Annotated in this window: 35 protein-coding genes and 1 riboswitch; of the genes, 24 read left to right on the plus strand and 11 right to left on the minus strand. The window is 69.0% G+C overall.

Translation table 11 applies throughout. The features are described from left to right. Nucleotides 1–60: 60 nt before the first annotated feature. On the minus strand, nt 61–1,005 hold the full coding sequence (locus Mth01_RS15510) for a C40 family peptidase (protein WP_275408955.1): 945 nt from the start codon (nt 1,003–1,005) through the stop codon (nt 61–63). A 154-nt stretch (nt 1,006–1,159) separates the two neighbouring features. Then, nucleotides 1,160–1,342: riboswitch (cyclic di-AMP (ydaO/yuaA leader) on the minus strand. Nucleotides 1,343–1,656: 314 nt separating this feature from the next. Here Mth01_RS15510 and Mth01_RS15515 point away from each other — a divergent pair. The 5 genes from Mth01_RS15515 (at nt 1,657) to Mth01_RS15535 (ending at nt 9,710) form a co-directional block, all read left to right on the plus strand. After that, nucleotides 1,657–2,208, plus strand: coding sequence for an amino-acid N-acetyltransferase (locus tag Mth01_RS15515; RefSeq protein WP_204016558.1), 552 nt, complete (start codon nt 1,657–1,659; stop codon nt 2,206–2,208). Between the two features lie 129 nt (nt 2,209–2,337). Then, complete coding sequence (locus Mth01_RS15520) at nt 2,338–3,558, plus strand: RDD family protein (protein ID WP_204016559.1); 1,221 nt, start codon at nt 2,338–2,340, stop codon at nt 3,556–3,558. Nucleotides 3,559–5,208: 1,650 nt separating this feature from the next. Then, nucleotides 5,209–5,547 carry a histone-like nucleoid-structuring protein Lsr2 gene (locus Mth01_RS15525; protein ID WP_204016560.1) on the plus strand — a complete coding sequence of 113 codons (339 nt, stop codon included), beginning with the start codon at nt 5,209–5,211 and terminating at the stop codon, nt 5,545–5,547. 283 nt (nt 5,548–5,830) lie between these two features. Then, complete coding sequence (locus tag Mth01_RS15530) at nt 5,831–8,335, plus strand: ATP-dependent Clp protease ATP-binding subunit (protein WP_204016561.1); 2,505 nt, start codon at nt 5,831–5,833, stop codon at nt 8,333–8,335. A 439-nt stretch (nt 8,336–8,774) separates the two neighbouring features. After that, on the plus strand, nt 8,775–9,710 hold the full coding sequence (locus Mth01_RS15535; RefSeq protein WP_204016562.1) for a TIM barrel protein: 936 nt from the start codon (nt 8,775–8,777) through the stop codon (nt 9,708–9,710). A gap of 84 nt (nt 9,711–9,794) precedes the next feature. Here the strand turns inward: Mth01_RS15535 and Mth01_RS15540 are convergent, their stop codons facing one another. Beyond that, nucleotides 9,795–10,655, minus strand: coding sequence for an HhH-GPD family protein (locus tag Mth01_RS15540; RefSeq protein WP_204016563.1), 861 nt, complete (start codon nt 10,653–10,655; stop codon nt 9,795–9,797). A gap of 93 nt (nt 10,656–10,748) precedes the next feature. Between Mth01_RS15540 and Mth01_RS15545 the strand changes: the two genes are divergently transcribed. Further along, nucleotides 10,749–11,489, plus strand: a complete 741-nt coding sequence (locus tag Mth01_RS15545; protein ID WP_204016564.1) for a hypothetical protein — start codon at nt 10,749–10,751, stop codon at nt 11,487–11,489. A 56-nt stretch (nt 11,490–11,545) separates the two neighbouring features. Here the strand turns inward: Mth01_RS15545 and disA are convergent, their stop codons facing one another. From disA to Mth01_RS15560, 3 genes are all read right to left on the minus strand, one after another. After that, nucleotides 11,546–12,709: a DNA integrity scanning diadenylate cyclase DisA gene (gene disA / locus Mth01_RS15550; protein WP_239089694.1), complete on the minus strand. Its 1,164-nt coding sequence runs from the start codon at nt 12,707–12,709 to the stop codon at nt 11,546–11,548. A gap of 86 nt (nt 12,710–12,795) precedes the next feature. Next, a complete protein-coding gene (gene radA / locus Mth01_RS15555; RefSeq protein ID WP_204016565.1) occupies nt 12,796–14,244 on the minus strand; it encodes a DNA repair protein RadA in 1,449 nt (482 codons plus the stop codon). Between the two features lie 52 nt (nt 14,245–14,296). Beyond that, a complete protein-coding gene (locus Mth01_RS15560) occupies nt 14,297–14,995 on the minus strand; it encodes a class I SAM-dependent methyltransferase (protein ID WP_204016566.1) in 699 nt (232 codons plus the stop codon). 86 nt (nt 14,996–15,081) lie between these two features. On the opposite strand from Mth01_RS15560, the gene Mth01_RS15565 reads away from it, so the two are divergent. The 6 genes from Mth01_RS15565 (at nt 15,082) to Mth01_RS15590 (ending at nt 21,307) form a co-directional block, all read left to right on the plus strand. Next, a complete protein-coding gene (locus tag Mth01_RS15565) occupies nt 15,082–15,897 on the plus strand; it encodes a sugar phosphate isomerase/epimerase family protein (protein WP_204016567.1) in 816 nt (271 codons plus the stop codon). A gap of 24 nt (nt 15,898–15,921) precedes the next feature. Beyond that, the gene (locus Mth01_RS15570) at nt 15,922–16,515 is read left to right on the plus strand and encodes a TetR/AcrR family transcriptional regulator (protein ID WP_204016599.1); all 594 of its coding nucleotides are present in this window, start codon (nt 15,922–15,924) and stop codon (nt 16,513–16,515) included. 211 nt (nt 16,516–16,726) lie between these two features. Continuing rightward, entirely contained in the window at nt 16,727–18,811 is a 2,085-nt protein-coding gene (locus Mth01_RS15575; RefSeq protein WP_204016568.1) for a (Fe-S)-binding protein, read from the plus strand. Between the two features lie 158 nt (nt 18,812–18,969). Next, complete coding sequence (locus tag Mth01_RS15580; RefSeq protein ID WP_239089695.1) at nt 18,970–19,881, plus strand: hypothetical protein; 912 nt, start codon at nt 18,970–18,972, stop codon at nt 19,879–19,881. Beyond that, entirely contained in the window at nt 19,878–20,954 is a 1,077-nt protein-coding gene (locus tag Mth01_RS15585; protein WP_204016569.1) for a glycosyltransferase, read from the plus strand. The genes Mth01_RS15580 and Mth01_RS15585 overlap by 4 nt, the downstream gene beginning before the upstream one ends. Nucleotides 20,955–21,025: 71 nt before the next feature. Next, nucleotides 21,026–21,307, plus strand: coding sequence for a metal-sensitive transcriptional regulator (locus Mth01_RS15590; protein WP_204016570.1), 282 nt, complete (start codon nt 21,026–21,028; stop codon nt 21,305–21,307). 136 nt (nt 21,308–21,443) lie between these two features. On the opposite strand, the gene Mth01_RS15595 is transcribed toward Mth01_RS15590, so the two are convergent. Then, entirely contained in the window at nt 21,444–21,605 is a 162-nt protein-coding gene (locus Mth01_RS15595; RefSeq protein ID WP_204016571.1) for a hypothetical protein, read from the minus strand. A 260-nt stretch (nt 21,606–21,865) separates the two neighbouring features. Then, a complete protein-coding gene (locus Mth01_RS15600; protein ID WP_204016572.1) occupies nt 21,866–23,266 on the minus strand; it encodes a hypothetical protein in 1,401 nt (466 codons plus the stop codon). Between the two features lie 142 nt (nt 23,267–23,408). Here Mth01_RS15600 and Mth01_RS15605 point away from each other — a divergent pair, with 142 nt between their 5' ends. Both Mth01_RS15605 and Mth01_RS15610 read left to right on the plus strand, forming a co-directional pair. Next, nucleotides 23,409–24,674 carry a mannosyltransferase family protein gene (locus Mth01_RS15605; protein WP_204016573.1) on the plus strand — a complete coding sequence of 422 codons (1,266 nt, stop codon included), beginning with the start codon at nt 23,409–23,411 and terminating at the stop codon, nt 24,672–24,674. 13 nt (nt 24,675–24,687) lie between these two features. Further along, nucleotides 24,688–25,779 carry an endonuclease/exonuclease/phosphatase family protein gene (locus tag Mth01_RS15610; RefSeq protein ID WP_204016574.1) on the plus strand — a complete coding sequence of 364 codons (1,092 nt, stop codon included), beginning with the start codon at nt 24,688–24,690 and terminating at the stop codon, nt 25,777–25,779. On the opposite strand, the gene Mth01_RS15615 is transcribed toward Mth01_RS15610, so the two are convergent. Continuing rightward, complete coding sequence (locus Mth01_RS15615) at nt 25,757–26,311, minus strand: gamma carbonic anhydrase family protein (protein ID WP_204016575.1); 555 nt, start codon at nt 26,309–26,311, stop codon at nt 25,757–25,759. The two genes, Mth01_RS15610 and Mth01_RS15615, sit on opposite strands and share 23 nt — an antisense overlap. 143 nt (nt 26,312–26,454) lie before the next feature. Between Mth01_RS15615 and Mth01_RS15620 the strand changes: the two genes are divergently transcribed. Further along, nucleotides 26,455–27,552, plus strand: coding sequence for a hypothetical protein (locus tag Mth01_RS15620; RefSeq protein WP_204016576.1), 1,098 nt, complete (start codon nt 26,455–26,457; stop codon nt 27,550–27,552). A 448-nt stretch (nt 27,553–28,000) separates the two neighbouring features. Here Mth01_RS15620 and Mth01_RS15625 read toward each other — a convergent pair whose 3' ends face one another. Continuing rightward, nucleotides 28,001–28,771, minus strand: a complete 771-nt coding sequence (locus Mth01_RS15625; RefSeq protein WP_239089697.1) for a GntR family transcriptional regulator — start codon at nt 28,769–28,771, stop codon at nt 28,001–28,003. A gap of 259 nt (nt 28,772–29,030) precedes the next feature. On the opposite strand from Mth01_RS15625, the gene kynU reads away from it, so the two are divergent. Continuing rightward, on the plus strand, nt 29,031–30,308 hold the full coding sequence (gene kynU / locus Mth01_RS15630; protein ID WP_204016577.1) for a kynureninase: 1,278 nt from the start codon (nt 29,031–29,033) through the stop codon (nt 30,306–30,308). A gap of 58 nt (nt 30,309–30,366) precedes the next feature. Here the strand turns inward: kynU and Mth01_RS15635 are convergent, their stop codons facing one another. Next, nucleotides 30,367–30,792, minus strand: a complete 426-nt coding sequence (locus Mth01_RS15635) for a ClpX C4-type zinc finger protein (RefSeq protein WP_204016578.1) — start codon at nt 30,790–30,792, stop codon at nt 30,367–30,369. Nucleotides 30,793–31,039: 247 nt separating this feature from the next. Here Mth01_RS15635 and Mth01_RS15640 point away from each other — a divergent pair, with 247 nt between their 5' ends. Together Mth01_RS15640 and Mth01_RS15645 are read left to right on the plus strand one after the other, a co-directional pair. Continuing rightward, nucleotides 31,040–31,660: a mycothiol-dependent nitroreductase Rv2466c family protein gene (locus Mth01_RS15640; protein ID WP_275408953.1), complete on the plus strand. Its 621-nt coding sequence runs from the start codon at nt 31,040–31,042 to the stop codon at nt 31,658–31,660. A gap of 134 nt (nt 31,661–31,794) precedes the next feature. Next, nucleotides 31,795–32,496: a phosphatase PAP2 family protein gene (locus Mth01_RS15645; protein WP_204016580.1), complete on the plus strand. Its 702-nt coding sequence runs from the start codon at nt 31,795–31,797 to the stop codon at nt 32,494–32,496. Nucleotides 32,497–32,501: 5 nt separating this feature from the next. Here Mth01_RS15645 and Mth01_RS15650 read toward each other — a convergent pair whose 3' ends face one another. After that, the gene (locus tag Mth01_RS15650; protein WP_204016581.1) at nt 32,502–35,423 is read right to left on the minus strand and encodes an AfsR/SARP family transcriptional regulator; all 2,922 of its coding nucleotides are present in this window, start codon (nt 35,421–35,423) and stop codon (nt 32,502–32,504) included. Nucleotides 35,424–35,688: 265 nt separating this feature from the next. Between Mth01_RS15650 and Mth01_RS15655 the strand changes: the two genes are divergently transcribed. The 6 genes from Mth01_RS15655 to Mth01_RS15680 all read left to right on the plus strand — a co-directional run. Then, nucleotides 35,689–36,777: a ThiF family adenylyltransferase gene (locus Mth01_RS15655; protein ID WP_204016582.1), complete on the plus strand. Its 1,089-nt coding sequence runs from the start codon at nt 35,689–35,691 to the stop codon at nt 36,775–36,777. 4 nt (nt 36,778–36,781) lie between these two features. Further along, a complete protein-coding gene (locus Mth01_RS15660) occupies nt 36,782–38,020 on the plus strand; it encodes a hypothetical protein (protein ID WP_204016583.1) in 1,239 nt (412 codons plus the stop codon). A gap of 591 nt (nt 38,021–38,611) precedes the next feature. Next, the gene (locus tag Mth01_RS15665) at nt 38,612–40,711 is read left to right on the plus strand and encodes a hypothetical protein (RefSeq protein WP_204016584.1); all 2,100 of its coding nucleotides are present in this window, start codon (nt 38,612–38,614) and stop codon (nt 40,709–40,711) included. A 44-nt stretch (nt 40,712–40,755) separates the two neighbouring features. After that, complete coding sequence (locus Mth01_RS15670) at nt 40,756–41,739, plus strand: MinD/ParA family ATP-binding protein (protein ID WP_204016585.1); 984 nt, start codon at nt 40,756–40,758, stop codon at nt 41,737–41,739. Further along, nucleotides 41,739–42,527, plus strand: a complete 789-nt coding sequence (locus Mth01_RS15675) for a hypothetical protein (protein ID WP_204016586.1) — start codon at nt 41,739–41,741, stop codon at nt 42,525–42,527. Before Mth01_RS15670 ends, Mth01_RS15675 begins: the two co-directional genes overlap by 1 nt. Before the next feature lie 401 nt (nt 42,528–42,928). Continuing rightward, a partial coding sequence (locus Mth01_RS15680; RefSeq protein ID WP_204016587.1) for a hypothetical protein occupies nt 42,929–43,159 on the plus strand: 231 nt, incomplete at its 3' end.

A 43,159-nucleotide genomic window follows, 5' to 3' on the forward strand; every position in this document is an offset into this window, starting at 1 on the left:
CCGCCGGGGCCGCTCAGCCCGGGTCGGCCCGGGTCGGCCCGGGTCGGCCCGCGCGGTCGCTCAGTCCGCGATTCGTACGGCTCCGGCGAACGGCCGGCCGGTGATCTTCGCGACGCGTACGACATCACCGGTGCGCGGTGCGTGGACCATGTAGCCGCCGCCGATGTAGACGCCGACGTGATGGAGGTCGGAGTAGAAGAACACGAGGTCGCCCGGGCGCATGTCTTCGCGGTCGATGTGCGTGCCGGCGGTCCACTGGTCGCCGGTGTAGTGCGGGAGGCTGATCCCGACCCGCTGGTAGGCCGCCATGACGAGGCCTGAACAGTCGTACGACGTGGGCCCTTCCGCGCCCCAGACGTAGGGCCGCAGCTGCTGGGTCAGCGCCCAGCGGGCCGCCTCGGCCGCCTTGCCGTCGCCGACGATGGGGAACGAGATCCGGGTCGCCCGGCCGCCGATGCTCCCGGCGACCTGGCTGTAGAGGCTGCTCTCGGTCTTCTCGATCAAAGTCCTGATCTTGTCCTTGCGGGTTTCGAGGCTCTTCAGCAGCTTCTTCACCTCGGCCTGGCGGGCGGCGGCGCCGGCCTTGGCCCGTTCGGCGGCCTTCATCACGTTGGTGACCTCGGTGACCTCCTGGCCCTGCTGCATCTGCAGGGCGTAGGTGGTCGAGGCCTGGTCGAGGTAGGTCTCGGGGTCGGTCGAGCCGGCCATGGGGAGCAGTGAGCCGATGCCGCCGTTCATATAGGAGTTCTGCGCGAGCGCGCTCGCCTTCTGGCGGCGGACGGCCAGTTCGGACTCGCTCTTGGCGAGGTTCTTCTGGGCGATGGCGGCGGAGCGCTGGGCGGCCTTGAGCCGGACACGCTCACCGTTGTACTCCTCGGTGAGGCTCTCGATCTCCTCGTAGAGGCGCTCCACCTCGGCCGCGAGCTTCTTGAGGCTCGGCTTCGGCTCGGCCGTGGCGGCCCCCACGGGGGCGCCGAAGGCGATCATGGTCAGCGCGACCGTCACGAGGGCCAACCGGCGAATGTTCCCGGGTCCGGCCTTTCTGGCGCGGGCGTGCCTGCCTGCGGGCCGTCCTCCACGCATGCGGTTCCAAGCTCCTCTCCTCGATGGTGCCGCGTGAGGACCGCTCCCTGTGGCCGCCGTTGGCCGGGCGTGTCCGTACGGCACTGCTTGACGCCTACCGGGTTAGCTGACGGGTTCGGGCCGGAGTAGCCCTACCTTTCGGATTCACCCCGTTATCGAGCAGCAGTCGGCGCCGAGCCGGACCGCTTGCCGATTCGTACAGTTGGGTCCCCGGCTCCCCTCCACACCAGGTGCGTTGAAGATTCGGCATCGTCGCTGGACGATAGTGCACCCTGAGGTTCCCGCTCAACCAGAACTCTCGATCTCGTCTAGATTTCACAACTGAACGATCACGGTCATGTCACGGTCTCGGATGGCACGCATCCCCATCAACCTGCCTTTACTCGCTCAGTAGGATCACTCTTCGAGGCCAAGGCGGCCGCCGAAGTCGGGAAAATCCGGATAAGACGGCAAGAAACTGAGCGTCTACGCTCCGTACTTCCGCCGCGACTTTCTGTCGCACGGGTCCACGCTCTCGGTGTCATGGCAGGACACGTAATCCGGGTGTCGCGGGCGCGACTACGCTGACGGCTCATGGAGCAGGTCGCCGAGGAGACGTCAGCCGAGTCCGGACCACCAGCCCTAGCCGTACGCCGCGCCAGGACACTTGATGTGCGCGTGATCCGTCGCCTCGTCGACGCGTACTCCGGAGCGGGGCCGCGCCTGCTGGAGAAGAGCACGGTCACGCTCTTTGAGGACATCCAGGAGTTCTGGGTTGCGGAGAGCGGCGGACGCGTCATCGGCTGTGGCGCCCTGCACGTGCTCTGGGAGGATCTGGCCGAGATCCGCACCCTCGCCGTCGACCCCGAGACGCGGGGCCGGGGCGTCGGTCACCGGATCGTCGCGGCGCTCATCAAGACCGCGCGTGAGCTGGGAGTCCGCCGGGTCTTCTGCCTAACGTTCGAGGTGGAGTTCTTCGGCCGGCACGGGTTCGTGCCGATCCAGGGCACGCCGGTGTCGCCCGAGGTCTACGCCGAGCTGCTCGCCTCGTACGACGAGGGCGTCGCGGAGTTCCTGGATCTGGAGCATGTCAAGCCCAACACCCTCGGTAACACCCGCATGCTGTTGCACCTCCACCCTGGGTAATCTTAAGGTGGTTGACGGTAAAGCAAACTCAGGGTAAAGGTGACTGTTGTTACGCCGGTCGCTACTTTGGGCGATATCAGCATGGAGCCTGAGACGCGGGCGCATGCGTATCTGAAACGAGGTGACACGGTGAGCACAGGACAGCCACCGTATCCGCAGGGCGGTTCGGATGGTACGCCAGCGCCTTCCGGCCGCGGTGCCGACGCGGACAGGCGTGCGCAGGAATTCGACCCCGAGGCCACGGTCGTCAACTATCTGAACCCGGATCAGCAGGCGGGTTCGCAGCAGGCCCAGGGACACGAGCAGCCGTACGGCCAGCAGGGCTATGGCCAGCAGGGCTATGGCCAACAGGGCTACGGTCAGCAGGCCTACGGGCAGCAGACCGGGCCCCAACAGCACGGTCAGCAGGCCTACGGTCAGCAGCCGTACGGCCAGCAGAGCTATGGCCAACAGCAATATGGTCAGCAGGCCTCCGGCTACGGCCAGCAGCCCGGCTATGGCCAGCAGCCCGGATACGACCAGCAGGCCTCCGGCTACGGGCAGTCTCAGCCCGGGCAGCAGCCGTACGGCCAGCAGGGCCATGGCCAACAGCAATACGGTCAGCAGCAATACGGTCAGCAGGCCCCTGACTATGGCCAACAGCCCGGATACGGCCAACAGCAGTACGGCCAGCAGGCCCCTGGCTATGGTCAAGGCCAGCAGCCGGGGTACGGGCAGTCGCAGTACGGCGACCAGCAGTACGGTCAGCAGCAGGGATATGGCCAGCAGCAGTACGGCCAGCCCGGATACGGCCAGCAACCGGCCTACGGCCAGCCGTACGGCGCCGCGATCCCGCCCGGTGCCCCGGCTCCGCTCGCGGAGTGGTGGCAGCGCCTGGTGGCGAGGCTCATCGACGGCGTCATCGTCGGCATCCCGTTCTGGATCATCTCGGCCGTCATCACGGCGATCGTGGTCACCCAGGGCAGCTACAACCTCCGTACCGGCGTGCTCGTCGAGCCGAGCGGTTACTTCCTCGCCGCGGTGCTCATCGGGATCGTCAGCGGCGTGGTGATGCTCGTGTACGAGTTCCTGATGTTGAAGATGCGGGGGCAGACGATCGGAAAGATCGCCATGGGCATCAAGGTGGTCCCGGTCGGCGGCACTCTCGACGCCGCCGGTCTGTCGCAGGATGTCGCGGTCAAGCGTGCCGGCGTGCTGTTCGGACCGCAGTTGCTGCGTTGGATTCCCATTGTCGAGTATCTGCTCGGCATCTTCGCCCTCCTGAACGTGCTCTGGCTGCTCTGGGACAGGCCTCTGCAGCAGGCTCTGCACGACAAGGCGGCGGGCACCGTGGTGGTCAAGGTCAAGTAGTGCCATAAAACGGGGTCGATGGAGCGAACCATCGGCCCCGTTTTTCGTACCTTCGTCACAGGAAGCGGCCCAGGCGCCTGCATCGCGGAAATCCCGTAACAGGAGGGTCTAAACCATGGGATGCTTGGCCGACGCATGTAGGCCGCTTGCACCGGAGTGGATCCTGAGAGGCACGGCAAGGTCCGTCTGCTCCGCTGGGGCCTCGAATCCATGGCGCCGAAACCACGGCGCCGAAACCATGACCCCGAATCCATACGGTCATCCGGGCCGGCCTCACCGCCGGTTGCCCTACGCGGTCGGTCGCCGAATGGCGACCCGTTTGGACCGCTCGAATCATCGGTGCCCACGCCTTCTGCCGCGTCGGCGTGATTTTCGGGACAGTCACAAACCGATCTTCGGTGACCGCCTGTCGATCTGCTGGAAGAAGCCTGAAGACCCGCTTGGACGGCCGGGTTTCCATTCCTTGCGATCTTGAAAAAGTCGTCGGCGTCCTGCCCGCCCGCGCGCCTCCGTTTCCGCGATCTTGCGGAAACCGGTATTCAAGGCTGTTGGGCGTGGCCAAGGTCCCCGACGGTCTCCCATCACAAGATCGCGTAAATCGAAGTCACAGGTGAACTGGGTCACAGGAGAGTTTGTGCGAGATCGGCAAAGCGGGTGGCGCGGGTCATCGGCCGATGTTCACGAGCTTTTGCGAGACCACCGGGTGATTTGTCGTTCCGCTGCATCCCCTGCCTCTGGCTGACGGTCGGTGTGCGCAACTCCCCCTTTACCGGTCGGCCGTCGTCGCACAGTGGCCGATCGGGGGCTGACCAGCGCCTTCATGGGGTGGGATTGCGAAGAAGGCATTGTGCGGGCACCACATGACGGCGGGCCGGTCCGATGCCGACGGCCCGCCCGACACTGGACGAACCCTGGGCGACGGCTGGATGAACGCTGTGCGGATGTTGTGCGGATGTGCTGGATGCCAGGTTGACGGCCTGTCGATGCCGACTCGCTCCCTGCCCGCCGGGCCCGGAACCTGCCCGAAACTACGGACGTCAACTGGGGCCTGACTTCGGCGGTTCCGCCCACTGGACATTCTGGGTACGATTTCGAGTGCATCCGGTAAGACGGCTGGAGAGACGGAGATTACCTTCGGCATCACGGGTAGGCTGGATGGGCGTACGTGGTCTCCGGCGGCGCCGGGAGTGTTTGACGAATGCCGTCCGGTGTGAGCGAGGATCCGATGGATCGCCGCGAGGTGGAGGAGGAGCCTGCGGCGAGTGACATCCGGGGCCCCGCGCACGGGACATGATTTGCTGAACACGCCCTGAGATCGCTCTCCGCGACCACCCCAGAAGGCGCCGGGGGACCCGGACCCGTCCCCCGAATTCCAGACGGGTGCCGTAAGACACCCCGGCACGAGTGAGGCAGAATGACAGAGGTATTGTCCGCCTTGATACCTTCCGCGGTCGTCGCCGGAGCCGTCGTGTACGGCATCGTAAAGTTGGTGCGTTCCGACGCGGCGGGGCTGCGGGCGGCACGAGAGCCCCCTGAGAACCCACCGGACACAGAAGTTGCCGAGAATCCGCATAGGTGAATTGTCAAACGGGGAATCCGGGTATATGTTTGGCTGACGAAACAAACTATGCTCTGCGAAAGGATTGCCGGATGGCCAAGCATACGCAGGTGATTCTCATCGACGATCTCGATGGTGGCGAGGCCAATGAGACGGTCACCTTCGCGCTTGACGGCACGTCATATGAGATTGACCTGAGCGACGGCAACGCCAAGCGGCTGCGTGACGCGCTGTCGCCATTCGTCGGCGGCGCCCGACGTGCGGAGGTCGCTCAGCCGCGCGGTCGCCGTCGTGGCGGCGCCGGCCAGCGGGCGATGTCCCGTGAGAAGAGCGCCGAGATCCGTGCCTGGGCCAAGTCACATGGTCACCCCGTAAGTGAGCGTGGCCGCATCGCGCAGTCGATCGTCGACGCGTACGACGCGGCGCACTAACTACGCCCTTGATCGTGCGGTTATGTCGGTCGTCGGATGTTCTGACGACCGGGATAACCGCACGATTCTGCATGTGGAGAGATCGTGTCTCTCCCCCTAAAACCTCGTTCGCTTGCGGCGTATCGGGAACATGTCACGCCCGGCAGGGGGTTGGATAGAGCGTGAACGCCCTGCTCTCGGGGAACCCTTCAACCAGAGGAGCGGTCGCTGGGTCGGGGCTACCATGCGGAACGACGGGCCGGACCTCCCGCGCTCGCCTGACCGCTCTGTGAGGAGCGACGAGATGTTCGAAAGGTTCACCGACCGTGCGCGGCGGGTTGTCGTCCTGGCTCAAGAAGAAGCCCGGATGCTCAATCACAACTACATCGGTACTGAGCACATTCTTCTGGGCTTGATCCATGAGGGTGAGGGCGTTGCCGCCAAGGCTCTGGAGAGCCTGGGCATCAGTCTTGAGGGTGTGCGCCAGCAGGTCGAGGAGATCATCGGCCAGGGCCAGTCGGCGCCGTCGGGGCACATTCCCTTCACCCCGCGTGCCAAGAAGGTCCTTGAGCTGTCGCTCCGCGAGGCCTTGCAGCTCGGTCACAACTACATCGGCACGGAGCACATCCTGCTCGGTTTGATCCGTGAGGGTGAGGGCGTCGCCGCCCAGGTGCTGGTGAAGCTTGGGGCCGACCTCAACCGGGTGCGGCAGCAGGTCATTCAGCTGCTGCACGGTTACCAGGGCAAGGAGCCGGCGGCGGCCGGGGGGCCGCAGGAGTCCGCTCCCTCGACATCTCTTGTGCTGGACCAGTTCGGCCGCAACCTGACTCAGGCCGCGCGCGAGGGCAAGCTCGACCCGGTGATCGGCCGGGAGAAGGAGATCGAGCGGGTCATGCAGGTCCTCTCCCGGAGGACCAAGAACAACCCGGTGCTCGTGGGCGAGCCCGGGGTCGGCAAGACCGCCGTCGTCGAGGGCCTGTCCCAGAAGATCGTCAAGGGTGAGGTGCCCGAGACGCTGAAGGACAAGCAGCTCTACACCCTCGACCTGGGCGCGCTGGTCGCCGGTTCCCGCTATCGCGGTGACTTCGAAGAGCGCCTGAAGAAGGTGCTGAAGGAGATCCGCACCCGCGGCGACATCATCCTGTTCATCGACGAGCTGCACACGCTGGTGGGCGCGGGCGCCGCCGAGGGCGCGATCGACGCGGCCAGCATCCTCAAGCCCATGCTGGCCCGCGGTGAGCTGCAGACCATCGGTGCGACGACGCTGGACGAGTACCGCAAGCACCTGGAGAAGGACGCCGCACTGGAGCGGCGCTTCCAGCCGATCCAGGTGGCCGAGCCCAGCCTCAGCCACACGATCGAGATTCTCAAGGGGCTGCGGGACCGTTACGAGGCACACCACAGGGTGTCCATCACGGACGGCGCGCTGGTCGCCGCGGCGCAGCTCGCCGACCGGTACATCAGCGACCGGTTCCTGCCGGACAAGGCGATCGACCTCATCGACGAGGCCGGCTCCCGCATGCGGATCCGCCGCATGACCGCGCCGCCGGACCTGCGCGAGTACGACGAGAAGATCGCCAACGTGCGACGTGAGAAGGAGTCCGCGATCGACGCGCAGGACTTCGAGAAGGCCGCCGCGCTGCGCGACCAGGAAAAGCAGCTCCAGCTCAAGCGGGAACGCCGCGAGAAGGAGTGGAAGGCCGGCGACATGGACGTCGTCGCCGAGGTGACCGAGGAGCTGATCGCCGAGGTGCTGGCGACGGCCACCGGCATCCCGGTCTTCAAGCTGACCGAGGAGGAGTCGCAGCGGCTGCTCCGCATGGAGGACGAGCTCCACAAGCGGATCATCGGCCAGGACGACGCCATCAAGGGGCTGTCCCGGTCCATTCGCCGGACCAGGGCCGGACTGAAGGACCCGCGCCGTCCCGGTGGCTCGTTCATCTTCGCCGGCCCGTCCGGTGTCGGTAAGACCGAGCTGTCCAAGGCGCTCGCCGAGTTCCTGTTCGGGGACGAGGGCGCGCTGATCATGCTGGACATGTCCGAGTTCATGGAGAAGCACACCGTTTCGCGGCTGTTCGGCTCCCCGCCCGGCTACGTCGGGTATGAGGAGGGCGGCCAGCTGACCGAGAAGGTGCGGCGCAAGCCGTTCTCCGTGGTCCTGTTCGACGAGATCGAGAAGGCCCACCCGGACATCTTCAACTCGCTGCTGCAGATCCTGGAGGACGGTCGCCTGACCGACGCCCAGGGCCGGGTGGTGGACTTCAAGAACACCGTCATCATCATGACGACCAACCTCGGCACCCGGGACATCTCCAAGGGCATCGGGGTGGGCTTCGCGAAGGCCAACGACACCGAGTCGAACTACGACCGGATGAAGGCGAAGGTTCAGGAGGAGCTCAAGCAGCACTTCCGGCCGGAGTTCCTCAACCGTGTCGATGACATCGTGGTCTTCCACCAGCTCACGCCGAAGGAGATCATCCAGATCGTGGACCTGATGCTCGCCCAGGTGGACGAGCGGCTCAGGGACCGCGACATGGGTCTGTCGCTCACCCAGCCCGCCAAGCAGCTGCTGGCCGACCGCGGGTACGACCCGGTCATGGGTGCCCGTCCGCTGCGCCGGACCATCCAGCGTGAGCTGGAGGACATCCTGTCCGAGAAGATCCTGTACGGCGAGCTGCGTCCTGGCCAGGTCGTCAAGGTCGACATCGAGGGCGAAGGCGACAACGCCAAGTTCACCTTCGTCGGCGAGGCGAAGGCCCCGCAGGTGCCGGACTCCGCCGCCTCCATCGCGGAGCCGATCCAGCAGTGATCCGACCCTGATCGGGTCCTGATCGGGTCCCGAGCCGGCACTGAGCCGGCACTGAGTCGGCAGCGGCCGAAGACATCGAGGGGCGCCCCCCGCATACCGGGGGGCGCCCCTCTGTTCGTTCCGGCCCCATCGCATCGCGGGGTTCCGGTTTCGCGCCACTGGATGTAGTACTACACTCTGTAGAGAATCGCGGAGACGTAGTCGGAATGCCGGAACGCTGCCCGTCAGGACCAGGGAGGGGTCGTCGGATCGTTCCTGTGTCATCCCGGCGGTGTAGTGACGAATCCACTCAGCGGCGGACGCGATACCCGAGCAAGCGGGGGAGGCTCGACCGGAGCCGGGCCAGGTCCCGGCGGCAGGAGGATCAACCCGGCATCACGCTGCGAACAGCGAGTGCGTGAGCCGGCGAACAAAGCGCACAACGCCTGGGAGGTACCTTATGCGCCTGTTGCATGAGGACGGGACGCTCGTTCACCTGGCCTACAACACGGGGGTGCACCCGGCGGAGGACCTGGAGAACCTGATCGCCCACCTGACCCGCTACGCGGTGCCGGTGCGCCGGAAGCTGGGTGTCGACCGGCTCGGCATCGGCCTGTGGCTGGCGCCGCCCGTCGCCGACCATCTCATCGCCGACCGCATAGAGCTCGTACGGCTGCGCCGGTCTCTCGAGGAGCGAGGTCTGGAGGTGGTCAGCCTCAACGGCACCGGCGGCCGAAACCAGGAGGTGCCGGGTCCGGACTGGGCCAAGCCCGAGCGCTACCGCTACACGATGGCGCTGGCGAAGATCCTCGCGTTCCTGCTGCCCGATGACGTCCGCTTCGGCAGCATCTCGACGATTCCGATCGGCTGGCGTCGGGACTGGCCCGTCGATCTTCACGACATAGCTTCACGGCGCCTGGAGCGGCTGTCGCGTGAACTGCGCGGGCTCTACAGCGTGACCGGCAAGACCATCCGGGTCGGGTTCGAGCCGTGGCCGGGCTGTGTGCTGGAGACGACGGAGCAGGCGCTGGAGCGGGTATGCGACATCGACTCCGAGCATCTCGGGGTGTGCCTGGACGCCTGCCACCTGTCCGGTGGCGCGGAGGAGCGGGGCGCCGCGCTCCGGGGCCTGGCTCAGGCGGGTGCTCCCGTTGTGAAGCTGGGTCACGTGCATGATCACGGACAGGAGATCCCCAGCACGCAGCCGGTGCTCCAGGACACTCTCAACGCGATCCTGTCCGGCGCGGTGAACGGCACCGCGCACGTCGAGGTGGAGGCGCATCACGGTACGGCGCCGAAGACGAAGGGCCCGGCCGCGCTGGTGGCCCGGCTCGCCGACGAGCTCGACTGGACCCGCAACCACCTCACCGCACTCGGCCTCAAGCTTGCCGCCTGATCCGGCACTTCGCAGTCATCCGGATCAGGCGGCGGACCCACACGCCGGGCTCCTGCGTCGGGCCCGGCCGATTGGCTCTGCCAGTCAGGCGGGGAGCCGGTAGGTGCCGTCGGGAAGCACCTCGGCCAGGCCGTCGTCCAGCAGGCCGTCCAGCGCCCGCTCACGCTGGACGTGGTCGGCCCAGACCACGTCCAGCGCTTTTTTGGGCACGGGTCCGGGTGCGTCCCTCAGGACGGCCAGCAGGCGTCCCCGGCACTGTCGGTCGGTCCCCGCGTAGGTCTGGCCGCGCCGTACCGGGCCGGCGGGCCGTCCGGCCGACCGCCACGCGCACTGTGACACGACGGGGCAGCGCTCGCACCTCGGAGCGCGGGCCGTGCAGACGAGGGCGCCCAGCTCCATGATCGAGACTGCCCACCGTGGCGCGCCGACCGGCGGGATCAGGGACTCCGCGAGTCGGCGTTCGGCGGCCGTCGTCGTCTTGGGCGGGTGCTCCTCGCCCCGTACGGCCCGGGCCAGCACGCGGCGGACGTTGGTGTCCAGGACGGCGTGGCTGCCGCCGTAGGCGAAACTCGCCACCGCGGCCGCCGTATAGTCTCCGATCCCCGGCAGCGCGCGAAGGTCGTCGTACGTCGCCGGCACCCGCCCGCCGTGCTCTGCCGTGATGGCCCTGGCGCACGCGTGCAGGTTCAGCGCCCGCCGCGGGTAGCCGAGGCGTCCCCAGTGGCGTACGGCTTCGCCCGGGGACGCTTCGGCGAGCGCCTCCGGGGCCGGCCAGCGCGCCATCCAGTCCGTCCAGATGGGCAGCACTCGCGACACCGGCGTCTGCTGCAGCATGATCTCGCTGACCAGAATGCCCCAGGGGGTCGCGTCGGGACGCCGCCACGGCAGGTCCCGGTTGTGCTCGGCGTACCACTGGAGGATCGGTTCACGAAGCGAGACGGCCACGATCCGACCCTATCCACCAAACTTTCACCATCGGACCTTCCGGTCGCGGCGAGCCGGTCCCCTCGGGAGGATAGGGCTCACCATACTGTGCGTATGGATCCGGACACGTTCCGTGGTGATATCGGTGTCGAGGGGGCGGACGTCTACTGGCGCCGGAGGGTGTCGGTGCTCACGGGCATGCTCGTCGTCGTGGCGGTGGTGGCATGGGCCTGCACGAGCGCCTCCGGCAAGCCGGGCGACAAGGCGGGTGGCGTAAGAGCCACGCCGGGAGCCTCCGACCCCATGGTCGTCTCACTGCCTTCCGGCCTCGCATCGGGGAGTTCCTCGCCGAGCGCCGCCCCGCCCACCCCGCAGGGTGGCCCGTCTCCGTCCGCATCGCCGTCCCCGTCGGCCCCGTCGGCCAAGTCGGCCAAGCCGGCCAAGCCGGCCAGGCCACGGCGGCCCGGCGATCCCTGCGACCCCAAGGACCTGGTGATCGCCCTGCGTGCCGGTCAGGAGGTGTACGCCGGAGACGCGCCGCCCACCTTCCTTCTGACCTTGGTGAGCACCGGTCATGTCGAGTGCACGGTCGATGTGGGGCCGCGGACGCTGGAGATGCGCGTGACGTCGGGTGGGCAGCGGATCTGGTCGACCGCCGACTGCGTGGCGGGCAAGGGCGTCGACCGGCAGACGCTGGAACGCGGCATCCCCTACGTCCGCACGATCACCTGGGACCGCCACCGCTCGGGGACCGTCTGCTCTGGCAAGCGCCCAGTCGCCGAGCCAGGTACGTACGTCGCGAGCGCGCACGCCGGCCAACTCAAGAGCCCGAAGGCCGTCTTCCACCTGCGCTGAAGACTCACGCGATCTGTCCGCAGGACCTGAAGGACGGGGCACTAACGGGGCACTAGCTAGAGGTAGCGATCGAGGATGGATGACTCGGCGAGGCGGGACAGCCCCTCTCGGACGCTGCGCGCCCGGGCCTCGCCGACGCCCCCTACGGCCTGCAGGTCGTCGGTGCTGGCGGCGAGGAGCTTCTGCAGCCCACCGAAGTGGTCGACGAGCCGATCGACGATCGCGCGGGGGAGCCGTGGCACCTTGGTGAGCAGCCGGAAACCCCGCGGGCTCACCGGCGTGTCCAGCGTGCCCGCTCCCGAGTGTCCGAGCACATGGGCGACCTTCACCAGATCGAGCAGGTCGCCCGAGGACAGTTCGTCCAACTCGTGCATCGCGTCGATGAAACGCCGGGGATGTCGGGCGGAGGGGTCCCGCGTGGCGTGCGAAGCCGCCGAACTCGCTGAGTTCGGCGAGTCCGCTGAGACAGGTGGGCCTAAGGGCGGGCCAGGGAGATAGTCGCGGACCATCTGCTCGCGGTCGATGTCCACTCCGGCGACGAGTTCCTCGAGTTGGAGTGACAGCAGGCGGCCGTCGGTGCCGAGTTCGACGACGTACTCTTCGATCTCCCCGGCGATCCGGCGGACCATCTCCAGCCGCTGGATCACCACGGCCACGTCCCGGACCGTGACGAGGTCCTCTATCTCCAGAGCCGACAGCGTGCCCGACACCTCGTCGAGTCGCTTCTTGTAGCGCTCCAAGGTGGCCAGGGCCTGGTTGGCCTTCGAGAGGATCGCCGCCGACTCCTCCAGCACGTATCGGGTTCCGTCCAGGTAGAGCGCGATGATCCGCATCGACTTGCTGATGGCGATGACGGGCAGCGAGGTCTGCTTGGCCACCCGCTGGGCGGTGCGGTGCCGCGTGCCGGACTCCTCCGTGAGAATGGTCGGATCCGGCACGAGATGCACGGCGGCCCGGACGATCCGCGAGCCGGCGTTGTCGAGCACGATCGCGCCGTCCATTTTGGCCAGTTCCCGTAGCCGGGTGGCCGAGAACTCGACATCGAGCGTGAAACCGCCGGTGCAGATCTGCTCAACCACGCGGTCGTGCCCCAGGACGATCAGACCGCCGGTGTGGCCGCGCAGGACGCGCTCCAGCCCGTCGCGCAGGGCCGTGCCCGGCGCGACCGCGGCCAGCACGGTCCGCCTGCGGTCGTCCGATCCCTTGTCTGTGTCCAGCACCCTCTCCCCTGCGATCGGATATCCCGCCAGTTTACTGACGTACCAGTTTTTCAACCTGCTTCACAGGCCCGTTCGATACGGCTGCTTCACTTGACGTGGGAGAGGGCGTCCCAGACGTTGTCCACCTCGATGACCTCGAAGCCGGGTGCGAAGGCCGTGGTCCGCCCGGCGGAGGGCCGCAGGGCGACCAGGTTGCCACGCGTGACCCCGTTGCCGCGGCGCTGCGGCGAGGCCTCCAGTGAGTCGTTCTCGTCGTCCAGCGACCCTGTGGGGACGATGGCGCGGGTGAAACCGAGCCGGGCCGCCTCCGCCAGCCGCCGCCGCACCTCGCGCACCTGGCGCAGCTCGCCCGCCAGCCCGACCTCGCCGAGCACGACGAGCCCGGCGGGCAGCGGGGTGTCGCCGAAGGCGCTCACCACCGACAGCATGAGCGCGAGATCGACCGCCGGGTCGGTCAGCCTGATGCCGCCGACCGTCGCGGTGAACACGTCGCACTTGCTGACGCTGGCCCGTAGTCGCCGTTCCATGACCGCGAGCACCAACGCCACGCGGTAGGGGTCCAGTCCGGACGATGTGCGCCGCGGCTGCGGCGCCTCGGTCGGGCCGACGAGGGCCTGCAGCTCGGCCGGGAACGGCCGGGTGCCCTCGATCGTGACCGTGACGCAGGTGCCGGGCACCGGCTCGCGGTGCCGTGACAGGAACATGCCGCTCGGGTCCGTGATGCCGGTGATCCCGCCTTCGTGCAGGTCGAAGCAGCCGACCTCGTCCACCGGGCCGAACCGGTTCTTTATCGCGCGCACCAGCCGCAGGCGGGAGTTGCGGTCGCCCTCGAAGTGCAGGACCACGTCCACCAGGTGCTCGAGCACACGGGGGCCGGCGATCGAACCGTCCTTGGTGACATGGCCGACGAGCACCGTGGACATGGCACGCTCCTTGGCCAGGCGCACCAGGTTGCCGGCGACCTCGCGGACCTGGGTGACGCCGCCGGGCACGCCGCTGGCGTCGGATGAGCCGATCGTCTGCACCGAGTCGACGATCAGCAGCGTCGGCTGCACCTTCTCGACGTGGGTGACCAGCGCGGACATGTCGGTCTCGGCCGCGAGATACAGCCTGTCCTCGATCGCGCCGATCCGGTCGGCCCGCATTCGCACCTGGGCGGTGGACTCCTCTCCGGTGACGTAGAGCACGGTCTCCCCGCGCGCGGTGCAGGCCGCGGCCTCCAGCAGGAGTGTGGACTTGCCGATCCCGGGCTCACCGGCCAGCAGCACGACGGCGCCGGGCACCAGGCCGCCGCCGAGGACGCGGTCGAGCTCGCCGACCCCGGTCGTCCGGGCGCTGACGACCTCGGCCTTCACCTGGCCGATCGGGACGGCCGGCGCCGTCACCGCGCCGGGCTTGACCACGTGCACGCCCTGCCGCGCGCCCGCCTCCTCGACCGTGCCCCAGGCCTGGCACTCCCCGCACCGGCCGACCCACTTGACGGTCGTCCACCCGCACTCGCCGCACCGGTACGCCGGCTTCGCTGCCTTGCTCACGACCGGGAGGCTACCGGGCGCGGCTGACAATCCTCATGTGGTTCAGCGCCGTTTAGAACTGCCGCCAGCGCAGGATGTTGGGGTAGGCCAGCTCCAGACCCGTCGTCTCCGCGATGGCCGCCTCGGCCACCTCGGGTGTGAACTCGATGCGCAGCACGGCCGCCAGGTCCGCCCGGGATTCGAAGACCATCCGCAGGTCGAGCTCCCTGCGCTGCCAGCCCTGCCCGGACCAGAAGCGCTCGACGACCTCAGGAGAGTAGGACGGCACCGACCGGCGGAACCAGCGGCCGAAGGCCCCGCGGGAAGCGTCCAGGTCGACCACGAAGGCCGCGCCGCCACGCCGTACGACCCGGGCCAGCTCCCGCAGGCCCGGCTCGCAGCCGGGTCCGAAGAAGTACGCCCATCGGGCGACGGCGATGTCCACAGAGGCGTCGGGCAGCGGCAGCGACTGGGCGGTGCCCGTACGGACGGCGACGTTGCGCAGCGCGGCGCAGCGGGCGGCGGCCATCGCCGCGAGGTCGGCGTGCGGCTCGACCCCCACGACGCGCCCGGCCGTCGCGGCCGGTGAAGGCAGATGGAAGCCGGTTCCGCAGCCGATGTCGAGCATGGTCGCGCCGTCCCAGGGCCGGATCTCCCGCATGGCGGAATCCACCGCGCCATCCGGGTCCACCGCGCGATTTTCCAGTTCGTAGACCCGGGGGGAGTTCCAGATGTTCGGGCTGGGTATGGCCCCGCTCACGATCCGCGCCATGCGCCCACGATAGGCGTCACCGGGCCCGGACGCGGCTTAGGCTGGATCCGTGAACGGGCGCAGGACCGCCAGGGGAGGCGGGCTTCATGAGTAACATCCGCGTGCCCAACGCGAAGGTGGCGCTCTCGACGGCGTCGGTCTATCCGGAGCGCACGCCGGACGCTTTCGAGCTGGCGGCGCGCCTGGGCTATGACGGTGTCGAGATCATGGTGGGCCAGGATCCGGTGAGCCAGGACGTGGAGGTCCTGCAGCGGCTCAGCGATCACTACGAGATCCCGATCCTGGCCGTGCACGCGCCGTGCCTGCTGGTCACACAGCGGGTCTGGGGCCGTGACCCGTGGGTCAAGCTGCGGCGGGCCCGGGACGCGGCCGAGCGGCTGGGCGCTTCCACGGTGGTGGTTCATCCGCCGTTCCGCTGGCAACGCGACTACGCCAGGGAGTTCGAGGCCGGGTTGGCCCGCATGCGTGAGGAGACCGACATCGTCTTCGCGGTGGAGAACATGTTCCCCCTTCGGGCCAGGGGCAACGAGGTCGTGCCGTACGCGCCGGACTGGGACCCCGTCGACTACGACTTCCCGCAGGTGACGCTCGATCTGTCCCACACGGCGGTGTCCGGCTCGGACGCGATGGAGATGGCCGTCAAACTCGGGGACCGGCTCGCCCACCTCCATCTGGCCGACGGCGTGGGCACCACCAACAAGGACGAGCACCTGGTGCCCGGGCGGGGTTCGCAGCCGTGTGCGCAGGTCCTGGAGCGTCTGGCCGCCACCGGATACACCGGCCTGATCGTGTTGGAGATCAATACGCGCAAGGCGGCCAGCCGTACCGAGCGGATCGACGACCTCGCCGAGGCGCTCGCCTTCGCCCGGCTGAACTTCGCCGCGTCCGCGGCGGCTTCATGACGTGACCGATACGGCGTGACCGACATGGCGGAGGTACGGCGGCGGCCGGGGCGGCCCGGTCGCCGGCCCGGCGCTGCCGACACCCGGGGAGAGATCCTCACCGCGGCGCGCAGGGTTTTCGCGGAGAAGGGGTTCGACAAGGCCACGATCCGGGGCATCGCGCGGGCCGCCGGGGTCGATCCCGCCCTGGTCCACCACTACTTCGAGACCAAGGACGGGGTGTTCGTCGCGGCGATGCGGCTGCCGGTCGATCCGGTCGCCGCCATTCCCCTGATCGTCAGTGGTCCCCGCGAGGAGATCGGTGAGCGTCTGGTGCGCTTCATCCTGACGATGACCGGCGAGCCGGCCGCGCGGGAGCGGATCCTCGCCCTGTTGCGGACCGCCATGGTCAACGAGCAGGGTGTGACGATGCTCCGGGAGTTCTTCGCATCGGCCGTGCTGGGACGGGTCGGTGCGGAGCTGGGCGTTCCGCCCATCCGGATGCAGGCCGCCTTCTCCCAGATGCTGGGCGTGGTCATGGCCAGGTACATCATGCGGTTGGAGCCGCTGGGATCGGCCGACACCGAGGAGCTGGTCGGACTCCTGGCTCCCACCATCCAGCGTTACCTGACGGGATAGCCGAATAACGGGACCCGGGACACCGGGACGCGCGGTGGGACGAGGCATAGCCTGACCCCACGTAACCTGTGCCAGAGCCTTGTTCTAGCATCGGCCTTCAAGTAGCCATCGGTGACGGGCATATGTTACTCGCCGGTACCATTCGGGGTGCCCTGTCACCGTTCCATATGGGGAGGAACCCGTGCTCTGGGTAGCGATAATCGGGCTCGTCATGACCGCTGTCGCGGTCGCCTTGGCCGGACGCCGCGTGCTGTTCCTCTTCCGGCTCGCCACCAGCGGTCAGCCCGCCCCGGAGCGGATCGAGCACGCCAAGGCGAACGTGGGCACCGAGATCAAGACCCAGTTGGTGGAGGTCTTCGGGCAGCGGAAGCTGCTGAAGTGGACGCCGTCCGGCACCGCGCACTTCTTCGTGATGTGGGCGTTCTTCATCCTGGCCTCGGTCTATCTGGAGGCGTACGGCGCGCTGATCAAGGGTGCGATCACCGGGACGCCCGACTTCCACATCCCGATCATCGGCACCTGGCCGGTTCTGGGATTCCTGCAGGACTTCATCGCGGTCGCCTGTCTGCTGGGCCTGGTCGCCTTCACCGCCATCCGGCTCAAGAACTCGCCGAAGAAGCTGGGCCGCGACTCCCGGTTCGCCGGTTCCCACCTGGGCGGCGCCTGGCTCACCCTGTTCATGATCTTCAATGTGATCTGGACGCTGTTCCTCGCCCGTGGCGCGGCGGTCAACACCGGGAACTTCCCGTACAAGTCGGGGGCCTTCGCCTCTGAGGCGGTCGCCAAGATCCTGCCGCAGGGGGAGACCGCGGCGGAGGTGCTGGAGGGCGTCGGCCTGCTGCTGCACATCGGCGTCATGCTGGTGTTCCTGGTCCTGGTGGTGAACTCCAAGCACCTGCACATCTTCACCGCGCCGCTGAACGTGCTGTTCTCCCGCCGCCCGGACGGGCTCGGCGCGGCGCAGCCGATGCGCAGCAACGGCAAGGAGCTGGACTTCGAGGAGGCCGACCCCGACGTCGACGTCTTCGGCCGCGGCAAGATCACCGACACCACGTGGAAGGGCTTCCTCGACTTCTACACCTGCACCGAGTGCGGCCGCTGCCAGTCGCAGTGCCCGGCGTGGAACACCGGTAAGCCGCTGTCGCCCAAGATGCTCATCCTCGACCAGCGTGACCACGCGCTGGCGGCCGCGCCGTACCTGCTGGCGGGTGAGGAGGCGCGGGCCGGCTTCGGCGAGGACGTGCTGGCGCTGCTGGACAAGCCACTGGTGGCCGAGGACGGGGTCATCCACCCCGACGTGCTGTGGTCGTGCACCAACTGCGGCGCGTGCGTGGAGCAGTGCCCGGTGGACATCGAGCACATCGACCACATCCTGGACATGCGCCGCTACCAGGTGATGATCGAGTCGTCCTTCCCCTCCGAGGCGGGCGTCATGCTCAAGAACCTCGAGAACAAGGGCAACCCGTGGGGCATGTCCGAGATGAAGCGGGCCGAGTGGATCGAAGAACTGGACTTCGAGGTCCCGATCGTCGACGAGAAGATGCCCGAGGACACCGAGTACCTGTTCTGGGTGGGCTGCGCCGGCGCGCTGGAGGACCGGGCCAAGAAGACCACCAAGGCGGTCGCCGAGCTGCTGCACATCGCGGGCGTCAGGTTCGGCGTGCTCGGCCCGATGGAGGCCTGCACCGGTGACCCGGCCCGCCGGCTGGGCATGGAGTTCCTGTTCAACATGCTCGCCCAGCAGAACATCGAGACCCTCAACGAGGCCGGGGTCAAGAAGATCGTGGCCACCTGCCCGCACTGCTTCAACACCCTGGCCAACGAGTACCCGCAGCTCGGCGGCACCTATGAGGTCATCCATCACACCCAGCTGCTGGCCCACCTGGTCGAGGAGGGGAAGCTCACCCCGATCACCCCGATCGAGGAGAAGATCACCTACCACGACCCCTGCTTCCTGGGCCGGCACAACAAGGTGTACTCCCAGCCGCGCGACATCATGGCCAAGGTCCCCGGCGTCCAGACGCAGGAGATGCACCGTCACAAGGACCGCGGCTTCTGCTGCGGCGCCGGCGGCGCCCGCATGTGGATGGAGGAGCGGATCGGCAAGCGCATCAACACCGAGCGGGTGGACGAGGCGCTGACCACCGACCCGGACACCGTCTCCACGGCCTGCCCGTTCTGCCTGGTCATGCTCGGCGACGCGATCAACGAGAAGAAGAACGCCGGCGAGGCCAAGGAGACCCTCGAGGTCGTGGACGTCGCGCAGCTCCTGATCAAGTCCATCAAGGGAGCCTAACGATTCTTTGCGGAAAATATGCACTATTTGTAGATGTAGTGTGTCAATCCGCGAGAAAGTGGAGATTTGCCGATGACGGCGACAAAGTCTTTCTCCACATAACAGGAAAATCACGGTAACCTCAACGTTGGCTCAATCGACGGGGAGGGGGCTGGACAGTGCGCTCGGCAACGGGGTTGACGGGATTGGTCGTCACCGACGCGGAGGTCACACTGGCCGACGTCCTCTCCCTGCGGATCGCCGCCGAGGAACCGCTGTCCGACGGCACCCTGCTCGTCCTGCGCCAGCGGGGCACCGGAGCGGAACGCCGGGTGACGCTGGGTTCTCCGGCGGCCGGGCCGGCGTCGGGCCCGCGAGGAAGCGGCGGGCGGACGCGGGACGCGAGCGTCGCGGTCTCGCTCGCGCCGCTGGCGCTCACCCCGGGCCGGTGGGACGCCTACCTGCAGCAGGGCGACTCCCGCACCAGGATCCGGAGCGCCGATCCGGGCTTCTCACTCGACCGACTCGACGCCTATGCGCTGGGGCTGCGGACGATGGCCTACCGCACCTACCGCACCCGCAACGGCTTCCTGGCCATCAAGATCGACCGGGCGGAGCCGATCGCCGACGTTCGGGCGGTGTGGTTCCGGGAGGGGCGGTTCGAGGTGACCGGCCTGCTCGCCTACACCGGCCTCGGTGACGACGATCAGCATCACCGGGCGCGGCTCACCTTGCGCCTCGCGGCCGAGCCGGACGGTACGGCGCTGGCCTCCCTCGGCGAGGAGGCGGAACGGGCCGATGCGGCGGGAGACGCCCCCGGCATAGTCGTCGCGGCCACCGTCCACGGTGTCCGCTTCCACGCCGCGCTGTCGCTGTGCGACGTGCTCGCCGCCACCCCGGACGGACAGGGTGTGTGGGTGCCGTACATGGACGTCGACGGGATGGGCCGCCGGCTGCCGCTCGGTGCCCGGCTCGACGACGTCGAGGGCAAGCGCCGCCGGATCCACTACCCCCACGCCCTGATGGACGGCGTTCCCATCAGGCCGGCCTTCACCAAGGACGACGAGTTGCGGCTTGAGGTGGGAGCGTGAAGATCACCTTCCTGGTTCCCTCGGCGTACGGCATGCGCGGCGATGTCCGCGCCATCCTGAACCTCGCGGGAGAGCTCGCCGTGCGGCACGAGGTGGAGGTGGTGAGCGTACGGCGGACCAGGGAGACGCCCTTCTTCCCCGTCGATCGCCGGGTGACCCTGCGGTGGCTCGTGGACGTCCGCCCCCGTGCCCGCAGGCTGCTGCCGCGTGGGCAGATGCGTACCGAGGTCGCGCTGTGGCGGATGTTGCGAGGGCTGCGCAGCGATGTGCTGGTGACCGCCCGGCCGACGCTGAGCGTCCAGGCCGCCCGCTACGCGCCGCGGCACGTCGTCCGCATCGCGCGCGAGTGGACCAGGCCGGCCGTACCGGCCCCCGTCCAGCGCTTCTACCCGCGCCTGGACGCGGTCGTGACCAGCACCGAAAGCGGCCGGGAGGAGTGGGCCCGCCTGCTTGAGGACGAACTGTCCGTCCATGTCATCCAGGACGCGCTCCCGGCGGCACCGTGGCCGCGCTCGCGAATGGACAACCGAATCGTCAGCGCCGGCGGCCGGTTGGTGCCGGGCAAGGCGTACGACCGGTTGATCCGCGCGTTCGCGATCGTCGCGGACAAGCGCCCTGACTGGAGGCTGCGGCTCTATGGAGGCGGGCCCGAGGAACGGCGGCTGCGTGCCCTGGTCCGGGAACTCGAACTGCACAACCACGTCTATTTCATGGGAGTCACGCCGGACCTGCCGGGCGAGTTCGCCAAGGCGTCCATCATCGCGGTGCCGTCCCGGCAGGAGGTGCTCGGCATGGCGGTGATCGAGGCCCTGAGCTGCGGAGTGCCGATCGTCGGCTTCGACGGGCCGCGTGGCCCGAGCGGCTTCCTCCGCCCAGGACTGGACAGCGTGCTGGTCCCCGAGGGCGACGACGAGATCGAGTCGTACGCCGGGGCGCTGCTCGGGCTCGTCGACGACGAGCGCCGCCGCATGTCGCTCGCCGCGGGTGCGCTGGATTCCGCCTCGACGTACGCCGCGCCCGGCGTCGCGGGCCGCTGGCAGGAGTTGATGTACGGCCTGCGCTCCCGGGAGTAGGACGACGTCGCCGAGGCGCCGATGAACGGCGACCGGGGTGCTCCAATACGGGGGGGCGGTATCCTGGACATATGCACGGGTACAGCGCGGACAAGCAGGCGTACCTCACCCGCCTACGCCGAATCGAAGGCCAGATCCGAGGGCTACAGCGGATGGTCGAGGAGGACGCCTACTGCATCGACATCCTCACCCAGGTCTCAGCGGCCACCCGCGCCCTGCAGGCGGTGGCGCTCGGACTGTTGGAGGACCACATCGGACACTGCGTGGCGGAGGCCGTGAGCAACGGCGGGCCTCAGGCCGAGGAGAAGGTGAAGGAGGCCTCGGCCGCCATCGCCCGCCTCGTCCGATCCTGAACCAGCCGGATCCTGAGCTGTTCCGGTCCCGAGCTGTTCCGATCCTGCCCGGCGGGTGGAAACGCGAACGGGGGGACCTTAGCCGTCAGGCCATCCCGGGCTCCCTGCGAAGAGCCCGGGATCGGCTCCGATGTCTTCAGTGGCTCGCCGAAGTCCGCAACCCCAGCGCGTTGTCGAGCTCTTCCAAGGTCAGTCGGTCGTCCGCGATGTTCACGGCCTCCAGCACCTCGGCGTAGAGCGCGATCTCGTCCAACGCGACACGGTCATGGACCCGAGAGTCCAGGTCGTCGTGCCCCACCGCGTCGTCCTTCCTTCCGCAGCCCACACCCATCACGAGGTTACGTCTGGGTACCTTTCCGGGACATGGCCCATCGGGACCATTCCGCCAGGCATCCTCTGTCCCCGAATGACCATTTCCGTGATATTGGGATCACGATTTGGTGAAACGGTTGGTGATGGTGGGAAAGGGTTGCTAAAGCGGGGTAAGGCGGAAATATCACCAGGTCGAGATCTCGGCGCCGATGGCTGGGGCGTGTCTGTGACGTGACTACCGCGTGTCTACGGCTCTGTCGGCATCGGGGGGAGTGGATCGTCCCGCTCGTGGATCAGGCACTGGACGACCGCCCGGCAGACGGCGAAGCCGTTCGACGGCATGGACATGCCGGTGAGCCGGCACCAGGCCAGTCCGGTGGCGTACGCCGATCCCAGGAGCGCGGCCGAGGTGTTCCGGTCGGGGGGAAGGAACGCGATCGGGAGGGCGCCGTTTCGCGGCCAGCACCCGCGCAACGGATGCCACGGGTCCGAAAGCGCGACATAGAGCGCGTTCCGCAACTCGTCGTCGATCCAGGGGTAGAGGCGCGCCACGATGTCGGCGGTGCCGGAGGCGCCGGGCGCCCAGTACGGCTCCGTCGTGCCGCAGACCCCCGCCACGTCAGCGGCGACCAGCGCCGCCGCTGTCGTCCTCGGGTCCATTCCCCTCGGAGCCAGATAGCCGAGCGCCTCGACCATGTCGTACAGACTGTGCCGGAAGTGATCTCCGGGCGAGAGTTCGGGCAGCGTCGCCGCCGCCAGGTGCGGCGGGCAGCGTGCCAGCCAGGCCTGCCGTACGGCACCGGAGAGGAGAGCGTGGTGGTCGAGCCAGGGCTGCGTGGGCAGCGGTCCGACCATCGCGATCAGGGCGTCGGCCCGCGGGCGGAACCGGTCGTCCGCCCGCAGCACGGCCGCGGTTTCGGTGATCACGCTCGCCAGGTGGAGGCCGGCCTGCTCGGCTCCCGACCGCATCCGCTCCGCGTAGAGGGTGATGAGAGCGTCGAAGGAACCCATCGGCAGCCAGCGCACCCAGTCGTCTCCTGGGAGCGGCCGGGCGAGGAACTCGCCGAATGCCGACAGCAGCGCCTCGTTGCCGTCGAAGGCGGGAGCGTAGGCGCACCACATGATCGTGCCCCAGACGACCGCGATCGTGCCGGCGACATCCCGGGCGAAGACCTCCCCGAAGCCCCCGGTCAGGGGAAAGTCGTCGAGTGGCACGCCCCGATGGGTTTTGATCAGCATCCGGATCCCGTCGGTGACCTCGTGGGGCACGTCGGGACCTACGAACGCCTGAGTGGATCCGCGGTCGTAGGCGAAGTCGGGACCAGTCGGGATCAGCTGGGACGGCAGCGGCGAGGCCAGAGCTCCCAGTGTTCCCAGTGCTCCCGGTGTCCCGGGTGCTCCCGGCCGGGCGGCCGACCGGATGGCGGGATGTGACGGGGGAGCGGACAGGTGCCAGCGGCCGTCGGCCTGGTCGAGCCGGTACCATCGGGCGTGCGCGCCGAACAGCCATCGTGAGCCGTCTGGAGCGGTCAGGACACGCTGGGCGATGGCCTGGGCCTTCGCGACCGGCGGAAGCATGACCCAGCGCGGATCATCGACGATGGCGCGAACATCCTGTTCGGTCGCCGCGAACCCATCCCACCACACGCGGCCATGGTAGTTCCGTCCTGCAAGTCTCAGCTGTTGCGACGGATGACCTGCCTGAACGCACAAGTCGGCGGAAACCGGTCACAATCGCGACCGTCAACCCCTTGGCATTACCCATTTCCACCGTATGGAATAGGCGATCGTGACCGAGTTTCAGCGCACCGCGCCCGAGCAAGAGCCCGAGCAGGAGATGGCGCCGGACAGCACTGTGCCGGACAGCACGGCGACGGAAGGCACGGCTGACCGTGAGGGGGCGGCTGGCGGCGGGGCAGTGCGCCGGCTGCCCCGGCTGTCCCGGCTGTCGTCGCGGGTGCTCTCCCGCCCGGGTGACCGTACGGCCCTGCTCGTCTGGTTCTTCTGGCACGTCGCCGCGTACATCTACATGGTGTTGGCGGCCCCCGGTCGGACGGAGGATCCGATCCTCGACCGGCTGACGCCCTGGGACTCGGACAACTTCATCGCCATCGCCGCGTACGGATATGACGGTCCGCCGGACATGCCCGACGCGCCGAAGCTCACCGCCTTCTTCCCCGGCCTGCCGCTGCTCCTGCGCTACCTGCACGTGTTCGTCGATGACTGGAGTCTCGCCATCGTCCTGGTCTCGCTCGTCGCGAGCGCGGTCGTGGCGGTGGCGCTGTCACGGCTGAGCGAGTCGTACCGGGAGGGCAGCGGCGTCTGGACCGTGCTGGCGTTCTTCCTCAGCCCGTTCGCGGTGTTCATGCTCGCCGGGTACTCGGAGGCGCCGTTCCTCGCGCTGGCCATCCCCGCGTGGCTGCTGGCCCGCAGGGGCCGCTGGGAGGCCGCCGCCGTGTGCGCGGCTTTCGCGTCATGCGTCCGCATTTCCGGGCTCTTCCTCGCCCTCGGCCTGGCCGTACAGTTCCTTGTCGCGCGTAACGGCCTGCGCGGCGCCGGCTGGCGCAAGATCCCGTGGCTGGCGCTGCCGGGGGTGCCGGTGCTGGCCTACATGCTCTACCTGTGGGGCCGTACGGGAGACCCGATGGAGTGGAAGCGTGTCGAGGCGGAGTACTGGGGGCGGTACGCGGAGCTGCCCTGGACGGTGCTCAAGAACACCTGGCAGCGCTCGATTGAAGATCCGGTAAGCCTGCAGACGTCCTATCGCGAGGAGATCCTGGCGGCGGCCGTGCTGGTGGCGCTGATCATCTGGCAGCTCGTACGTCGGCGGTGGGGGGCCTTCGCCTATCTCGCGCCGCAGGCCGTGGCGCTGCTCGCGATGTCGTCGTTCTACATGTCGGTGGGCCGGGCCTCACTGCTGTGGTGGCCGCTCTACCTGTCGGTCGGCATCGCCGGAGCTCGAAGGCCCTGGGTTTTCATGGCCTACCTGTCGGTCGCCGCACCGGTCATGGCAATCAATGTCGGAAATTTCACCACCGGTTCCTGGGTGGGTTGATCGATTTCTGGCTATGTCACCGGTTATGGGGGGATATGTCGCTCATGACCGGGCCGGTTGGCCGGTGACGGTGGTGGCCGCCGGATTCCTGGTCGTCTCGATGACGGTGGCCTGCACCGCGACCGCTGGACGAGTGGGCGTCCGGAAGAACGCCGAAAGCTCCGGAGACGCCGGCGACCGGACCGACGGCAGCGCTGACGGCAGTGCTGACGGCGGCGCTGACGGCAGTGCTGATGGCACGGCCGACGGCGGGGCTGGGAGTGGGGCGGTTGCGGATGGGCATCGGGTGAACGTGCTGACCTACAACGTCTGCGCGACCGATAACCGGGACCGTACGTGTACCCGCGACCTGACCCGCGCGCGGCGAAAGGTGTGGGCGAGCCGGGTCGCCGGGTTGATCAGAAGCCGGAAGGTGGACGCGGCGTCGTTCACCGAGATGTGCTACGCCCAGGTGAGCCTGCTGAAGCGAGAGCTTCCGGACTACCGATTCGTGTGGTATGGCATAGCCCGGGGCGGCGGAGACAAATGCCGCCTGCTGTGGGGCGACCTGACCAGGAAGACGACACCTCCCGACGGGAAGCGCTTCGGTATGGCTCTGGCGTTGAAAGGCCGCATCCACGGATCTCCGCTGCGGCGGATGCTCAAGGTGGACCGTCCCCCGGCCGACAGGAGCGCCAAAATCCATCCCCGTGGTCTGCTGTGTGCGCGAACAGTCATGGGAAAACGGCGCTCAGTGTCCTGCGTGACACACATTTCGGACACCGAGTCTCCCCGGCAGGTCGTCGACCTCGTCGAACGTTACGCCGGTGGCAGGCCGGTGATCCTGAGTGGTGACTTCAACCGCCTGCCCGACGACCGTCAACTCGCCGCCGTGTACGGCCTCGGGCTGGGCGGCGGCGACTACACCGAGGTGGACGCCGCGCCGTACGGCAGGGCCGACGGGGGAGCCGCGCCCACGACGAGAGGCGGTCGCAAGATCGACTACATCTTCGCGAGCGAGAACGACTATCGGGCGATGGGCGCCCAAGTGATCAGGACGCGGCCCGAGCTCTCCGACCACAGGCCGCTGCTGGGAACACTCGTCATGAAACCCCGTGTCCCATAGATCCGTTTCGCAAGGTCACAGCCTGTGAATGGCGTCGGGCCTTCGCCCGGTATCGCTCCGGGGTCTGCGCGAAGGAGGCCCGGTCGTCGTCGGTGAGCTCGCGGACGATCTTCGCGGGGATGCCCGCGACCAGGACGCCCGCCGGGATCTTCCTGCCCGGCGGGACCACAGCGCCGGCCGCGACCAGGGAACCCGCTCCGATCACCGCGCCGCCGAGCACGATCGCGCCGATCCCGATGAGCGCGCCGGCCTCCACGTGGGCGCCGTGGACCATCGCGCGGTGGCCCAGGCTCACCCGATCGTCCAGAATGGCGGGCTCCCCGGGATCCGCGTGAAGGCAGCACAGGTCCTGAATGTTGCAGTCGTCGCCGACCTCGATCCGCTCGTCGTCGCCCCGCAGCACCGAGCCGTACCAGACACTGGACCCGCGGCCGAGCCGTACCCGCCCGACCACCACCGCGCCCGGCGCCACCCATGCCTCGGGATGAATGAACGGGGTGGCGTCGTCGTCCAGGCCGGCGATGTATGACATGCCGTCATAATTCCATGAGCCCTCAGCAACCCGTCCCAGCGCCCTCGCATAACCGCGTTCAGGTTGCAACGGAGGTCGGTTGGCAGGAAAGTCGTGTCCGGACGGGCGTTCCGTCGTTACCTTCCAACCCCCAGGGCTTGCCGATGACGAACCAGACCGACAACTTCCCCGACCTCATGAGCGACGACTCCTTCGAAGTGGTGATGCGCGGGTACAGCCGTCGCCAGGTCCACGATTACATGGTCCGGACCCGCAACCAGATCCGAGACCTGGAGGAGCGCCTCGCGCGTACGATCGATCAGGCCGAGCAGAGCCGCCTCGAGCTCGCGGAGGCCCGGCGCAAGCTGACCGAGTCCCCCCAGAACCCCGACGAGCTCGGTGAGCGACTGAGCCAGATCCTCAAGCTCGCCCACGAGGAGGCCGCGGCCAACAAGCAGGCGTCCGAGACGGAGGCGACCAGGCTGCGCGACAACGCGGTGGCCGAGGCCGAGCGGCTGGTGGCTTCGGCGCGCGAGCAGGCCGACGCGATCAGGGTGGCGGCGCAGGAGGAGGTCGAGCGCCGGATCGCCGACGCCACCGCCACCGCCGACCGGCTCCTGGCACAGGCCGGCGCGGACGCCGAGGAGGCTCTGGGTACGGCACGTGCCGAGGCGGAGGAGACCCGGCAGAGCGCACGGGCCGAGGCCGACCGGGTGCTCGGTGAGGCGCGCTCCCGTGCCGACGCCATTCTCGGCGCGGCACAGCAGCGGGTGGCCGCGCTCGACGAACACACCGGCCGCCGGGTGGCCCAACTGACTGACACCCACACCGAGGTGGTGCGCCGACTCACCGAGATCGGTTCGGTCGTGGGAGGCCTGATGCAGTGGGAGGCGGCCGCGGGACCGCTGATCGACGAAGCCGTCGTTCTGCCGCCCGCGCCGTACCAGCCCTACCCACAGCAGGCTCACCAGTCGGGCCGACCGGCCGCCCCCGAAGAGGCCCAGCCCTCATCGGAGCCGGTCACACGGGCGGAAAATGCCATGAATGAGCAGGATCATGGCGCAGCGGTCGAAGACCTGGACCTCCGCATGATCGTGGAGGACACGCGGCCGGGGGAGCAGACGTCCGTGCCGAGCGAGTCGATGATCGCCGGGTCGATGGTGGAGTCAGGGATCATGGAGTCGGAGATGACCGAGGACACCGATGTCGACTTCGGCCGGGTTCGCCGACAGTCTGACGAGCAGGAGCCCATGCGCGGCTGATGGAACCGGCGAGTCTCTGGTAGCGGAAGCCCCCGCCCCCGATCGGGTCGGGGGCTTCCGCGCTCATGGATTGGCGGCGGCGGCACGTCGCTCCTGATCACGAAGCTGTCGGCGCAGCCCGTCCGGTTCGTCCGCGTCAACCGTCATCGCGCACCCGGTGGCGCGCTGCGACGGACTGAGGGGACGATGCCGGGTGGCCCACCACCGGCCGGCGTCACTCCGCCAAATTGTCCATTCCGGAAAGTCCCGGGCAATCTCAGCAAGGTGTCGGTCAAAGGACATCCGTCGCCTTCCCTCGCCGAAGTGTCCGGTTGTTCTTGGCGTCTCTCACCAAGGTGCGGGACATCTCTAGAGAAATCAACGACCGAGATGGTCAGGTCAACCTATCGGCCGCACCGCACCGTGCGGCAGGGCAAGGACCTGCCGCAGGAAACGAGATCGTGCGAGATCACGCGTCGAAGTCGTACTGGAGCACGTACGAGGCGGAGTCGAGCGCCATCTCGTTCAATTCGACCGGTACGCCGCCGGCGGCGAAGGCGATCCTGGAGATCACGATGACGGGGGTGCCCGCCGGGAGGTCCAGCGACGCGGTTTCCCTCGGCTGCGGCATCCGCGCACGCACCTCCTCGGTGAAGTGCACGGGTGGGTAGCCGAGATCATCGAGGCGGGCGTAGACACCTCCCGGTCCGGGGTCGGGCAGTGTGATCGCGCTTCCCTCGACGATGTCGGCGGGGAAGTACGACGTCGCGACCTGCACGGGCCGTCCGTCGACCGAATAACGGCGGTGCCGTACCCACACATCGTCGCACCTCAGCGCCCGGGAGACCGGCGTGCTCGCGGGCTCCCGCCGGAGATCGACCTCGTCCACGGCGTACGCCCGGCCGGGGGTGTCGGAGTCCCAGATCGCCCGGCCCCGGCCCCACTGCTCTCGGGACAGCCGTCGTGATCCATGCCGCCGGATCGGGCGGAACAACCGGACATAGACTCCCGAGCCGCGCCGTGGTACGGCAAGGCCTTCATTGATCAGTACGGCGAGCGCCTGGCGTGCCGTCGCCCGTGCTATTCCATATTCGGCCATGAGCGCGTTCTCGCCGGGTAGCCGATCCCCGTCGTCCAGTGCACCGGAAAGGATCTGATCGCGCAGGCGATCCGCGATGCGGCGATAGATCGGGGAATCATGGTGCATGGGAGGCGGCGGGGGCACGGGGGACTCTGTCACGTTTGATCACCCTCTGTCACCAACGGGGATTGGCGTCTCCAGAGAACTTGCCCCGTCTTGTCCACGATTGCACAGAGTCTGGGGTTGATTGCGTGCTTATTTTGAGCGCATCGTGCTCATGTGGCGATCTATGGGAGTTATAGCCGTCCGTTACGGCGCTGCCGCCCCGGCCGGTATTGCGACGGTGTCCCCTGTCCTGGCGCACCCCGCCGCGGCAGCACTCAGGCAGGTGGCGGAACCTACCCACCAGGCGTTATTTATGGACAATAACCGTAGAAACCGAAGGAGCCTACCTGTGGCCGTCACCCGCGATGAATGCCAGGCCCTCGACGCCGAGGACCCGCTGAAGGACTTCAGGGAGGAGTTCTCGCTGCCTCCCGGCGTCATCTACCTCCTGGGGAACTCGCTCGGCGCGCTGCCACGGCGGACCCCCGAGCGGGTGGCCCACACGGTCGAGACCGAATGGGGCGTGCATCTCGGCGCGAGCTGGAACAGCGCGGGCTGGTGGGATCTGCCGCAGACCACGGGTGACCGGATCGCCCCTCTGATCGGAGCACGGCCCGGCGATGTGCTCGCCGGCGACTCCACCTCGGTGAACATCTTCAAGGCTGTGACGGCGGCGCTGCCGCTGCGACCGGGTCGCCGCGTCATCGTCTCCGACCTCGACAACTTCCCGACCGACCGTTACGTGGTCGAGGGCGCGGCCCGCGCGCTGGGGCCGTACGAGATCAGGGACATCGGCTCGGCGCCGGGTGCGAACGGCGGGACACTGGAGGCGGCCCTCGGTGACGACGTGGCGCTGGTCCTGCTCTCCCACGTCGACTACCGTACGGGCGCGATGCGCGACATGGCCGCGGTGACCGCCCAGGTCCACGCGGCCGGCGCGCTGATGATCTGGGACCTGTGTCACAGCGCCGGTGTCGTGCCCGTCGAGATGGGCGAGGTCGACCTCGCGGTCGGCTGCACGTACAAGTATCTGAACGGCGGTCCTGGAGCGCCCGCATACATCTACGTGGCCCCCCGTCATCAGGAGGCCGTGCACAACGTGGTGTCCGGCTGGCACGGGCACGCGGCGCCGTTCGCCTTCGAGCCGAGCTACCGGCCGGCGCCGGGGGTACGGCGGTTCGCCGTGGGCAGCCCGCCCGTGCTGTCCTACGCCGCGCTGGGCGCCTCGCTCGACATCTGGGAACGGGTGGACATGGCGGCGGTCAGGGCCAAGAGCGTGGCGCTGACGTCCCTGTTCATCGAGTTGACGGACGAGCTGTGTCCGGATCTGGCACTGGTGACGCCGCGCGATCCGGCCGGGCGGGGCAGCCAGGTCAGCTACCGTCACGCCGATGGCTACCCGGTGGTCCGGGCGCTGGCGGATCGCGGCGTCGTGGGCGACTACCGGGAGCCGGAGATCATCCGATTCGGGTTCGCGCCGCTCTATCTGCGCCACGTCGACGTCTACGATGCCGCGACGACGCTGGCGGAGGTGCTGGGCAAGGAACTCTGGCGGGACGAGCGGTACAGCCGACGGCTGGCCGTCACCTGAGCCGAAATCGCGGGTGCGCTCGAGTCGAGCGGACGTTCACCGGGCGTTCAGCGGGGCATCAGCGGCCGCGTCTGTCGAAACCGGCGACGATCTGCCCGGCCAGGGTCACACAGCGATCGCAGATGCGGCCGCCCTCCCCGTGGACCATGTGGACCCGGGGGCCGGGCGGCCGCCGGCAGAATGAGCAGGCGGCGTCACGCTTGCGTCGCCGGTTGGCCAGATGGCGGTGGGCGAATGCCGGAGCGAACCGTCGCGGCCTGACCGGGTGCCTGATGAGCCGGAACCGCTCGATGACGGCCGCCCAGGAAAGCCCCGCGTCACGGGCTTCCCGTACGGCCAGGTCGATCAGGGGGTCCGCGCCGCCGGGCAGTTCCGCGCCGAGGGCGATCGCGGCCGACAGGGTTTCCAGGGGGTCGGCGGGGTCGGTCGACCGGGAGCGGGCTCGCTCCAGTAAATCTGATGGTTCTAAATCCGATGGTTCCATGGCCGCAACCATAAGTCGCGACCCCAAGGTCATCAAGCGGGCATCCGCTGGTCGGCGGGCCGGCTGCTCTCGGGCGTCGCGTCACTCTTCCCCGAGCATGCCTCACCGTACGGCCGCAGGGCCGTACGTACGGCATGGCCGTCACGACATGGCGAAATCTGGCGGGAACAGATCGACGGGAATCAGCGGAGATCGCCGCGGGTTCCCTGAAACGAACCCAGAGCCGTTCGGATCAGGAGGGCACTTGATGACGGAAAGCTCGCAGCGTCCCAAGGTCGACTTCTACTTCGACCCGGTCTGCCCCTTCGCGTGGATCAGCTCCCGGTGGATTCTGGAGGTGGAGAAGCAGCGCGACATCGATCTGCGCTTCCGGGTGATGAGCCTGTCGGTGCTCAACCAGGGCAGAGAGGATCTCCCCGAGCAGTACCGCGATCTGCTCGACCGGGGGTGGGGGCCGGTACGCGTGTGCATCGCGGCCGCTCAGCACAGCGGTGAGGAGGTGCTGCGTGACCTCTACACGGCCCTCGGCACCCGGATCCACAATCAGGACAACAAGGACTACATCTTGGTGATCAAGGAAGCGCTGGCGGAACTCGGCCTGCCCGCCGAGCTCGCCGACGCGGCGGACGTGACCGACTACGACGAGGCGCTGCGCCGGAGCCATCACGAGGGCATGGACCCGGTCGGCATGGACGTCGGCACGCCGACGATCCACATCGACGGGGTGGCGTTCTTCGGGCCGGTGCTGACCCGCATCCCGCGCGGCGAGGAGGCGGTAAAGATCTTCGATGGCGCTTTCGCCCTGGCGAGTTATCCGTACTTCTTCGAACTGAAGCGCACTCGTACGGGCGAACTCGACTTCACCTGAGCCGCGTCTCCCCCGCATCCCGCCGGGTGCGTTGATGAAAGTGAAGGGTGACCGGCGACCTCCTGGGGCACCCGGTGCGCCTCCGCGCCCCTATGGTCTGTAAGACCCATGGGAAACGCGGAGGCGGAGGAAACGTGCACAACGAGATCGATGACGTCCCGGATGTCAGCATGGGGTGGTATCGGGACGTCGTCGGCTTCGCCCAGGGCACCCCATCGTGGGTCCGGGATTGGGCCGAGGTCGGAACCGACATGATCCCGGCATTCCTGGCGGCCTTATTCGCCATCGTGTTGTGGCGAGCCTGGCGAGCCTGGCAGGACGAGAGCGGGTCGGCTGAGAGCGGGTTGGCCGAGGGCCGGTGGGCTGAGAGCCGGAGCGGCGATCATCGGATGCTCGCCCTGGCGTTGCTCGGGCCCATCGCGACGGTGGCGGCGTACCTGTGCAGCGAGCTGATCAAGAGCATGCTGAGAATGCCCCGGCCGTGCTGGCGACCCGGTGAAACCCTCATCATCGCGACCTGCCCGGAAGCGGGGGACTGGTCGCTGCCGAGCAACCACGCGACGTTCGCCGCCGCCGCGGCGACGGCACTGGTCATCGCCTGGCGGCGGATGATCGTCATCGCCCCGGCGCTGGCCGTGCTCGCGGCCGTGTCCCGGGTCTTCGTCGGAGTCCACTACCCGCATGACGTCGCGGCGGGGTTCCTGCTCGGCGTGGCCGTCGCATCCCTGGTGATGGCGGCTCTGCTCGCTCCGGCCACCTCGCTGGTCACCCGGTTGACGACGTGGCTGATGACGTGGTTGAAGCCCCGTCGCCCGGCTCGGCATCGCATGCGATGAGCGAGTCAGCAGAGTCGGCCGAGGGCGGCGCGGGAGCGGGCGATCTGCTCGCGGGTGCGAGCGGACCAGTAGTGTTCGCCCCGCGGGTTGAGCAGGGCGTGGCAGACGGTGAAGTGATCAAGGGCGGCGCGTTCGTCTCCCCGCCACCGGGAGACCTCGCCCAGGGCGTAAACGGTCATGGCCTCCCCTCGGGCGTCACCGGCGCGGACACACATCTCCATGCACTCGGCGAGCATGCGCGTGGCGCGGTCGAAACGGCCCAGTGCGCCCTCGGCCTCCGCCAGACGGCGTAGCGCGATCCGCTCGCCCTCATTCCACCGCAGTTCGCGGCTCAGGGCGAGGCTCACCCGGTAGTGCCCGACGGCCTCCTCGACCCGGCCCATCTCGTAGCAGGCGATCCCCAGACCGCGCCGGGCGCGGACGCTGTGGACGGCGCTCTCGCCGTCGGCGAGGGCGAGAGCGTGTCGGCAGGCGGCCGCGGCGTCGTCGTAGCGGCCGAGGAAGAGCTGGACTCCGGCGACCTCGTACCACGCGCTCAGCAGGCCGTTCGTGTCGCCGAGCGCGAGGAAGCAGTCGGCCGCCCGGGTGGCGGCCGCCAGCGCGGACCCCAGATCGTCCTCCAGAGTGGCGGCGATCCCGAGCAGCGCGTACGCGGCCGAGTGCCGGTCCCCCGTCCGTTCGAAGCGGTCCAGCAGCCGACGGAACTCCGCGGCGACGGTGTGGGCGCGCCTGCGGTCCACCTCGACGTCGGCGCGCACCAGTCGCAGGCGCGTCTCGGCGGAGGCGTCGCCCGCCGCGGCCGCGGCCTCGATCGTCCCGTCCAGCATGTTCACGGCGTCGTCGTGGAAACCGCGCACGATGAGGAACGGCGCCAGGACGTGGGCGAGGTCGACCGACGCCGTCACCAGGCCCGCCCGGGACGTCGCCGCCACCACCCCGACGAGCACCCTGCGTTCCGCCGAAAGCCAGGCGCCGGCCGCGGCGGAGGGCGGTGTCCGCGCCGGTAGGTCGGACGGCGGCGGAGCGAAGGCGAGGGGCAGTTCGCGCGCGGCGTCGATGACTCGGACGTGCGCCTCGGCCGCGACACGGCGCAGCGCCGCCGCCCGGCACTCGTGGCTATCCTCGGCGGTGAAGAGCTCGGCGGCGAAGCCCCGCAGCAGGTCGTGCATGCGATATCGGGGCTGTGCCGCCGCGTCGACGTCGCTTGCGCTGATCAGACCGGCGGCGGCGAGCTCCTCCAGGGAGTGATCGACGTCGTGCGCGGAGGTGCCCGCCAGCGCGGCGACGGTCCATGCGGCCACGCTGTCGGCCGCGACCGATCCGAGCAGCCGGAACGCCCGCCGGGCCTGCGGGGACAGCGTCGCGTAGCTCATCGCGAACGTGGTGCGCACGTCCAGCTGTCCCGAATGCAGTTCGTTCAGGCACGCCGAGGTGTCCGCGAGTCGCCGTGCGAACTCGGCCAGCGGCCACGCGGGACGGGTGACGAGGCGGGCGCCGGCGATGCGCAGCGCGAGCGGGAGTCGCCCGCAGGCGTGCAGGATCGCCTCCGCAGACTCCGGGTCGCTCGCCACCCGGTCGGCGCCGGCCACACCCGCGAGCAGGTTGTGGGCGTCGGCGGGCGGCGGCACATCCAGGGTGAGCGCGATCGCGCCCGGCATCGCGGGCAGCAGCCCGCGAGAGGTGACGATGACCGCCGACCCTGGCGTCCCCGGGATCAGCGGCTGCACCTGGGCCTCGCCGCCCGCGTCGTCGAGCAGCACCAGGACGGCGCGGTCGGCGATCCGGGCCCGGTACATCGCCGCCTGCTCCTCCACGGAGGCGGGCATGACGGCGGCGTCCACGCCGAGCGCTCGCAGCAGCTCCGCGAGCAGGCCGGCCGGGTCGCGGGGGGACGGCGAGGCGCCGCCCAGCCGGACGAACAGCTGCCCGTCGGGATATTCCTCCCGCATCAGGTGCGCCACGTGCACGGCCAGCGTGCTCTTGCCGACGCCGGGCGGGCCGGACACCGCCACGATCACGGGCGCCGCGCCGCCCCGGTCGGCCGTACCACGCAGCGCGCTGATCATCTCGTGCGTCTCGGACTCGCGCCCGACGAAGTCGGCGATGTCCGCTGGAAGCAGGCAGATCCCCGTCCACCCGGGGGTCTGCCGCCCGGCCCTCTCCGGAGCGGGCAGGTCCCCGGCGACGGCCGCCGGTGCGGGCAGTTCGACGGGGGCGTCGCTCAGGATCGCGGTGTGCAGGTTCCGTAACTCCTGCCCGGGCTCCACGCCCAGCTCGGCGACGAGCACCGACCGTGCCCGCCGGTACGCTTCCAGCGCCTCGGCACGCCGCCCCGCCCGGTGCAGCGCAACCATGAGCCGGTGCCACAGGCGTTCGCTGAGCGGGTCGGTCTCCACCAGCGGGGTCAACTGGCCGACGACCTCGTCGTGCAGGCCGAGCCGCAGGCGCACGTCGATCCAGTCGAACCTGGCGCTCTCTCTCCGCTCCTCCAGCTCTGTGATGCGTGCGGTCACCGCCCCGGCCAGCGGTACGTCTTCGGCGGGCCTGCCGCGCCAGAGCGACAGCGCCCCGGCGAACAGGCGGTCGGCCTCGGCCAGGTCGCCGTCCGCCGTCTCACGGCGGGCCCGTCGTACGGCCTCGTCGAAGGCGAGGAGGTCGAGCCGGCCGGTGCCGAGGCGAAGGTGGTAGCCCGGCCCCTGCGTCTCCACCTCGATCGCCGCCCTGCGGAGCACGGACACGTAGGTCTGCAGGTTGGCCAGGGCCGACCGGGGTGGCTCGTCCCAGACCGAGGCGATCAGCCGGTCTCTGGAGACGACGGTGTTGGGGTGGAGAAGGAGGGTGCTGAGCACCGCGCGCGGCTTGGCCGCCAGTCGCACCGGCCGTCCCGCTTGGGTGATCCGGACCGGTCCGAGGATCGCAAAGTCCACTTTCGCCCCCCGTAGTGCGCTCAGCGAAAACCCGGACGGACCTTTCGACCTTCTGTAGTGACTTTATGGGGATTTTGTGGGCGCGCATAGGACCTTGATCAATGACATCCGGAAGGAGGTGGTCTCAGTGAAGATCGAGGTTCGCAAGGTCGAGTCCGTCAAGGCGACCCAGTTCATGACCTGACGCGCCGGCTGTCAGCAGATCGGCGGGGGACGGCGCGACCGTCCCCCGTCCGTTTCGTCCCATCGACCGTCTGGAGTGGCGATGCGAGTGATGTTGAAAGAATGCGCCTGCGAATCCCTCGGCGACGAGCTCATCGTGGTCCACGATCCCCGCGAGGCGTTCACCCTGGCCGACCCGGGAGGCCGGATCGCGGCGCTTCTCGACGAGCTCGGCCGCGGGCCCGCGACGGCGGAGGAACTGAGCGCCGCGCTGACCGCACGAGGCTTCGCCGCCTCGGTCGAGGACGTCCGGGACGGGCTGGACGGGCTCGACCGCCTCGGCCTGGTCGAGAACGCCGCCGAACGGTGGCTGGGCGAGCCCGACGCCGACGAGCGCCACTTCTCCAACCTGACCTTCTTCGGCTCCTTCGCCGGCATGCACACCTCTCGGGCGGAGTTCGTCCGGCGGCTGCGCGGCTCGCACGTCCTCGTGCTCGGCGCCGGCGGCGGCGGCTCCGCTCTCGTGCAGTGCCTGGCCGGGCTCGGCGTCGGCGCGCTGACGCTGGTGGACCGCGACGACATCGCGCCGCGCAACTTCGCCCGCCAGTTCCTCTACCGGAGCACGGACATCGGCCGGTCGAAGGTCGACCGCGCCGCCGAATGGGTGCGCGAATACGACCCCGGCATCGAGGTCCGCGCAGTCGACCGGTGGATCTCCGGCCCCGAGGACCTGAAGGACCTGACCGAGGACGTCCATCTGGTGGCCGGCGGCCTGGACGGTGCGCCGGACGCCAACCTGTGGGTGAACGAGGCCGCGCTCCGCGCGGGCGTCCCCCTCGTCGCCGGCGGGATGACCCGCACCCAACTCATCTACTTCTCCGTCGATCCGGGCAAGAGTGCCTGCCTACGGTGCGACGAGTCGGACCTGCCCAACCCGGACGAGCGCACCTCGGCGGGCGTCGCCCACCGGCTCACCCGCGGGCTCCGACTCGCCAACGGGCTCACCGGGCCGATGGCCATGCAGGTCGGCTCGCTGGTCGCCTACGAGGTCCTGCGCTACCTGACCGGCATCGAACCACCCCGAGCCGCCGGATGCCGCGTCATTCTCGACCTGCGCAACGGGCTCATCCCGACCTGGGAGCCGTTCCCCCACGACCCCGACTGCCCGGCGTGCGCCCTGGCCCGGCGGTGACGCGATGAGCGGCACCATCGTTCCGCTGCGCCCGCTGACCCTGGTCGAGGAGGGCGACGAGGTGCTGGTCGGCGACCCGGACACCGGCACGTTCGTGACCATGCCCGCCGTCGGCGGGGTGGTGATCTCCGCGCTGCTGCGCGGTGCCACCGCGGAGGAGGCGGGTGCCGAGGCCGAGGCGTTCGCCGGGGAGCCGGTCGACATGCCGTCGTTCATGGCGACCCTCACCGAACTCGGCTTCGTGGCGGACCGGACCGGCGGGGAACGCCAGGCCGTACGCACCGCGCCCATCCAGATGCGCCGCTGGATGGCCGGGGTGAGTCAGCGGGTGGCCCGTCCCTTCTTCGGCCCGGCGGCCTGGACCGTCTACGCCGCCCTCGCGCTGTTCTGCCTCGCCGTCTTCATCGTCTCGCCGTCCCTGTTCCCGAGCCCGGAGCAGGACGCTTTCCTGCTCGACGACATCGGCCTGAGCGCCCTGTTACTCATGCCGTTCGTCATGGCCGCGACGGCCCTGCACGAGTGCGGGCACTGGCTCGCCGCCCGGGCGATCGGCGTCAGATCCCGCTTCGGTGTGGATCGGCGGATGATGCTGCTCGTCTTCGAAACCGACCTCACCCAGGTGTGGACCGTGCCCCGCCGCCAGCGGTACGGCCCGCTGCTCGGCGGGATGGCGATGGACGTGACCGTGCTCAGCCTGCTGCTGGGCGCCCGTCTGCTGAGCCAGGAAGGGTTGTGGTCCCCGCCGCCGCTGGTGGACGGGACGTTCGCGGTATGGGTGTTCGTGACGTTGGGCGGCCTGCTGTGGCAGTGCATGATCTTCCTGCGTACCGACCTGTACGCGGTGCTGGTCAACGCCCTCGGCTGCCGCGACCTGTGGCGCGTGAAGACGCTGCTGCTGCGGCGGGCGTTCGGCCGCCTCACCCCCGAGCAGGCCCAGGAACTCGCCGGGGCCGCCCCCGCCGACCTGCGGGCCGGCCGCTGGTTCCGTTGGCTGTGGTTGGCCGGATTCATCGGCGTCCTGGCCTGGTTCGTCTTCTTCGTGGTCCCCGTCGCCGTGACCGTGCTCCGGTGGGCGGCGGGTGGTCTTCTCCTCGGGCCGTTCAGCCTCCGGTTCTGGTACTCCCTGCTGTGCACGGCCCTGCTGCTCGGCCCGGAAGCCCTTGCCATCTTCCTGGCCGCGAAGGAGTACGCCCGGCGGGCTCGCGTCCGGGCACTGCTCGGACGCCGGGCCCGTCTCGGCTGAGAACGGGTGATCGGTCGCCGCGGGGCGAGGAGGTGTCGCTGCGGATGGTGATGGTGCATGTGCTCCTGGGTACGGCCGCGACAACGGGTACGCGGACTTTCTCCGGGAGGGGATCGACGGGACCGTCGGGGCCTGAGCCGCACCCGAGGCGCCGATTTCCGCAAGTTCTTCATTGATGTTCGCCGCGGTCGGTCGTGGCGAAGCCCTGGGCGGTCGGGCGGTTATGAAAGGAATTCACATCGCGTTACGGAGGGAATCCTTACAGCGATCGGCACTGGGTGTGGGATGTCCTGTTTGCTGCAGTTTGCTTGACACGATCTTCTTGCCGGACATCTCCATAGAAGCTGCGACATATAACGGATGTGCCTTCTGGGCCGTTTTCGGATGACCATATCGTCGCTATTCAGAGTTATTATGGGCCGATGATTTCTCTGGTTGTTTTCCTTCCCAACAGAAGGGTGTCAGTCTAAGATCTCAATCTATGTATCGGTATGTAGCGGCTTTTCCAGTAAGGCGCGTGCGCCCCCAAAGTCGCAGTGATGCTCAGGCCGAACATGACGCCCACGCAGTGGTCGCCAAGCCCGGACGCCCATGAACTCGCCGACCGGACCCGGGGACCTCGCGCTCGACCCCGGCCAGGGGATGGTGTGGGTGGACGACCATGGCGCTCACCTCGTCGACTACGCCTCTCATCACCTCGATCCGGACCGGTCGATGTCGGCGGTCGCCGCCGCCCTGACGGCATGCGCCCGGCACAACGAGTCCGGGAATATCGCAACTCGCGCCCGGCTTCTGGCCGCCGTACGCAGTGAGTGCGCCAACTATGCCGACAGCCGGGTGACATACCGGCCGGGCCCAGGACCGGGCACGCCCGACGACGAGGCGGTCAGGCGGGCATGGTCCCTGGTGGACCCGTTCGGTGCGGAGACGCTGCGCCTGCTGTACCGCCACGAGTTGCCTCTCCGTGATCTCTCCTACGTGCTGGCGCTGTCGATCCGCGAGGTCGGCAGGCTCGTGGTCAGGACCCAGGACATCATCGAGATCCTGGTGAGCGGGCTGGACGGTCTCGCGCGTGGTCGTCCCATCTGCCCGGATCTCGGTCCGCTCGTCAGCGCGGTCTTCCCGGCAGAGCCGGTCCAGCCGGTCCAGCCGGCTCAGTCGGCTCAGTCGGCCGCCGAAGAGGCCGGTGCCCGTACCGCCCTGCTGCGGCACATCGTCACGTGCCTGGTATGCAAGCGGCCGATCAACATCCGATACACCGTGCCGCAGATCCTCTCCCACCCGCCGATCACGGCACTGTCTCCCGAGGTCAAGCGGCGCCTCACCGAAATCATCACATCGGCCGCCGTTCTTCCGCCGTCCGACGCCGCTCAACCGCCCGGTGGCGTTTCAGCGGTTGAGCAGGCTCAGCCGGTTCATCGGCCCCCCGCGTCGTTCGGCATGCCACTCGCCGCGCCCGTCGCCGTGGACCCTGCCCCGTCCGCACCGCCGCGGCGCTCGCCCGTGCCGCCCTTATCGCCTCCGCCGGTGGTGCCGTCCACGCCGACCGGGCCGGTCGTACCGTACGCGCGCGGGTCGGCGGGGGGTGGTGGGCCGGTGGTGGGTGGGCCGGTGGTGGGTGGGCCGGTGGTGGGTGGGGGAGCGGAGACGCCGCTGTACGACGCGCTGCTCTCCCAGATCAGAGCCCGTACGATCCCGGCCGGCCCCGCGGAGAAGCCCCGCCCCAAGCCCGAGTCGGGTGGTACGGCCGACCCGAGCGACGCGTCGGGTGGTGCGGCCGACCCGAGCGACGCACGCATTCCGCAAGGCGCCCCGGCACTGAGCAGCTTCACCGTCCCGAACGCCGCCCCCGCTTCGAGGAGAAATTCCGCGGACCTCGGGCGGGCCGCCCGTACGGCACGGCACGCGCTGCCCCGCGGCCGGGAGCACGACCCTGATCTCGACCCTGATCTCGACCATGATCTCGAGCAGGAGGACGGAGCCTCCGCCAGGATCCTTGAGATGATCTCCCGGATGTGGGCGCTGCTCCGCGCGACCGCCATCCGAGTCGTGATCACCGTAGTCGCGGGCGCGGCGGGCACATTGGCCGGGATCAACCTCCTGGCCCCGGCCGATCAGCCGGGCGAGGCGGCCGGGTCCTTACGCCCCTCCGCGGCCGGGGCCACGGTCGCCGGGGCCACGGTCGCGGGTGACACTGCCTCCGAGAACTCTGTCCTGGCGGGCTCTGCCTCTGCGGGCACCGCCTCCACAGGCTCCGGGGCGTCGACGCCGACCGCCACTTCGGATGTCGGTACGGCTGAGTCCGGTGTCTCTGAGCCGGGGAGGTCGGAGCCGGGGGGGTCGGAGCCCAGGGTTCTGGAGGCAGGGGACGGAGGCTCGGAGACTGTCACTCTGGCCGTGGGCGGCCTGCGGATCCAGTCCGTGGTCGAGCTCGATGATTTCGGTCGAGGCGGCATCACGCTCTCGACCACCTCCGAAAAGCCCCTCAAATGGCGCATAACGGCGAATGATCTGGTCGTCAAGCCGTCCAGCGGCACCCTGCGACCCGGACGGAGCGACGTCATAAGCGTGCGTGCGCAGCGGGTGCGTTACTGGTGCGGCCCGCCTCCGCCCGCCAAGGCTCCGTTGGTCCTGCACGGTCCGACCGGCTCGAAGAGCGCGACCGTGACAGTGCGCTGGCGCACCTGCTGACAGCCCTCCCCCTCATCTTTCCGCTGTGAAAGGACCCCCCGGTCATGCCCGAGACCCACATACCCGCGTCGGCTCCAGCGGCCGAACACTTTCCGGAGACGGTGCCGCTCACGGCGGAACATCTGCTCACGAACCGCCGAGCCGAGCCCGCGGGCGGGTGGCGGCGGCTCGTGTACCGGCTTTCCGGAGGCAAGATCATGCCGGCGGAGTCCGCGGCGGAGCAGGAACGGCGGACGCTCATCGCCCACGCTCAGACGCCCGTCGCGAGCGGCCATCACCGGATCGCGGTCATGAGCCTGAAGGGCGGCGTCGGCAAGACCACGACGACCGCCGCCCTGGGCAACACCCTGGCGTCGTTACGCGGCGACCGGGTGATCGCGATCGACGCGAACCCAGACCGCGGGACGCTGGGACTCAAGGTCAAGTCGGAGACCGCGGCGACCATCCGCACTCTGCTCGCCGAGGCGCCGCACATCGTCCGCTACGCCGACGCCCGGGCATTCACCTCGCAGTCACCGGCCCGGCTGGAGGTCCTGGCCTCCGACTCGGACCCGGCGGTCAGCGAGGCGTTCGACGCGGAGGACTACCGTACGGTCGCCGGGCTGATCGAACGGTACTACTCGATCTGCATCACCGACTGCGGCACCGGCCTGCTGCACGGCGCCATGGGCGCGACGCTGGAGATGGCCGACCAGATCGTGCTGGTCACCATGGTCGCGGTCGACGGCGCGAGCTCCGCCGCGGCGACCCTCGACTGGCTCACCGCGCACGGCCACGGACGCCTCGTCAGGAACGCGATCGTCGTGCTGAACGCGGTGGAGCCGAAATCACACGTCGACGTGGACCTGCTGGAGCGACATTTCACGAACCGCTGCCGGGCGGTCGTGCGAGTGCCGTTCGACCCTCACCTGAAGGAGGGAGCGGAGGTCGACCTGACCCGGCTCCGGCCGACCACCCGTGGCGCGTACCTGAGGCTCGCCGCCGCGGCGGGTCAGGCGTTCGGTCAGCGTCCCGACCGGAGCAGCTAGTGGCGACAACGGATCGCGACCCGGGGCAGATGCTCGACTGGGATTCGGACCTCGACTGGGACCTGGGCCCGCAGCGGCGATGGAACCCACGTGTCGTCCTGCTCGTGATCGTCGGGATCGTCACCGTGCTCGCGGTCACGGTCATCGTGCTGCAGACACGGCGGGCGGAATCGAAGGAGGCCCCCGTCCCCGTTCGTACGGCGCCGGCCATCGCGTTGGCGGAGCCGTCCGGACGCGAGGGCGCGGCCGGATATCCGATCGGTTTCCCTCATTCCGAGATCGGGGCGGTGTCGGCGGCCTCCGCCACACTCGAAGGCGCCTGGACGCTGGACCGGGCCCAGGCAGAACAGGCGGCAGCCCTGTACGCCCGACCCGACCAGCGGAAGGCCGCCCGTGAGGGCGCCCGGGCGGTCGTGCAGGGATGGCGGGAGACCCTCGACCTGCCCCCGGAGGGGAAGCTCCCCGAAGGGGCGGCACTGCGGACGCAGGCCATCGGCGTCCAGTGGCAGGCCCGGAGCGACGACCAGGTCCAGGTCTCCGTGCTGGTCCTGGTGACCGCCACCAAGGGCACGGGCGACGGCGCGTCCGTCTACTCCAGCCCCTATGCCATGAACCTGCTCATGACCTGGCTTCCTGATGCGCGCGGCACGGGCAGGGGGGACTGGGTCAACATTCCCGACCCCGCGCCTCCCGCGGTGCCCGCCGCGGCCCTCCCCGACACTCCCGAATTCGCCGCGGCCGGCTGGAAGTCCCTCACCGGCCCCCAGGCCCCTGTTCCGACTCCCTGACCCTTCTTCAGGACCTGTGCATGAGTGACATCCACAGCCGCACGCCCAAAACGGTGCTCGGCGCACTGGTCGGCCGGTTTCGGCAGCCCGATCAGTACGGGCGGGCCGCGCGAAAACGGCGGTGCGAACTCATGTGACCTCATCCCCAACGGCTAAGAATCACCGACCCCCTGGCCACCCCCTACCGGAACTGAGAAGAGCTTGACATGACTCCTCGGATGTCTCCAAGAAGACGTACGACCATGGTCTCCGGCCTGCTCCTGGCGGCGGTCTCCGCGACGGCGGGCGCGATTGTCGCCCAGCCGTGGAGCGCGGCCGCTCTCGGAACTTCGCAGTCCTCGGTGCCGACCGCGCCCGGCGTAGTTCCTCCGCAGGCCCCGACATCCCAGGCTCCCGTCTCCATGAGCGAGCGTGTGTCCACAGCCGACCGGGCGTCTGTGGAAGAAACCGAGACCGGGAACGACACCATGTCCGCCGGCGACTCCGGGACTTCGGAGGGCCCATCGTCGGGCGACCAGCCCACGACCTCCGGCGACGGCGGAGAGACCGCGGACGCCGAAGAGAGCACGGAAGGGGGAGAGACCGCGGACGCCGAAGAGAGCACGGAAGGGGGAGAGACCGCGGACGCCGAA

It is taken from the genome of Sphaerimonospora thailandensis (genome assembly GCF_016863115.1).
In the GTDB taxonomy this organism is placed as follows: Bacteria; Actinomycetota; Actinomycetes; order Streptosporangiales; family Streptosporangiaceae; genus Sphaerimonospora; species Sphaerimonospora cavernae.

Excerpts from the sequence above, each read along its gene's own strand:
- Mth01_RS15515 (WP_204016558.1), top strand. The coding sequence starts at position 1,657 with ATGGAGCAGGTCGCCGAGGAGACGTCAGCCGAGTCCGGACCACCAGCC.
- Mth01_RS15525 (WP_204016560.1), top strand. The coding sequence starts at position 5,209 with ATGGCCAAGCATACGCAGGTGATTCTCATCGACGATCTCGATGGTGGC.
- Mth01_RS15530 (WP_204016561.1), top strand. The coding sequence starts at position 5,831 with ATGTTCGAAAGGTTCACCGACCGTGCGCGGCGGGTTGTCGTCCTGGCT.
- Mth01_RS15535 (WP_204016562.1), top strand. The coding sequence starts at position 8,775 with ATGCGCCTGTTGCATGAGGACGGGACGCTCGTTCACCTGGCCTACAAC.
- Mth01_RS15545 (WP_204016564.1), top strand. The coding sequence starts at position 10,749 with ATGGATCCGGACACGTTCCGTGGTGATATCGGTGTCGAGGGGGCGGAC.
- Mth01_RS15560 (WP_204016566.1), bottom strand. The coding sequence starts at position 14,995 with ATGGCGCGGATCGTGAGCGGGGCCATACCCAGCCCGAACATCTGGAAC.
- Mth01_RS15565 (WP_204016567.1), top strand. The coding sequence starts at position 15,082 with ATGAGTAACATCCGCGTGCCCAACGCGAAGGTGGCGCTCTCGACGGCG.
- Mth01_RS15570 (WP_204016599.1), top strand. The coding sequence starts at position 15,922 with ATGGCGGAGGTACGGCGGCGGCCGGGGCGGCCCGGTCGCCGGCCCGGC.
- Mth01_RS15575 (WP_204016568.1), top strand. The coding sequence starts at position 16,727 with ATGACCGCTGTCGCGGTCGCCTTGGCCGGACGCCGCGTGCTGTTCCTC.
- Mth01_RS15590 (WP_204016570.1), top strand. The coding sequence starts at position 21,026 with ATGCACGGGTACAGCGCGGACAAGCAGGCGTACCTCACCCGCCTACGC.
- Mth01_RS15610 (WP_204016574.1), top strand. The coding sequence starts at position 24,688 with ATGTCACCGGTTATGGGGGGATATGTCGCTCATGACCGGGCCGGTTGG.
- Mth01_RS15615 (WP_204016575.1), bottom strand. The coding sequence starts at position 26,311 with ATGTCATACATCGCCGGCCTGGACGACGACGCCACCCCGTTCATTCAT.
- Mth01_RS15620 (WP_204016576.1), top strand. The coding sequence starts at position 26,455 with ATGACGAACCAGACCGACAACTTCCCCGACCTCATGAGCGACGACTCC.
- kynU (WP_204016577.1), top strand. The coding sequence starts at position 29,031 with ATGGACAATAACCGTAGAAACCGAAGGAGCCTACCTGTGGCCGTCACC.
- Mth01_RS15635 (WP_204016578.1), bottom strand. The coding sequence starts at position 30,792 with ATGGAACCATCGGATTTAGAACCATCAGATTTACTGGAGCGAGCCCGC.
- Mth01_RS15640 (WP_275408953.1), top strand. The coding sequence starts at position 31,040 with ATGACGGAAAGCTCGCAGCGTCCCAAGGTCGACTTCTACTTCGACCCG.
- Mth01_RS15655 (WP_204016582.1), top strand. The coding sequence starts at position 35,689 with ATGCGAGTGATGTTGAAAGAATGCGCCTGCGAATCCCTCGGCGACGAG.
- Mth01_RS15660 (WP_204016583.1), top strand. The coding sequence starts at position 36,782 with ATGAGCGGCACCATCGTTCCGCTGCGCCCGCTGACCCTGGTCGAGGAG.
- Mth01_RS15665 (WP_204016584.1), top strand. The coding sequence starts at position 38,612 with ATGAACTCGCCGACCGGACCCGGGGACCTCGCGCTCGACCCCGGCCAG.
- Mth01_RS15670 (WP_204016585.1), top strand. The coding sequence starts at position 40,756 with ATGCCCGAGACCCACATACCCGCGTCGGCTCCAGCGGCCGAACACTTT.